At 45.7% G+C, this 47,512-nt stretch carries 44 protein-coding genes and 1 pseudogene; 36 read left to right on the plus strand and 9 right to left on the minus strand.

Translation table 11 applies throughout. The annotated features are described in order from the left end of the window. Positions 1-318 precede the first annotated feature (318 nt). The 8 genes from pdhA (at position 319) to HZB61_04715 (ending at position 8,838) form a co-directional block, all read left to right on the plus strand. On the plus strand, positions 319-1,380 hold the full coding sequence (pdhA, locus tag HZB61_04680; GenBank protein MBI5055893.1) for a pyruvate dehydrogenase (acetyl-transferring) E1 component subunit alpha: 1,062 nt from the start codon (positions 319-321) through the stop codon (positions 1,378-1,380). Between the two features lie 72 nt (positions 1,381-1,452). Beyond that, positions 1,453-2,415, plus strand: a complete 963-nt coding sequence (locus tag HZB61_04685; protein ID MBI5055894.1) for an alpha-ketoacid dehydrogenase subunit beta — start codon at positions 1,453-1,455, stop codon at positions 2,413-2,415. 50 nt (positions 2,416-2,465) lie between these two features. Further along, positions 2,466-3,632, plus strand: coding sequence for a 2-oxo acid dehydrogenase subunit E2 (locus tag HZB61_04690; protein ID MBI5055895.1), 1,167 nt, complete (start codon positions 2,466-2,468; stop codon positions 3,630-3,632). Further along, positions 3,625-4,962 (plus strand): CoA-binding protein, encoded by a 1,338-nt coding sequence (locus tag HZB61_04695; GenBank protein MBI5055896.1) that lies wholly within the window; start codon positions 3,625-3,627, stop codon positions 4,960-4,962. The genes HZB61_04690 and HZB61_04695 overlap by 8 nt, the downstream gene beginning before the upstream one ends. 7 nt (positions 4,963-4,969) lie before the next feature. Then, positions 4,970-5,653, plus strand: coding sequence for an acetate--CoA ligase family protein (locus HZB61_04700; protein MBI5055897.1), 684 nt, complete (start codon positions 4,970-4,972; stop codon positions 5,651-5,653). Between the two features lie 105 nt (positions 5,654-5,758). Then, complete coding sequence (locus HZB61_04705) at positions 5,759-6,670, plus strand: sugar kinase (GenBank protein ID MBI5055898.1); 912 nt, start codon at positions 5,759-5,761, stop codon at positions 6,668-6,670. Positions 6,671-6,736: 66 nt separating this feature from the next. Then, complete coding sequence (locus HZB61_04710) at positions 6,737-7,561, plus strand: HDOD domain-containing protein (GenBank protein ID MBI5055899.1); 825 nt, start codon at positions 6,737-6,739, stop codon at positions 7,559-7,561. A gap of 11 nt (positions 7,562-7,572) precedes the next feature. Continuing rightward, positions 7,573-8,838: a sensor domain-containing diguanylate cyclase gene (locus HZB61_04715; GenBank protein MBI5055900.1), complete on the plus strand. Its 1,266-nt coding sequence runs from the start codon at positions 7,573-7,575 to the stop codon at positions 8,836-8,838. A 9-nt stretch (positions 8,839-8,847) separates the two neighbouring features. Here HZB61_04715 and HZB61_04720 read toward each other — a convergent pair whose 3' ends face one another. Next, a complete protein-coding gene (locus HZB61_04720) occupies positions 8,848-9,447 on the minus strand; it encodes a dephospho-CoA kinase (GenBank protein MBI5055901.1) in 600 nt (199 codons plus the stop codon). A gap of 285 nt (positions 9,448-9,732) precedes the next feature. On the opposite strand from HZB61_04720, the gene HZB61_04725 reads away from it, so the two are divergent. The 19 genes from HZB61_04725 (at position 9,733) to thiE (ending at position 27,840) form a co-directional block, all read left to right on the plus strand. Then, entirely contained in the window at positions 9,733-11,544 is a 1,812-nt protein-coding gene (locus HZB61_04725; protein MBI5055902.1) for an APC family permease, read from the plus strand. A gap of 129 nt (positions 11,545-11,673) precedes the next feature. Next, on the plus strand, positions 11,674-12,123 hold the full coding sequence (gene rpiB / locus HZB61_04730; protein ID MBI5055903.1) for a ribose 5-phosphate isomerase B: 450 nt from the start codon (positions 11,674-11,676) through the stop codon (positions 12,121-12,123). Positions 12,124-12,125: 2 nt separating this feature from the next. Further along, positions 12,126-13,373, plus strand: a complete 1,248-nt coding sequence (locus HZB61_04735) for a serine hydroxymethyltransferase (GenBank protein MBI5055904.1) — start codon at positions 12,126-12,128, stop codon at positions 13,371-13,373. Between the two features lie 28 nt (positions 13,374-13,401). Further along, the gene (gene nrdR / locus HZB61_04740; GenBank protein ID MBI5055905.1) at positions 13,402-13,866 is read left to right on the plus strand and encodes a transcriptional repressor NrdR; all 465 of its coding nucleotides are present in this window, start codon (positions 13,402-13,404) and stop codon (positions 13,864-13,866) included. Positions 13,867-14,009: 143 nt separating this feature from the next. Next, a complete protein-coding gene (locus HZB61_04745; protein ID MBI5055906.1) occupies positions 14,010-16,454 on the plus strand; it encodes an ATP-dependent Clp protease ATP-binding subunit in 2,445 nt (814 codons plus the stop codon). 128 nt (positions 16,455-16,582) lie between these two features. Beyond that, a complete protein-coding gene (locus HZB61_04750) occupies positions 16,583-17,422 on the plus strand; it encodes a YicC family protein (GenBank protein ID MBI5055907.1) in 840 nt (279 codons plus the stop codon). Positions 17,423-17,538: 116 nt separating this feature from the next. Beyond that, positions 17,539-17,787, plus strand: coding sequence for a DUF370 domain-containing protein (locus HZB61_04755; GenBank protein MBI5055908.1), 249 nt, complete (start codon positions 17,539-17,541; stop codon positions 17,785-17,787). A 16-nt stretch (positions 17,788-17,803) separates the two neighbouring features. Beyond that, on the plus strand, positions 17,804-18,424 hold the full coding sequence (gmk, locus tag HZB61_04760; protein MBI5055909.1) for a guanylate kinase: 621 nt from the start codon (positions 17,804-17,806) through the stop codon (positions 18,422-18,424). Between the two features lie 11 nt (positions 18,425-18,435). Then, entirely contained in the window at positions 18,436-18,816 is a 381-nt protein-coding gene (gene rpoZ, locus HZB61_04765) for a DNA-directed RNA polymerase subunit omega (GenBank protein ID MBI5055910.1), read from the plus strand. A gap of 236 nt (positions 18,817-19,052) precedes the next feature. Then, entirely contained in the window at positions 19,053-20,240 is a 1,188-nt protein-coding gene (coaBC, locus tag HZB61_04770) for a bifunctional phosphopantothenoylcysteine decarboxylase/phosphopantothenate--cysteine ligase CoaBC (GenBank protein MBI5055911.1), read from the plus strand. Between the two features lie 195 nt (positions 20,241-20,435). Next, positions 20,436-22,310, plus strand: a complete 1,875-nt coding sequence (locus tag HZB61_04775; GenBank protein ID MBI5055912.1) for a pentapeptide repeat-containing protein — start codon at positions 20,436-20,438, stop codon at positions 22,308-22,310. A 166-nt stretch (positions 22,311-22,476) separates the two neighbouring features. Next, entirely contained in the window at positions 22,477-22,758 is a 282-nt protein-coding gene (locus tag HZB61_04780) for a hypothetical protein (protein MBI5055913.1), read from the plus strand. After that, complete coding sequence (locus HZB61_04785; protein MBI5055914.1) at positions 22,758-22,967, plus strand: DUF2283 domain-containing protein; 210 nt, start codon at positions 22,758-22,760, stop codon at positions 22,965-22,967. The genes HZB61_04780 and HZB61_04785 overlap by 1 nt, the downstream gene beginning before the upstream one ends. A gap of 145 nt (positions 22,968-23,112) precedes the next feature. Then, positions 23,113-23,559 carry a type II 3-dehydroquinate dehydratase gene (gene aroQ, locus HZB61_04790; protein MBI5055915.1) on the plus strand — a complete coding sequence of 149 codons (447 nt, stop codon included), beginning with the start codon at positions 23,113-23,115 and terminating at the stop codon, positions 23,557-23,559. Further along, a complete protein-coding gene (locus tag HZB61_04795; protein ID MBI5055916.1) occupies positions 23,537-24,598 on the plus strand; it encodes an aminopeptidase P family protein in 1,062 nt (353 codons plus the stop codon). Before aroQ ends, HZB61_04795 begins: the two co-directional genes overlap by 23 nt. Before the next feature lie 24 nt (positions 24,599-24,622). Further along, positions 24,623-25,183, plus strand: a complete 561-nt coding sequence (gene efp, locus HZB61_04800) for an elongation factor P (protein ID MBI5055917.1) — start codon at positions 24,623-24,625, stop codon at positions 25,181-25,183. 147 nt (positions 25,184-25,330) lie between these two features. Beyond that, positions 25,331-25,777 (plus strand): acetyl-CoA carboxylase biotin carboxyl carrier protein, encoded by a 447-nt coding sequence (accB, locus tag HZB61_04805; GenBank protein MBI5055918.1) that lies wholly within the window; start codon positions 25,331-25,333, stop codon positions 25,775-25,777. 2 nt (positions 25,778-25,779) lie between these two features. Then, positions 25,780-27,114, plus strand: a complete 1,335-nt coding sequence (gene accC / locus HZB61_04810; protein MBI5055919.1) for an acetyl-CoA carboxylase biotin carboxylase subunit — start codon at positions 25,780-25,782, stop codon at positions 27,112-27,114. A 90-nt stretch (positions 27,115-27,204) separates the two neighbouring features. Then, positions 27,205-27,840, plus strand: coding sequence for a thiamine phosphate synthase (gene thiE, locus HZB61_04815; protein MBI5055920.1), 636 nt, complete (start codon positions 27,205-27,207; stop codon positions 27,838-27,840). A gap of 23 nt (positions 27,841-27,863) precedes the next feature. On the opposite strand, the pseudogene HZB61_04820 reads toward thiE, so the two are convergent. After that, positions 27,864-27,956 (minus strand): annotated as a pseudogene (locus HZB61_04820) (DUF2281 domain-containing protein). A 262-nt stretch (positions 27,957-28,218) separates the two neighbouring features. Between HZB61_04820 and HZB61_04825 the strand changes: the two are divergent. The 3 genes from HZB61_04825 to HZB61_04835 all read left to right on the plus strand — a co-directional run bounded on the left by HZB61_04825 (position 28,219) and on the right by HZB61_04835 (position 31,003). After that, entirely contained in the window at positions 28,219-30,189 is a 1,971-nt protein-coding gene (locus tag HZB61_04825) for a DUF262 domain-containing protein (GenBank protein ID MBI5055921.1), read from the plus strand. A gap of 290 nt (positions 30,190-30,479) precedes the next feature. After that, the gene (locus HZB61_04830) at positions 30,480-30,710 is read left to right on the plus strand and encodes an addiction module protein (GenBank protein MBI5055922.1); all 231 of its coding nucleotides are present in this window, start codon (positions 30,480-30,482) and stop codon (positions 30,708-30,710) included. After that, positions 30,710-31,003, plus strand: coding sequence for a type II toxin-antitoxin system RelE/ParE family toxin (locus tag HZB61_04835; GenBank protein MBI5055923.1), 294 nt, complete (start codon positions 30,710-30,712; stop codon positions 31,001-31,003). Before HZB61_04830 ends, HZB61_04835 begins: the two co-directional genes overlap by 1 nt. Positions 31,004-31,318: 315 nt before the next feature. On the opposite strand, the gene HZB61_04840 is transcribed toward HZB61_04835, so the two are convergent. The 5 genes from HZB61_04840 to mtnP all read right to left on the minus strand — a co-directional run bounded on the left by HZB61_04840 (position 31,319) and on the right by mtnP (position 38,392). Beyond that, positions 31,319-32,491 (minus strand): type II secretion system F family protein, encoded by a 1,173-nt coding sequence (locus tag HZB61_04840; protein MBI5055924.1) that lies wholly within the window; start codon positions 32,489-32,491, stop codon positions 31,319-31,321. A gap of 98 nt (positions 32,492-32,589) precedes the next feature. Further along, entirely contained in the window at positions 32,590-34,110 is a 1,521-nt protein-coding gene (gspE, locus tag HZB61_04845) for a type II secretion system ATPase GspE (protein MBI5055925.1), read from the minus strand. Between the two features lie 74 nt (positions 34,111-34,184). Next, positions 34,185-36,605: an SPOR domain-containing protein gene (locus HZB61_04850; GenBank protein MBI5055926.1), complete on the minus strand. Its 2,421-nt coding sequence runs from the start codon at positions 36,603-36,605 to the stop codon at positions 34,185-34,187. A 44-nt stretch (positions 36,606-36,649) separates the two neighbouring features. Continuing rightward, positions 36,650-37,534: a PDZ domain-containing protein gene (locus tag HZB61_04855; protein MBI5055927.1), complete on the minus strand. Its 885-nt coding sequence runs from the start codon at positions 37,532-37,534 to the stop codon at positions 36,650-36,652. Between the two features lie 69 nt (positions 37,535-37,603). Beyond that, the gene (gene mtnP, locus HZB61_04860; protein ID MBI5055928.1) at positions 37,604-38,392 is read right to left on the minus strand and encodes an S-methyl-5'-thioadenosine phosphorylase; all 789 of its coding nucleotides are present in this window, start codon (positions 38,390-38,392) and stop codon (positions 37,604-37,606) included. Positions 38,393-38,476: 84 nt separating this feature from the next. Between mtnP and HZB61_04865 the strand changes: the two genes are divergently transcribed. Together HZB61_04865 and HZB61_04870 are read left to right on the plus strand one after the other, a co-directional pair. Then, positions 38,477-39,868 (plus strand): TldD/PmbA family protein, encoded by a 1,392-nt coding sequence (locus HZB61_04865; GenBank protein MBI5055929.1) that lies wholly within the window; start codon positions 38,477-38,479, stop codon positions 39,866-39,868. Between the two features lie 287 nt (positions 39,869-40,155). Continuing rightward, entirely contained in the window at positions 40,156-41,049 is an 894-nt protein-coding gene (locus HZB61_04870; protein MBI5055930.1) for a UDP-3-O-acyl-N-acetylglucosamine deacetylase, read from the plus strand. Positions 41,050-41,313: 264 nt separating this feature from the next. Here the strand turns inward: HZB61_04870 and HZB61_04875 are convergent, their stop codons facing one another. Continuing rightward, on the minus strand, positions 41,314-41,859 hold the full coding sequence (locus tag HZB61_04875) for a winged helix-turn-helix transcriptional regulator (GenBank protein ID MBI5055931.1): 546 nt from the start codon (positions 41,857-41,859) through the stop codon (positions 41,314-41,316). Between the two features lie 360 nt (positions 41,860-42,219). Between HZB61_04875 and HZB61_04880 the strand changes: the two genes are divergently transcribed. Further along, positions 42,220-42,873: a metal-dependent transcriptional regulator gene (locus tag HZB61_04880; GenBank protein MBI5055932.1), complete on the plus strand. Its 654-nt coding sequence runs from the start codon at positions 42,220-42,222 to the stop codon at positions 42,871-42,873. Between the two features lie 15 nt (positions 42,874-42,888). Here the strand turns inward: HZB61_04880 and HZB61_04885 are convergent, their stop codons facing one another. Continuing rightward, entirely contained in the window at positions 42,889-44,313 is a 1,425-nt protein-coding gene (locus tag HZB61_04885; protein ID MBI5055933.1) for a M48 family metalloprotease, read from the minus strand. A 259-nt stretch (positions 44,314-44,572) separates the two neighbouring features. On the opposite strand from HZB61_04885, the gene HZB61_04890 reads away from it, so the two are divergent. The 3 genes from HZB61_04890 to HZB61_04900 all read left to right on the plus strand — a co-directional run bounded on the left by HZB61_04890 (position 44,573) and on the right by HZB61_04900 (position 47,366). Further along, positions 44,573-45,709 carry a PAS domain S-box protein gene (locus HZB61_04890; GenBank protein ID MBI5055934.1) on the plus strand — a complete coding sequence of 379 codons (1,137 nt, stop codon included), beginning with the start codon at positions 44,573-44,575 and terminating at the stop codon, positions 45,707-45,709. A gap of 403 nt (positions 45,710-46,112) precedes the next feature. Further along, positions 46,113-47,048, plus strand: a complete 936-nt coding sequence (locus HZB61_04895) for a transposase (GenBank protein ID MBI5055935.1) — start codon at positions 46,113-46,115, stop codon at positions 47,046-47,048. Positions 47,049-47,090: 42 nt separating this feature from the next. Beyond that, positions 47,091-47,366: a transposase gene (locus HZB61_04900; GenBank protein MBI5055936.1), complete on the plus strand. Its 276-nt coding sequence runs from the start codon at positions 47,091-47,093 to the stop codon at positions 47,364-47,366. The last annotated feature ends 146 nt before the right edge of the window (positions 47,367-47,512 follow it).

The raw sequence follows: 47,512 nt of genomic DNA on the forward strand, positions 1-47,512 counted from the left end.
TACTTTATTACAGATTCTGTCAGTTACTCTTTTCGAAAAAATGCCTTTACAACAAATAGTTCAGTATTCCAATTATGGTTTCAATATAACCGAAAATCAAAACCAGTTGAATCTATTCGATTCTTAACCGGACAGTAGTGAAGTTAAATAAAGAATAACCACAGAGACACGGAGGCACTGAGATAAGAAAATAAGCACAAATCGCAATTTTCAATATTTGTAATTTGGAATTTTTTCTCTGTGTCTCAGTGTCTCCGTGGTTTTTCTTAACTAACGTGCGAATGAAAGATAATTTCTGAATAAGATTGGACAGACCTTATGCCGGAAAAGATAATAGAGTCATTTCAAATAAGACGCCTCGATATTCTTAATGAGAAAGGCGAGGCGAATGGACCGCTCATGCCTGCTTTATCTGACGACCTGATAAAGAAGATGTACGAGCTGTTCATACTTTTGAGGACCTTCGACCGTTATGCCCTGAACCTCCACGCTGAAGGCAGGATAGGGACGTACGCCTCTGTTTTGGGACAAGAGGCGTCGCAGGTCGGAAGCGCGCTGGCAATTGAAAAGTCAGACTGGATATTCCCGTCTTTCAGGGAATCCGGCGTTTACCTCTCGATGGGATATCCGCCGCGTATGCTTCTTCAATATTGGTCCGGGGATGAAAGAGGCTCAAGGGTCCCCGATGACTTAAACATCTTTCCCGTTTGTGTGCCCGTGGGAACTCAAATCCCTCATGCCGTAGGCGCTGCGGCTGCGGCGAAATACAAAGGAGACAAGATCGCGGTTGTCAGCTATTTCGGCGACGGCGGCACCTCAAAAGGTGATTTCCACGAAGGGCTGAACATGGCAGGCGTTATGAAATTGCCCGTAGTATTTATCTGCCAGAACAACCATTGGGCCATATCCGTTCCGCTGAAACAGCAGACCGCCTCAAAGACCATCGCGCAGAAGGCGTATGCTTACGGCTTTGACGGCATTCAGGTAGACGGCAACGATGTCTTTGCTGTTTACAAAGCGACGAAAGAGGCCGTTGATAAGGCGAGGCAGGGCGGAGGGCCGACATTCATCGAATGTGTCACGTACAGGATGTCGGACCATACCACGGCGGATGACGCCAAAAGGTACCGCTCGCAGGAAGAAGTTGATGCGTGGAAATCGAAAGACCCTCTCCTGCGACTGAAACTGTTCATGGAAAAGAAAGGCCTCTGGTCGGAACAGTACGGAAAAGAAATCGAAGAGAAGACAAAAGAGATCATAGAAAAAGAGGTCAGGGAAAAAGAATCAACAAAAGACCCGGACCCGAAAGATATGTTTACGTACACATATACGAATTTAACATTAAGACAGATGAAGCAGATGAAGGAAGTTGAATCGTAATGCGTAATGCGTAAAACGTAATGGGTGAAAGAACAACTCATAATTTTATATACAGATGAGGGATAAATAAAAATGCCGGTACTCAACATGGTCCAGGCGATAAACCTTGCTCTGAAAGAGGAGATGCAGAGGGATGACAGCGTCGTCATACTCGGCGAGGACGTGGGAAAGGACGGAGGGGTCTTTCGCGTTACAGAAGGATTGTATGACCGGTTCGGCGCGCAGAGGATCATTGACACTCCGCTTGCTGAATCCGGGATCGTCGGGGCGGCAATCGGCATGGCGGTTTACGGTTTAAAACCCGTTGCCGAGATACAGTTCATGGGCTTTATCTATCCCGCGCTGGACCAGATATTGTCGCACGCATCAAGGGTGCGCGCGCGGTCAAGGGGGAGATTTTCCTGCCCCCTTGTCATAAGGACGCCGTACGGCATCGGCATAAAGGCGCCTGAACATCATGAAGAAAGCACCGAGGCTTTATTCTGTCACACACCGGGAGTAAAGGTTGTCGTTCCATCAACGCCCTATAACGCAAAAGGGCTTCTCATGTCTTCGATCAGAGACCCCGACCCGGTTATATTCCTTGAAGCCGCGAGATTGTATCGCATGATAAAAGAAGAAGTGCCGGAGGGTGAGTATACAATTCCGCTTGGACAGGCAAGAATTGCGCGGGAAGGAAGCAGCGTAACTATAATCGCATGGGGCAGCATGCTTCACAGGACGCTACAGGCAGCGGAAGGTTATGACGCTGAGGTAATAGACATGATGACGCTCAGCCCCTTTGACGAGGAGACAATTTATAATTCCGTTAAAAAGACGGGGAGGGTGGTCATCGTTCACGAAGCGCCAAAGACCTGCGGGTTCGGCGCGGAGCTGTCGGCGTCAATAGCAGAGGATGCGATGCTCTATCTGAGGGCCCCGGTAATGAGGGTCACCGCCTATGATGTTGTGATGCCTACGGCAAAGCTTGAAGATTATTATACGCCGGATGTTTCGAGGATCAGGAAGGCTGTTGAGGAGATTTTAAAATATTGATTTAGCTTATAGCTGACAGCTATAAGCCATAAGCTAAAAGAGGAGTGGATATGCCGTTTGATTTTGTATTGCCGGATTTGGGAGAGGGAATTACGGAAGGCGAGATCCGCGAGTGGAAGATAAAGGAAGGCGACAGAGTGGAAGAGCATCAGGTGGTGCTTGAGATAGAAACGGACAAGGCGGTAGTTGAAGTCCCTTCTCCTAAGAAAGGTAGTGTTGTTAAGATCTACAGGAAGGAGGAAGGGGAGATCGTCAAGGTCGGAGAGGTCTTGATGACCATTGCTGAAGAAAGCGAGGCCTTTTCCGAAGCTCCGAGAAAATCCACGTCAGTTGTCGGGTCGCTTCCTGAGGCCGAGGAAAAAGAGATACTGGCAACTCCCGCGGTGCGGACACTGGCAAAGGAGCTTAATGTAAATCTGGAAGCTCTCAAAGGTTCCGGCCTTGGCGGGAGCATTACAAAAGACGATGTCATGAAGGTCACGGAGAAATCCGCCCCGGCAGAGGACCAGTACGGCCCGGTGCAGAGGCTTCCTTTTAAAGGCCTGCGCAGGACCATCGCAAAGAACCTCGCAACAGCGCAGCGCACAACCGTTTTTGTAACAGGTATGGAAGAAGCGGACATCACGGGTTTATGGGATATCAGGGAGAGGGAAAAGAAGGCGCTGAATGAAAAGGGTATTCATTTGACCTTCATGCCATTTTTCATAAAGGCTGTCCAGCACGCCCTCATGGAGCATCCGCTTTTGAATGCCTCAATTGATGAGGAGAGAAACGAGATAGTGGTGAAAAAATATTTCAACGCCGGCGTTGCAGTCGATACTCCTGACGGGCTTATGGTGCCGGTGATAAAAGAGGTGGATAAAAAGACGATCCTTGAGCTTGCGCGTGAGATACAGGAGCTGAGCGTGAAGGCGCGGGACAGAAAGATTAAATTAGATGAGATGAAGGGCAGCACCTTCAGCATAACAAACTACGGGCATTTCGGCGGGACCTTTGCCACGCCTGTAATAAATTATCCCGACGTAGCGATCCTCGGCACCGGCAGGATCTCCGAAAAGCCCTGGGTCTTTCACGGCGAGATTGCTATTCGGAAAATACTGCCCCTGTCGCTGACCTTCGATCACAGGGTGACTGACGGAGTAGACGCGTCAAGATTTTTAACAAAGGTGAAATCTTATCTCGAAGACCCGGACTTGCTGTTCATCGAGAGTGCTTAAATTGCTCGACTCACTTTTTAATCCCAAATCCATAGCGTTGATCGGAGCGGCCCATTCTGAAAAGAAGCTGGGCGGTATAGTTCTGAAGAACCTGCTCCAATACAAGGGGAAGGTCTATCCCGTCAATCCAAAATACTCCGAGCTGATGGGAGTGAAGGCTTACCCGTCTGTTGAAGAGATAGACAGCACGATCGATCTCGCTATTATAATGAGGCCCGCCTCCGAAGTCGTTGAGCTCCTGAAACAGCTCAGTGGCAGGACAAAGATAGTCATCGTGGTCACGTCGGGTTTTTCAGAGGTCGGCGCATCTCAACTTCAGAATGAAGTCAAAGAGGCGGGCAGGGAGGCAGGGGTCAGGATACTTGGCCCTAATTGCATGGGCCTTTACAACCCTTATGCCGGCATCGATACATTTTTCCTCCCGACAGACAGACTACTCAGGCCCGGAAAGGGCAACGTGGCCATGGTCTCACAAAGCGGCGCGGTGATAAGCTGCCTCATGAGCGCGATGAAGTCAGCGAACGTGGGCGTGTCAAAGGCGGTCACTTACGGCAACGCGGTGGACATAGACGAATCCGACCTGTTTGAATATCTTGCAAACGACGCGCAGACAGATGTTGTGATCTCATATATAGAGTCTGTAGGCGATGGAAGAAAGTTCATCGACAGGGCAAAGATGGTGTCGAAGCGAAAACCTCTCATCATACTCAAGGCCGGAAAAAGTCAGACTGGTCAGACCGCAGCCTTCTCGCACACGGGCAGGCTCGCAGGAAGGTATGAGGTCTTCCGCTCCATCCTGAAGCAGTTTGGCATCAGAGAGGCCGCGAATATGGATGACTTCATTGATTCGGCAAAGGCGGTCTCTTATCAAAGGCCATCAAGAGGCAGCCGCGTTTTGATCGTTACCAACGGCGGCGGCTCCGGCGTGTTGGCCACTGATGAGTGCATGAGGCAGGAGTTCGACGTTATGAAATTGCCGAAGCAAAAGGCAGCGGAATTGCGAGAGATGTTCCCTCCTTTTTACGGCATCAACAATCCTTTGGACCTTACCGGACAGGTGACGGATGAGGACTATTTAACCGTCCTGAATAAATTGAGGGATGATTATGACGGCTTTCTTATCATCGCATTGCCGAATGTCCTTGGAATAACAGAAAAGCTCGCGCCGCTGCTTGCGGAATTTAAAGACAGTTATAAAAAACCCGTAGTCGTGCACGTTGCCGAAAGCGGAATAACCGCAAAGCTCGTTGCGCTCATTGAGCAGACAAGAGTTCCTGTGTATCCTTCGCCTGAAAGAGCGGTAAGGGCCTTGAAGGCGTTGTTGGATTAGGTGATAAATGAAAGTTCAACATGACTTACTGAAAGCGCTGGCTGAAAAAAGGGAAGGCAACGGCGTGCTCCTTGAGCATGAGGTCAAGGGACTTTTGAGAGGACTCGGCATCGCTGTGCCGGAAGGAATATTTGTCAGCAAAGTGCAGGCAGACCGGCTTTCCAAACTCGTGAATATCCCGTACCCTCTTGTTGCCAAGGTCTCTTCCTCAACGATCATTTCAAAGAGTGAAGTCAAAGGGGTCCGGCTCGGGATAAAGAATGAAGACGAATTAAAGAAATCCGCAGCAGAACTTTTAGACTTAAATGGCGCTGAGGGTGTGCTCATAGAACAAATGCAGCCAAAGGGACTTGAGGTTATTACAGGCGGAATTATTGACGAACAGTTTGGCCCTGTTGTGATGTTCGGCCTTGGAGGCGTGTTCGTGGAATTATTCAAAGACGTTTCATTTGCGCTTGCGCCTCTTAAAAGGGAAGACGCCCTCTGGCTGATAAAACAGATCAAAGGGTACAGGCTTCTTGAAGGATATCGGGGGGAGCCCCCGGTAGACATTGACAGTCTCGTGAATATTCTTGTAACTGTTTCAGAGTTAATTTCTTCAGGCTTCGTCAAAGAGATAGACTTAAATCCCGTTGCGCTTTATCCCGGCGGGGCCGTGGTGTTAGATGCGAAGGTTTCCCTTGCTCCCTGAGGATTTGTTTTAGAATGTGAGAATTTGACATGGCCGGACTGTTTCATTTATGTTAGAACCCTTATTAGCCGATAAGAATCAGAATAATAACCTGGAGGTAATAATATGTCCTTACTTGTTGTAGGTTCTGTTGCTTTTGACTCAGTGAAAACACCTTTTGGAGAAGTGGACGAAGTGTTAGGCGGTTCCGGCACGTATTTCTCCACCGCCGCAAGTTATTTTACTAATGTCTCGCTTGTTGCAGTTGTCGGCACGGACTTCCCGGAGAAACACCTGATGTTTTTAAAGAGCCGCAAGATCGACATTGAGGGAATAGAGAGAATGGAAGGCAAGACTTTCAGGTGGAAGGGCGAATACGGGTATGAGTTGAATGAGGCGCGGACGCTTGATACGCAGTTGAATGTTTTCCAGTCATTTAAACCCAAGCTTCCTGAAAGTTATAAGGACAAAAAGGTTGTGTTTCTTGCGAACATCGATCCTGATCTGCAGAGAGATGTTTTGTCCCAGGTCAAAAAGCCCGCCCTTGTTGCCTGCGACACGATGAATTTCTGGATAGGTGGGAAGAGGGAATCGCTGATCAAGACACTCAGGATGGTTGACATACTTCTCATAAATGACGGCGAGGCGAGGGAGCTTTCAGGAGAGCCCAACCTCGTGAAAGCCGCGAAGGTGATCCTTTCTTACGGGCTAAAAACATTAATTATAAAACGCGGGGAATACGGCGCGCTTATGTTCAATAGCAATAAAATATTTGCGGCGCCCGCGTATCCTCTGGAATCTGTTTTCGATCCCACCGGCGCGGGAGACTGTTTCGCGGGCGGGTTCATGGGCTACCTTTCAAACACCATGAATTTTGATGAGACCAATATCAGAAAGGCGATAATCTTTGGGAGCGTTATGGCGTCATTCAACGTGGAGGCCTTCAGCCTTGAGAGGATAAAGAGCCTTGATTATTCGGAGATAGAGAACAGGTTTAAGGAATTTAAGGGACTGACCCATTTTGAAGATTTGACATAACAGGTAATTCTGAATATAATTCACCTTCCCGTTGAGACTTATCAGTAAAGCAGGGGGCATATAACTGTGAATGAATCATTAAGATTGCATGTACAAAAGATCACGAAACTTCCCACTATCCCTGTAATCGCGCAGGCGATACTGAAGATCGTCAGCAATGACCTTGCCTCCGCTGATGAGCTTGAAGAGATCATCAGGAAAGACCCGCCGATATCCGCAAAGGTCCTGAGCGTCGCCAACTCGGCGTTCTTCGGCACAGGCACGCCTACGACCGACATTAAAAATGCTGTTGTCAGGATAGGCTTCGATAATGTTAAAAATATCGCGCTTGGAATATCCCTGATGACAGTCCTTGATGACGGCAAGCGGAACGGGATATTCGACTACATGAGAATTTTTGAGCATTCCACGGTTGTGGGCGCGGCCGCAAAGGCATTGGCCAGGAAACTTGATTCAGATATTCCCGAGGACGTGTTTATCAACGGCATGCTGCATGACATAGGGTTTTTGATAATGAATAAATATTTCCCTGAAAGTTATGGCAGGGTGCTGGATATGTTCAAAGAGAAGAAGTCTTTGCTTGAGGCCGAGGAAGCCGTATTCGGTTTTACTCACGCGGACATGGGCACGTGGCTGGTCGACAAATGGAATCTGCCCGACATTATTTTAGATACCACGCAGTACCATCACGCGCCGTCAAAAGCAAAAAGGAATTTAAATCTCGCGGCGCTTGCCCATGTGGCGGATTTTATAGCTACCAGGAGTATTTTCAGCGCCACAAAGGAAGACCCGAATTATCCTTTCGACAAAGCTTCACTTGATATTCTCGGGATTTCAGAGAACGGCCTCAAGGACCTGGAAGCGGAGATCAAGAGTGAAATATTTATCTGAGGTACTACGCAATGGATAACCCGTCCTTTATAAAATTACTGGAAGACATAGTGAAGGGGTCGCGCATCCCGGATTCCTTTACCGGCCTTTCCGCTGAAGAGGAAATACTTGCAATAAGGATCCATGGAGAGCTTGAGAAGGCAAAGGCCTATAAAAATTACTCCGGGATATATCTTCAGGCGTTAAGCGGCACGGAAAAATTTTATGACATGTCCATAAGGGCGCTTTCAGCCCTGATCAAGGTCGGCAAGATCGAAGAGGAAGTAAAGGACGTTTATACGTTATGCAAAAAAACACTTGAGATATTCGCCCAGGAGCTTGAATTTGAAAACTGCTCGATCATGCTGAAAGACACCGACAACGAACACCTGATATTAATGGCGGGCAGGGGAAGGGGCGACAAGTATATCTCGAAGAACTGGAAAAAAGGCAGAAGGATAAAAATAGGCGAAGGTGTTGCCGGCAAGGTCGCGGAGACGGGAGAATATATTTTTATATCTGATGTTCAGAATGATCCCCGTTTCAAACAATTCAACATGAGCGTTGAGATAACATCTTTATTGTCCATACCCCTGAAGAGCGATGAAAAAATATTGGGCGTGATTAACTTCAGCCACCCGCTGCTGGAGGCCTTCGACGAAAACAAGATCAACCTTATGGTCATCCTTTCCAATTTCGTTTCTCAGATGATAATGCTTGCAATGCTTCATAACAAGATAGCCCACTGGAATGATGACCTGAGAAAACAGATAGAAGACAAAACATCCGAGCTGACGGAAAAGAACAGGAAGCTCGAAAAATTAGCGGTCCAGGACCCGCTTACCGGCCTGTACAACAGGCGGTTTTTCTTCACAAGGCTTGAAGAGGAATTCTCAAGGTCCGCGAGGTATAACGAACATTTTTCCCTGCTCCTGATAGACCTCGATAATCTGAAGCCTGTCAACGATACCTACGGGCATCTGGCCGGTGACAAGGTCATCAGATCGTTTGCAAAATCCTTAAAGGGCATAGGGAGAAAAGGCGACGTTATCGCGCGCATCGGCGGCGATGAATTCGGATACATCCTGCTTGAGACCGATCAAAAAGGCGCGCACGATTTTGCGGAGCGCATACATGAAAGTTTCGCCAAAGTAAATCACGGTCCTGTGAAACCGACACCCACCGTCAGCATCGGCATCGCCCACTCCATCACAAAAAAATTCAAAAAACATCAGGAAGTCTTTAAAGCCGCAGATGATGACCTGTACAAATCGAAGAAGAAAAAGAAGATAAAGTAATTTCAAGACCTATAGAGTAAGTTGCTCATAAATCCGCTCTACCTGTTTCTCCGCATCACACACGTTCCCGTTATTATTTACAAGGAAGTCCGCGAATTTTCTTTTTCTGCTGATTGCCATCTGGGCGCGGAGCCTTTTGAGCGCCTCGTCTTCTGAAAACCCTTTGCGGGTCAGCCTGCTTATGGCCAGATCTCTTCTGCAGTAAACGACAACGGTTTTATCAAAGTGTTTTTCATAGCCGGCCTCAAACAGGAGGGGGACTTCAAAGACGATTAACGCGGAAGGATTTTTCTTCGATATCTTTGACTCTGTCTCTTTCACGGTCTTCAGGACCTGCGGGTGAATTATTTTTTCTATTGCCTTCCGTTTCTCAGGGTCCGCAAAGATGATCTTTGCCACACGCTGCTTGTTCAATGAAATACCGGAAGACTTTTTTATCAGGACTTCTTCACCAAGGGCGCGGGCGATCTTTTTTATCGTCTCCTGTTTTTTCAGGATGTCATGGACGAATTTATCAATGTCGAAAGTGTATGCCCCATGTTTCTTGAACAACTGCAGTACAGTGCTCTTCCCCATTCCGAAATTTCCAGTGAGTCCAATGGTCGGCATATGTGGATTATAACAAAATACCGCTTCTCAATTCGCCGTATCTCACACCTCTTGACAAACAGTCTTAAGGGGAGTAATTTAAAGTCACATAGCAGCCGAAGTCCTCTCAAAGAGGGGACGCGGGGGACCCAATAAAATTGGGGCGTATTCCAGAAATGGATAGGGCACTTCCAGGCCCGAGCCCGTCAGCTAACCTCGCAGGCATTTGGAAGGGCATAGGTCTGAAATGAAAACCGCTGCCTGGCGGTTTTTTTATTTCCCTCCGCTTGCCCCGAAGGAGGAGAAATGTCTCTCAAAAACATTCTCATCGGACAGCCGATCGAGACCATCAGGGAAAAGCACGAGCGCCTGACAAAGACGACCGGGCTGGCGGTATTTTCATCAGACGCCATGTCGTCCGTGGCTTATGCGACAGAAGAAATACTCTTTGCCCTCGTACTTGCCGGGACCGCGATGCTTCATTATTCGATGCCTGTCGCAGTTGGAATCTCAGCGCTTATCGCAATAGTCGCCATGTCATATTTCCAAACGATCCATGCTTATCCAAACGGCGGCGGCGCGTATATAGTTGCCAAAGACAACCTCGGCACATATCCCGGTCTTGTCGCAGGCGCTTCTTTGCTTATCGATTATGTGCTGACCGTCACAGTCAGCGTTTCAGCGGGTATCGCGGCGATAACATCAGCCTTCCCGGCGCTCCAGAATCATAAAATCGCATTATGCATTTTTGCCATCGCCCTCGTAATGATCGGCAACCTGCGCGGGGTCAGGGAATCAGGAAAGATATTTTCCCTTCCTGCATATATTTTTATAGGTTCGCTGTTTATTCTGATAGGGATGGGCATGTCGAAGTATTTCGGTATGCCTCATCCGCCTGCGCCTGAATTCAGAGAAGCGTCTGCAAATATATTGCCGGTCTTTCTTATCCTGAGGGCGTTTGCTTCAGGCTGCGCTGCGCTTACCGGCATAGAGGCTGTGGCAAACGGCGTTCAGGCGTTTAAGCCGCCGGAGTCAAGGAATGCCGGTGTCACTCTTATCTGGATGGCCTTGATACTCGGCTCGCTTTTCATGGGAATAACTTTTCTTGCGGACCACTACGGAATAATGCCGAATGAGAACGAGACCGTGCTGTCACAGGTGGCGAGGGCGGTGTTCTCGAAGGGCATAATTTATTATGTAATACAGTTTTCAACGTCTTTAATACTTATCCTTGCAGCCAACACTTCATTCGCGGATTTCCCAAGGCTTTCATCCATCATGGCATCCGACCGTTACATGCCGAGACAGTTAAGCAGCAGGGGAGACAAGTTAGTCTTCTCAAACGGAATACTCATCCTCGGGTTCTTTTCTATCATTCTTATCGTGATCTTCAGAGGCGATACACACGCTCTTATACCGCTTTATGCCGTCGGGGTTTTTACGGCATTTACCCTTTCACAGGCCGGGATGGTCAGGCACTGGATCAAGTTCAAAGGTAAGGGATGGATTAAGAACGTCATAATAAATGGCCTGGGCACGTTTACAACTGCAGTCGTCCTTGTTATCATTGCTTCAACAAAATTCATGCATGGGGCATGGATCGTGATAATCGCGATACCCGGTCTCGTTTTTTTGACACATAAAATACATCAGCATTATATTTCCGTTGCCGAACAGCTTTCTCTTGAAGGCGTTGGCGCAGTAAAGGAATACACCCACCATTCGGTTGTGATCCCCGTGTCGGGAGTTCAGAAGGCAGTGCTGAATGCGATTAAATATGCCAAGGCGCTGTCAGATGATGTGGTCGCGGTTTATATTTGCCTTGATACCGCGGAGATGGAGAGAGTGCAGCTTAAATGGAAGATTTACGGCATGGGAGTCCCGCTTGTGGTCCTGCACTCACCATACCGTTCTGTGATTGAGCCTCTGATGGATTACATAGACGGGATTCGTGAACGATATAAAGACGGCATCATTACCGTCATACTGCCGGAGTTTGTGCCGCAGAAGTGGTGGCATCACCTCCTCCATAACCAGACAGCGCTTCTGCTGAAAGGCATTATTCTCTTTAAGAAAGGAGTGGTGTCTACGAGCGTGCCTCTACACCTGAAGGGGTGATTTTCAAAGGCAATCATATCCTTGACTTACCTCCATAAGGCTGATAATATAATCTACTTTTAGAATATATTTAGCAGCTAAATAGAATCGATAATTCTAATTAACAATTCAATCACTTCTGAGGTATAAATGAAAATAGCAATAGGTTGTGACCACGCAGGGGTAGCCATGAAAAATGAGATTACCCCGGTATTAAAAGAGCTTGGCATCGAATGGGAAGACTTCGGCACAAAGACCGAGGAGTCTGTTGATTATCCCGATTTCGGCGAGCGGGTTTCTGAAGCAGTGTCAAGCGGCAAAATGGAAAGAGGCATTCTTATTTGCGGCACAGGGATCGGGATGTCGATTGTCGCAAATAAGTTCCCCGGGGTCAGGGCCGCGTTGTGCAGTGAGGCGTTTTCCGCTACGATGAGCAGGCTGCATAATGACGCTAATATACTGGTGCTGCCCGGCAGGATTATAGACGGTCCAACCGCGTCTGAAATAGTTAAGGTATGGTTTACAACTCCTTTTGAAGGCGCGCGCCATCAAAGAAGGCTTGATAAAATAAAGGCGATTGAATCGAGGCTGTGCAAATGAGGATGACTGAATTGAAGAAGAGCGATCCTGAAATTTATAACGCTATCGTGGAAGAAATCAAACGCGAGAGGGAGAAGATAGTCCTTATCGCTTCGGAAAATTACGCGAGCAGGGCGGTGCTTGAGGCGCAGGGCTCCGTGTTTACCAATAAATATGCTGAGGGCTATCCGCACAGGCGCTATTACGGAGGCTGCGAATACGCAGACATAGTTGAATCCCTCGCCATCGAAAGGGCAAAAGAACTGTTCGGCGCAGAGCACGTCAACGTTCAGCTTCATTCCGGCACGCAGGCCAATATGGCTGTGTATTTCTCAGTTTTAAAACCGAAAGACAAAATACTCGGCTTGAGCCTCAGCCACGGCGGGCATCTGTCCCACGGCGCTCAGGTAAATTTCTCCGGGCTTATCTATAAAACATTTTCGTACGGCGTGGAAAAAGAAACCGGATTGATTGATTACGACAAGGTAAGAAAGCTGGCCAAGAAACATAAACCTAAAATGCTCCTTGCCGGCGCAAGCGCATACTCAAGGATAATTGATTTCAACACCTTGTCCGAAATAGCAAAAGAGGTTGACGCGTATTTTCTTGCCGACATAGCCCATATTGCCGGACTCGTTGCAACAGGCAATCACCCTTCACCTGTGCCCTATGCGGACTTTGTCACTACCACCACTCACAAGACGCTTAGAGGGCCGAGGGGCGGAATGATAATGTGCAAGGCGGAATATGCAAAGGCGATTGATAAGATGGTCTTCCCCGGATTACAGGGCGGCCCGCTTATGCACGTCATTGCGGCAAAGGCAGTTGCATTTAAAGAAGCGATGACCGACGAATTCAAGCGCTATCAACTTCAGATCATCAAGAATGCAAAAGAACTGGCTGAAGCACTTGTAAGCAGAGGATTCAAAATTATATCCGGCGGCACGGACACTCACTTGATGCTCATAGACCTCACTGGAAAAAACATCACCGGTAAAGATGCAGAGACCGCGCTGGATTCAGCGGGGATCACTGTAAATAAAAATTCGATACCTCATGACGCTATGCCTGCAACGATAACAAGCGGCATAAGGATCGGCACCCCGATTGTCACAAGCAGAAAGATGAAAGAGCCGGAGATGGTCGTTATTGCCGATCTTATTTCAAAGGTGCTGGAGGCCCCTCAGGACAGTACCGTTATCAGTCATACAAGGGACAAGGTCAAAGCATTGTGCAGGAAATTTCCCGTTTATGAGGATATGGAAGAATAATTTTCGGAACCCCTCAAAGGTTTAATAAATGAAGTGCCCCTTTTGCGGACATATAGAAGATAAGGTTATTGACTCAAGGCAGAGTAAAGACGGCGACAGCATAAGGCGCAGACGAGAATGCCTGAAATGCGAAGGGCGCTTTACAAGCTACGAAAAGATTGAGAACATCCTTCCCCATGTTATAAAAAAAGACAACAGGAGAGAGTTGTTTGACAGGCAAAAGATACTTCAGGGACTTGAAAGGGCCTGTGAAAAAAGGCCTGTCAGCGTGGAAGACCGCGAGACATTAGCGGCAAACATAGAGAAAAATCTCCTTGCATCTGGAGAAAAAGAGATACCGACCACTCTCATAGGAGAACAGATAATGAACGGTCTTAAAGAAATTGACGAAGTGGCATATGTCAGATTTGCCTCGGTGTACAGGCAGTTCAAGGACATAAAAGAATTTATGCAGGAAATTAAAGACATTGTCTATAACAGAAAAAAGATTTAAGAGCGTCCGCCTTTTTCAATAAATCTCCCCGGAAAATTTGTATTTAATATTTTGTCTGGTTTGTCCGAATACTATCATAAAGAAGCTTTCCGTTACCTTGACAATCACCAAGGGAAAAGCTATATTAATTTCAGGAGTCCAAAATGTTCGAAAAGTTTACAGAGAGAGGCAGAAAAGTAATAATCTACGCCCGCGAAGAAGCCGAAAAACGGCAAAATGACTACCTCGGAACAGAACACCTCCTCCTTGGTCTTCTTAGAGAAGAAGAAAGCCTTCCAATGGTCATCATCAAAAAGATGGGACTTTCCGCAGAAGAGTTGCGCATGGAAGTTGAAAGGAACCTGCCTACGGGTTCAAACATTCTTACCTTCGGCGACATTCCGTTTACTCCACGGGCCAAAAAGGTGCTTGAACTCGCAGTTGAAGAGGCCAGACTGCTGGGGCACAGCTATATCGGAAGCGAACACCTCCTTATAGGATTAATCAGGGAGGAGTCGGGCATTGCCGGTAAAATTCTCAGAAGTCTCGGCGCCAATCTCCTTGCGGTCAGACAACTTGCAATAAATCTTTCTACACGTAAAACGCAATCCTCCGCAAAGGACAGAAAAACACATACGCCTGCCCTGGATGAATTCGGAAGGGACATAACACAACTTGCAAAAGAAGGAAAGCTCGATCCCGTCATTGGCAGAGAGAATGAGATAGAAAGGGTATTGCAGATCTTAGGCAGAAGGGTGAAAAACAATCCGGTCATTATCGGGGAATCTGGCGTCGGCAAAACAGCTATTGTTGAGGGACTTGCGCAGAGGATCGTTGCGGAAGATATACCTGAAAATCTGATTGACAAGAGAATCGTCAGTCTGGATCTTGGCGCATTAATCGCCGGCACGAAATACAGAGGACAGTTTGAAGAAAGACTCAAACTTGTGATGAAAGAGATCTCACAGTGCGACAACGTAATACTTTTTATAGATGAACTCCATACCCTTATTGGCGCAGGCGCAGCTGAAGGCTCAGTTGATGCTTCAAATATGCTTAAGCCTGCTTTATCAAGAGGCGAAATTCAATGTATCGGCGCAACAACACCTGACGAATACAGAAAATATATTGAGAAAGACGGCGCCTTTGAAAGACGTTTCCAGCCGATATATCTGCAGCCCCCATCGATAGAAGAGAGCGTCAGCATACTCAACGGGCTGAAAAACAGATATGAACTGCATCACAAGGTAAAAATTGCGCCTGAGGCTGTCAAGGCATGCGTTAACCTTTCGGACAGATACATAGCGGAAAGGTTCCTCCCTGACAAGGCGATCGACGTAATGGATGAAACCGGGGCGAGGATAAAACTTAAACGTTTTACAATGCCTCCCGAACTCCGCGAACTTGAGAAAGAACTGAAGCGGCTTAATAAAGAAAAGAACCTTTATGTAAAGCTCCATGATTTTGAAAAAGGCGCCTCTGTAAAAAGCGAAGAGGACAGGATTAAAAAACTGTACGACAACCTCTATAAAAACTGGCGCGACAATCAGCAGAAAGATACTCCGACCCTTACTGAGGATGACATCTCATTTACCGTATCAAAGATTACGGGCATCCCTCTTGCCAAGCTTGAGGAAAAGGAATCAGAGAAGCTCCTTCGTATGGAAGATGATTTGCATAAGAGGATTGTTGCGCAGGATGAAGCAGTAAAGGCCATTGCAAAGGCGATCAGGAGGTCGCGCGCGGGATTGAAGGCGAGGAAGAGACCGATCGGTTCATTTTTCTTCCTCGGCCCGACAGGCGTTGGAAAGACAGAGCTTGCAAAAGCGTTGACGGAATTTCTTTTTAACGACGAGAACGCCCTTGTCAAAATAGACATGTCGGAATACATGGAGAGATTCAACGTATCACGGTTAACAGGAGCGCCTCCCGGATATGTCGGTTATGAAGAGGGCGGACAATTAACAGAAACCGTCCGCAGGAGACCGTATTCAGTCGTTCTTTTTGATGAAATAGAAAAGGCGCATCCCGATGTCTTTAACATTTTACTTCAAGTGCTTGATGAAGGCGTTCTTACCGATAACCTGGGCAGGAAGATTGATTTTAAAAACACTGTAATTATAATGACGTCCAACGTCGGCACCAAATTCATCCAGAACGCAACACCACTCGGTTTTCAGCAGACAACTTCCAAGAATATGTATAAGAAAATTAAGGACGCGGTACTCGATGAACTGAAAAACAGATTTAATCCTGAATTCCTGAACAGGATTGACGATATAGTCGTCTTCCATCCGCTTGAGAAGAAGAACCTGGAGAACATTATAAAATTGCTTATAACCGAGCTTAACAAGCAGCTTATAGACCAGGATATAGCAATTGAACTTAGCCCCGAAGTTTTAGACTGGTTGATTGATAAAAACTACCAGCCTTCTTACGGGGCGAGGCCGATGAGAAGGGCCATCCAGAGATATATAGAAGATCCTCTGTCCGAAGAAATCCTCAAGGGCAGATTCAAAGATGTAAAAAAGGTCAAGGTCGTTCTTGAGAACGATGCCGTCACGTTTGTTGAAAGCGACGTAGAGGCATTGGTTTCCTCTCATAATTAATCAGTCCGGTTAAATTCACCTTCTGTTCATCTTGTTTATTCCGTCCAGCTTGAGTATTATATACACTTACATTTTTATACTTTAATTTTTGAAACTAATAGTTATAAATCTCTATGCTACCGGAATCAATGACAGGTTATGGAAGAGGGGTCGTCGGAGCTATCAAAGCTGAGGCCCGTTCGTTCAATCACAAAAATCTTGATATCCAGATCAAGCTGCCATCGTTTTTTTATCAGTATGAAAATGATATGCGGAAGATGGTCAAGGAAATGTTTAACCGGGGGCATATTGAAATATACATTACAAAAACAGAAATTGATACGGTCCAGATAAAGATAAACAAGTCTCTTGCCAAAGGATATTACAACGCGCTTATGTCTTTAAAAGACGAGCTGTCAATAGCGGGAGACATAAATATTAATGTCCTTGCGTCATACAGGGACATCTTTTGCATGGAAGAGGAAGATGCCGGGACCAATGAGCTTAATGAAGCAGTGAAGCTCGCTTTAGAGGAGCTTAAAAAAATGCGTATTGAGGAAGGCAAAAACCTTCTTGAGGATGTTGCTGATAGGGCGCAGCTTTTAAAAAAATATACAAGTCAGATCGAAGACATTAGGAATAAAACTATAGCCGATACAAAGCAAAAACTGCATGACAGGCTGAAGGAATTCCTGGCAGACACGGCAATTGACGAGTCGCGGCTGGTGCAGGAAGCCGCTATACTTATTGAGAGGGCAGATATCACGGAAGAGATCGTAAGGATAAAGAGCCATCTGAGCCATATGGAAGATATGTTGAAGTCCGGCGGTGATACCGTGGGGAAGAAACTGGACTTCCTTGTCCAGGAATTGAGGAGAGAAGTCAATACAATAAGCTCAAAGACAAACGATGTTGAAGTTACGAATAATACTATTGAAATGAAGCACGAGATTGAAAAGATAAAGGAACAGATACAGAACTTGCAGTAGATTGTGAATCCTTAAACAGCGTAGAAGTGGTCATTCCCGCAGAAACAGGAATCCTTAATAAAAACCGACCCGGCTTCCTCATCAAGCGGAATGACAGATCAAAGGAGATAAGAGCAATGAAAAAAGGATTACCGCTTATAAGCATCGGCTTGGGCAATGTTGTATCGGCGTCACGGGTGATAGCAATTGTGGACCCGGCTTCTTCTCCGATGAAGAGGCTGCGTGAAGAGGCAAGCACAAGGGGAAAACTTGTCGATGCAACACAGGGAAGGAAGACACGGTCTATAATTGTTACCGACAGCGATCATGTGATCCTGTCAGCCCTTCAGGTAGAAACTATTACGCAGAGATTTACAGAAGAATAAAGTGGCAAGCGATAAAATGGCAGGCAGAAAGCAGAGGCAAGGGACTTTATTTGTCATATCAGCTCCTTCGGGCGCGGGTAAATCAACCCTCTGTCATCAATTGCTCCACAAGGTTCGCGGGCTTAAGCTCTCTGTCTCCTATACCACTCGCCCTCCGAGAAAGGGAGAGAGAAACGACGTGGATTACACATTTATCAGTCAGAAAAAATTCAAGAACATGATTAACAGCGGTGAGTTTGCCGAGTGGGCAATGGTTCATGGGAATCTTTACGGGACTTCATTGAAGAGGCTGAAAAAATTGACTAAAGAAGGCTATGATATAATACTTGATATAGACGTTCAGGGAGCAATGCAGATAAAAAAGAAGTATGACAATGCCGTGTACATTTTTATTTTCCCCCCTTCGATGCGGATATTGAAGCAGAGGCTCTTAAATCGCGGAACGGATTCTAAAGATATTATTGACAGGCGTCTTGAAAAGGCAAGGGCGGAGATCACGGGATATAAAAACTACGATTATGTTATTATTAACGACAAACTTGAGAAGGCTTATAAAGAGCTTGAGGGCATCATTGTATCAAACAGACTGAAAACTGAAAACATCAGTGATAAGTGGATAAAAAGTTTAATTAAATAGACGGAGGTAACATGGATATAATTTCACTGCCTGTGGAATATGACAAGAAAAAGATTGACGGTAACTACAGACTGGTAATCGCCGCTGTAAAAAGGGCCAAGGATTTATCACAGGGGGCCTTGCCGAAAAAAGCGTCAAAGGTAAAGAAGATAACAAGCCTGGCTTTGGAAGAGGTCACATCAGGCCTTGTAGACATAGTTATCGGTGAAGCCGCGATCAAGGCAAACGAAGAAAAAAAGAAGCTTGTTCATAAACGCATGATCGATGAGGCCCAGCAGAAAGAGACCATGCCCGAAGACTTGACGGAGCTTGAAAAAGACCTCAAGGTTTACTTGAGCGAAAAAGGCGAAACAGAACAGAAGAGAAGTATTGAGGACATCTTCGGAGAGTAGATCAGCCTTAAAGTGTTATTCAGATCGTAAGGGCGAGGCGTTGACTCGCCCTTATGTTTTTAAGAATACCACTGAGGCACTGAGACACAGAGAAAAATAGTAATAAAAACATAAAGATAATATTTTTGCATTTCTCCGTGTCTCTGCGTCTCCGTGGTTAGTTATATGTTTGAGACGAATGGAACCAAATTAAAGAAGCTTGAATGCTATGAAGGCGTTTTCAACGAGGCATTACAGTGTCTGATAAAAAAAACATCATCCTTTGTATTACCGGCAGCATAGCGGCTTACAAAGCTGTTGATATTGCCCGGCGGCTGATGGAAGAGGGCGCGGTAGTAAGAGTGGTGATGACCGCCTCCGCCTGCAAATTCATAACCCCGCTGACCTTTGAATCAATAACCGGCAAACCGGTCCTCATCGATTTGTTCAGCGACCCGTTCAGCCACATCAATCTTTCAATAGAGGCCCGGCTTCTCCTCATTGCCCCCGCAACCGCGAACACCATAAATAAACTCTCCTGCGGGATCGCGGACGACCTTCTCGGAAATTTATGGCTCACCTATGAAGGCCCGGTAATAATTGCCCCGGCGATGAATCACAGGATGTATTGTCATCCGTCAGTGCAGAGAAGTATCAGGGAACTTAAAAGATCAGGAGTAAATTTTGTCGGCCCTGTCTCCGGCAGCCTTGCCTGCGGTGAAGAAGGCGAGGGCAGGATGGTTGCTGTTTCAACAATAGTTGAGGCTGCCATAACGGCGTTGGCCCCAAAAGATCTAAGCAAACAAAACATCCTTGTTACCGCTGGGCCGACCATAGAACCAATAGACCCAGTGAGATATATCTCAAACCGTTCTTCGGGCAAAATGGGTTTCGCTATCGCAAAGGCTGCGGCAAGGCGCGGGGCAAAAGTAACATTGATAAGCGGGCCTTCATCGCAGATGCCGCCCGCAAACATTTCATTTGTGCCTGTTGAAAGTGCTTCGGAAATGGAGGCCGCTGTTTTGAAACATCTCCCGAAAGCAACATCGGTCATCATGGCTGCGGCAGTGGCGGATTTCGCCCCTTCAACGGTGAATAAATCAAAATTCAAAAAGACTGAAATCTCCGCTATAAATCTGAAAAAGACTCCCGACATTCTCAAAAAAGTGGGGGAGAAAAAAGGCAAACGAATCGTGATCGGGTTCGCTGCTGAGACCGGAAAGAACATCGAGAACGCAAAAAATAAATTAAAGAGCAAAAATCTCGATCTCATCGTGCTAAATGATATTTCACAAAAAGGCGCCGGCTTTGACGTTGATACAAACATCGTTACGATAATCGACAAAAAAGGTATTCTCACCGATTATCCACAGATGAAAAAGATCGAAGTCGCGAATATTGTCCTTGACAGAATGCTCGAAGTTAAGACTAATAACGAACCTTAACCTGCGCTTATATTTACCTCTCCACACATTTGTACTTCTGCTCTATTGGGCTTTTGCACTATGATGCTATTGAACTTTTTGCTTTCTCTTTTTTTCGCTTTGGGTATAATAAGGCGACCGTACCGCTCAACTTTGATTTTTTAGGTTGCTTCATTTAAAGTAGGCTTGAAAAAATAGTGACATCAAGGAGAGAGATTGCCCAATAAATGTTCATATGTTTTTGAAGACAATAACAAAGTAAAAAGTTATTGCGAGCATGAAGTATTTAATGACAGCAAGTATTGCGTATTCCATGATCAACACATTGACCAGAAAAGCGGAAGCTTCGATAGGGCCTTTGAAAAACTGATTAAACACTGTGAAAGAGAAAATGTTAGCCAGTTTGACTTTAAAGGTTTTAAATTTCCGAAATTTAACTTCCAGAAAAAGACATTTAGAAAAAATATTGATTTTAGAGCGGCGGAATTTCTTGGGGATCTGAACTTCGATCACACAAGATTTTTAGGAGAAGTCAATTTTCTCGGGGCAAAATTTCATGGAATATCTAAGTTCCAAGGATCGACTTTTCATGGTAAAGCCAGATTTATGGGCGTTACTTTTAACAAGAAAACTATTTTTGTTGGTGGTGAATTCAAAAAGGATGCTGTTTTTCACGGCTGTAAGTTTATGGAAAATGCTGCTTTTCAGGGTAGGCACTTTTCTTATGTCACTGTTTTTCAAATGAACACATTTTATAAAGATGCAGATTTTCAAAATTGTAATTTTCAAAAAGGTGTAGATTTCAGCAAGACTCTGTTTAGGCAACGTTCAAACTTTAGCAATGCGATATTCAACGATGAAATAAATTTATCAGGAACAAACTTAAAAAAACTAAAGGGATTAAAGGGGGATGGTGTTAATTTTGAGGGCGCAGTATTAGAATCAGCAGAATTCTGGGAATTGCCGAAAATAGAAGAGTGTTCATTTAAAAATGCTTTTCTTATTTCCTGTAATTTTTCACATAAGGAATTTGTTGACTGTGATTTTACAGGGGCGGTCTTTAAAGAAGTATTTACAAAAGGATGGATGCCGGATGAGAAAACAAGGAAAAATACTAAATATGTTTTCACTGATTATGAAATATTAGAAACCATAACCGCAGTCGGATACTATGAAAGAAAATATCAGGCTATATCTACAAGCCGTGTCCCGCTAAAAGGCGATTTCGGCGATGAGGAAAATGTAGACTTTACAATTTTCGAGTTTGCTAAAGAACCATACAAATGGGAATATATATTAGACCTTCCATATGAAATACAAACAGGAATAGTTAACTACATCAATTTCTTCCGGGATTATGTAAGGAGCACTAAAGGGATAGATGTCGATATAGCCACAAATCCTGTTGGTAAAAAAATAAAGCTGTCTTTTATTACTGATGAAAAAAATGGAGAAGAAGTTAAACACTCGTTGAGGCAATACATTCTGAACTTATTTAGACCGTTCAATCAACAATTGGAAATTGAATTTAATAATCCTACGGTAACGGACTACGACAAACAACTATTACTAATTAATTATCAGAATGAACTTCTTAATAACCAAACACGATTAATATTTGCATTGCAAGATTTGAAAGTCCGAGGGAAAACTGCAGAGAGCATTGAGAAGGTAATAACTCAAAATGATAGCAATGACAATAAATTACTACTACAGATGATGGATAAATTGGTAGATAAAGTTGGAGGGACGCCACCAATTACGATAGAAGCAAATGCAACCGCAACTAACACGGCTAATATTTCAGTGAATATTCAAAACAAGAATGAGATAAGGCATTCTCTTGCTGATCTTTACGATGAATTACGTAAGGTTTGTAATGAGAAAAGCAGTAAATTGGCTGATACGCTATGTTCGGAGATTGATACCGCCTTAAATGAAAAGGGTGAAGATGGCAGTATTCTGCAAAGAACGAAAAGCATTCTTTCTGGCGTTGCTCGCTTCGTAGGTAAAGCAGCTGACTACGGCATTAAAAATGTAGACAACATAAGTAAGATATGTGAACAACTTGGGAAATTGCTGCAAGGGTAGTCTATTGCTGGCAAGCGATTTATTCAACGCCGATGATCTGCCCAGGGTCCCGGATGTCTACCGTGAAGCGCCGAAGGCTGAAAGACAGTTGTTTTGATAAAGAAAGAGCAGTGTCTGAATGGAATGACTTTAAGAGACTGAGCTTGTGGAGGGGAAGGGGTAGAATGTGCAGATAAAATATTCAAGGCATATTGAAACAAGAATGGCATTGAGAAATATTGAATATGATCTTCCTAAAGTAATTTATGAAAGCGCGGAAGAAAGATTTTTGGATACTGAATCCGGGCATACGATAGCAATTAAAAAGGTGAAAATATATGGCAAAGAACGGGATGTAATGGTAGCATATAGGCATGAGGATGCAGAGGTTAAGCTTTTGACCATACATCCTCTGAAGGAAGGGCAAAAAGAAAACAGGATTCAATCAGGAAGATGGAGGAAAATATAATGGAAGATTTTAAGGTCTTTTATGATGAAGAAGAAGACATTCTCTATCTCGCAAAAGAGGGTGAAGAATCAGAGGTAGTTGAAATTTCACCGGGTGTAAATATGGAGCTTGACAGCAATGGCAACCTTATAGGGGTTGAACTGTTTAAGGCATCCCGCATGTTTAAGGACGTCATTAAATCTATGGAAAAGAAACTTCAGATTGCATAAGCTTCGCCGCCAAGAGAACAGGACATGAGAAAGATTAGATACAGCGATGTTGATGCGCTTAACACAAAATTTTGTGTCTCTATGGATTCCTGTTCTGGTATAATAATCACAATTTTATTGCTTCATTCTGGACAAGGGAGCGCATATGAAAATACTGATTATCCACGGGCCTAACCTTAATCTCCTCGGAAAGAGGGAAGCGGACATCTACGGAACGATGACGCTTGACGATATAAATAATTTACTCAACCTGCTTGCCAAAGATTTGAGTGTTGAGCTTGAGATCAAACAATCCAATCATGAAGGCGAGATAGTGGACATCATACAAAATTCAAAAGACTATTCTGCCCTTGTCATCAATCCCGCAGCCTACACCCATACGAGTGTCGCGATCAGGGACGCGATAGCCGCTGTTGAGATCCCAACTGTTGAAGTGCATCTGTCAAACATTCACAAGCGGGAAGAATTCAGGCACAATTCACTTATCGCTCCTGTGGCGTACGGGCAGATCTCAGGCTTCGGGTTTGACAGTTACCTGCTCGGTTTGAGGGCAGCGGTGTCAATTGCAAATGCGTGTAACGGCAATTCTTAGAAAGAAACTCCAGCAACAAAAAGTTGACGGAATCCTGATCACCGACCTTCTCAATGTCAGGTATCTCACGGGATTTACCGGCTCCTCGGGTTACGCGCTCGTCACCCGGAAGCAGGCTATTTTCGTGACAGACTTCCGTTATAAGGAACAGTCAAGGCAGGAAGTGAAGGGGTTCAGGACCAGGATAGAGCGCGGGGAGAGGGCAGGGGAGCTTAAAGAGATGGTTGAGTTATTGGGCGTTAAGAAGCTTGGATTTGAGGACCATCACGTTACCTTCGGATTTTACAAGAGACTGCTGCAGAAGAAATTAAGGCTCAAGCCGTTGACCGGTGCGGTTGAATCCCTCAGGATAATAAAATCTCCGGCTGAGCTTGATTGTATCAACAAGGCGATCAGGCGAGCGGAAAGGGCTTTCAGAAAACTTCAGCCTTTTATAAAGGCCGGGACAACCGAGCGAAAACTCGCGCTGAAACTTGAAGAACTTCTGAAAGAAGAAGGTTGCAAAACAATACCTTTCGGGGTTATAGTAGCATCTGGTTTTATGTCGGCGCTTCCTCATGCCAGGCCTACCAACAGGGTGATCAAAAAAGGCGATTTTATAGTCTTTGACTGGGGAGGCGAATATGACGGGTATTATTCCGACATGACAAGGACTGTTGCAGTAGGCGGAAAGGACATTGCAAAACAGAGGGAAATTTACTATATTGTCCTTGAAGCTCAGCGGAAGGCCATCGAAGCGGTCAGGGCCGGAATAAAGGCGACCGTAGTTGACGCCGCGGCGAGAAAGCATATCAAGCAGGAAGGTCACGGCGAGAATTTCGGCCACGGCACAGGCCACGGCGTAGGGCTTGCAGTCCATGAGAAACCTTACATCTCATGGCGCAGCAAGGACATGATTAATGAGGATATGGTTTTCACGATAGAGCCGGGCATATATCTGCCTGGTTTCGGCGGGGTCAGGATAGAGGACATGGTAGTTGTGAAAAAAGATCGCGCAGAGGTCCTGACTGGTCTGCCGAAGAATTTTAAAATTATATAAATTATTTTTTCAGGAGGCATTACTTTGATATCAACAAGCGAATTCAGAAAGGGCGCGAAGCTCAAATACAAGGACGCGCCGCATGAGATCATTGATTTCCAGCATCACAAAATGGGCCGGGGCGGGGCGATCATCAGGACCAAGCTCAAGAACCTGGTTACCGGCAGCATCTTTGAAGACACCTTTAAAGGCGGGGAAAAATTCGAGACCCCGGAACTTGAAGAGAAAGTAGCGCAGTATCTCTACAAGGAGGAAAACTTCTTCTTTTTCATGGACACTGTCAGCTACGAGCAATTCCCTTTGACAGCGGACCAGTTGGGGGATGCTATAAAGTATATAAAAGAGAACATGGAGGTCAAAATGCTTTTTTACAGCGGGGCGCCTCTCTCTGTGGAGATACCCATGTTTGTCGAGCTTGCAATTGTAAAGACCGAACCCGGTTTCAAAGGCGATACCGCAAGCGGCAGCAGCAAACCCGCGACGCTGGAGTCAGGCGTTACCGTAAAAGTGCCTTTTCACTTAAATGAGGGAGATGTAATCAAGGTAGATACAAGGACCGGAGAGTACATCGAGAGGGTAAGATAAGTGTTAGTTGTTTGTAAATTAGCGGTTCGTCATTCCCGTGAAAACGGGAATCCAGAAAATACAAAACTGGATTCCGGCTTAAAGACTGCCGGAATGACAGACAAACAGAGTTTATAAACATACACTAAATAGAATACGAGGAATGAAATGGAACTTGACGAGATAAAAGAGCTGATAGAACTTTTAAAGGACACCGATATCACAGAGCTTCAGATCGAGAGAGAAGGTTCAAAGCTCAAGATCAAGAGGGAAAAGTTTTTATCTTCTTTTGAAGCTGTTTCATCCTTCAGGCCGTCAGCAGCGCCTGCCGCGTCGGAAGCAAAGGCGGAAGCCGCCCCGGAAGAGAAAAAACTGTCGACAATTACATCCCCCATTGTCGGCGTATTCCACAGGTCTCCCGCCCCTGAAGCGCCGCCTTTTGTCGAGGTGGGCAGTACGGTCAAAAAAGGGCAGGTGCTCTGCATTGTCGAGGCAATGAAACTGATGAATGAAATAGAGAGCGATACAGACGGCGTGATCGCGAAAATCCTGATAGAAAACGGACAGCCGGTTGAATACGGCGAGCCGCTCTTCCTCATTGAGCCCGGGGCATGACATTGTTTAAAAAGATCCTCATTGCCAACAGGGGCGAGATAGCCCTCAGGGTCATCAGGGCCTGCCGCGAGCTCGACATCCCAACCGTTGCTGTTTATTCCGAGGCAGACAAAGATTCCCTTCATGTGAGATTAGCGGATGAGGCGATCTGCATTGGCCCTGCTTCATCATCGCAAAGTTATTTAAAGATCCCCGCAATCATCAGCGCCGCGGAGATAACCGATTCAGAGGCGATCCATCCTGGCTACGGCTTCCTTTCCGAGAACCCGCATTTCGTAGAGGCCTGCACTGCTTCACGAATTACCTTCATCGGCCCATCAGCGGAGAACATCCGCACAGGCGGCGACAAGTCACGCGCAAGACAATTGATGAAGAGAAAGGGCATACCGGTTGTGCCCGGAAGCGACGGCCCTGTAAGAGACGAAGATGAGGCGCTTAAGAACGCAAAAAAGATCGGCTTCCCTGTCATTCTCAAGGCGTCGGCAGGCGGAGGCGGGCGCGGGATGAGGATAGTGCAGGAGGAAAAAGACCTCTCCTCTCTTTACCACATGGCGCAGAAAGAGGCGTTCGCCGCGTTTGGGAACGGCGACATGTACATTGAAAAATACATCCCGGAGATGCGTCATATAGAGGTCCAGATCCTTGCCGATAACAAGGGGGGCATGGTCTATCTTGGAGAAAGAGACTGCTCTATCCAGAGGAGGCACCAGAAGCTTATCGAGGAGGCCCCCTATTTTTTAGCGACTGCGAAATTCAGAAAGAAGGTCGGCGAGGCCGCGATAAAGGCCGCAAGGGCGATGAGGTACAGGAACGCCGGGACCATTGAATTTATCCTCGACAAGGACGAACAGATATATTTCATGGAGGTGAACACGAGGATACAGGTAGAGCATCCCGTCACCGAAATGATAACCGGCATTGACATCATCAAAGAACAGATAAAGATAGCGGCAGGCGCGACACTGCCTTTTAAACAGAACGAGATAAAATTTTCAGGGCACAGCATGGAATGCAGGATAAACGCCGAGGACCCGGAAAAGTTTATTCCCTCGCCGGGAAAGATCACTTTGTTCATCCCGCCCGGAGGACAAGGGGTAAGGGTGGACACCGCCGCTTATTCAGGATGGGTTGTTCCCGCGCACTATGATTCACTCATCGCCAAGTTGATAGTTCACGGCAAAGACCGTGCGGAGGCGGTTGTAAAAATGAAAAGGGCATTAAAGGAATTCATAGTCGAGGGCATCAAGACAACGATCCCGTTTCATCTGAAGATTCTTGATAACCCCGACTTCATCAGCGGCAATTTCAATACCCATTTTCTTGAGAAGGTCGGTTAGCAGTTCAAAGATTGTCATGCTGAACTTGTTTCAGCATCTGTAAACCCAATGATAAGAGACCCTGAAACCAGTTCAGAGTGGCAGTGAAAATTGAAAAAGCTCTTCTCCAAAAATAACCCCCTCTATCTTATCACCGACAGAACGTTATCAGGACTCTCCCATACACAAATAGTCAGGCAGGCAATTGCCGCTGGCATCAGGACAATTCAACTGCGTGAGAAGCAGATGACGAAGAAAGAACTTTATCATGAGGCCCTTTCCCTGCGTGAGCTTACGAGAAAATATAAAGCTACATTCATCATTAACGATTACATTGACATCGCCCTCGCCGCAGATGCCGACGGCGTCCATCTCGGACAGGATGACATGCCTGTCGAAGAAGCCAGAAGAATAATGGGCAGGAAAAAGATCATCGGCGTCTCAACACACAGTTTGAAACAGGCGCTCAAGGCGCAGGAGGCAGGCGCGGATTACATCGGCTTCGGCCCTATGTTTCCTACCTCAACAAAAGACGCCGGTTCTTCCAAAGGGCTGAGGAAGCTGAGTGAAGTCAGAGAACATATCAATATCCCCATCGTCGCCATCGGCGGAATTAGTCCCAATAATGTTCCTTCCGTATTAGAAGCCGGAGCAGACGCTGTTGCTGTCATGTCGGCAATTTTAAAAGGGGATGTTAGGAAGAATACGGAGAAGTTTTTGTCTGCGATTAAAATAAGAAGGGCATAGCTTTATTCATTCCCGGATTATTTTTACAAGTTTTGCCATGCCTCATCCTCTTCTGGCATAAGCCAGTCTTTTTTGAGAGAGGATTCACTTGCAATTGCTGTATCAAGTTTTTCTTTTCTTATTGCCATAAGAAAATTATAACAGATATTAAATCATGTATATTTTCCTTGCTTTTCCAAATTGTGCTTTGTATTATTAAACACCAATCCAAAACATCAGGGAGATTCTTTATATTGTGCTCGCACATAAAGAATGCGTTGTAATAAAAGGCTGTTAGCAAATCAAAAAAATTCAGCAAATTAAAGATAAATATTTTTAAATATTGTGCTATACGAAAGAAATATCCATCTTTAATTTATAAAGTTTGGAGTAACGATTGTGCAGGCAAAAGAAACTAAACTACAAGACATCATTGAAGGGACAAAACAGTACGTTATTCCGCTTTTTCAGCGGACGTACAGTTGGACAAATAAAGAGTGGGAAATTTTATGGAAAGACCTTATTGAACTTTGTGAAGCTGATAACCCACGGACACATTTCATTGGCTCAATTGTAAATATGCCGACAGTTTCAGTCCCAGAGGGCGTTGCAAAGTTCTTATTAATTGACGGGCAACAACGGTTGACTACAATCTTTATACTACTGACTCTCTTGAGAAATAAAGCCAGAGAGAGCCAACGCCAAGAATTTGCTGAGGAGATCAATAATACTTTGCTTGTCAACCCATACAAAAAGGATAATGACTTTTTTAAGCTAATGCCTACGCAGGTAGACAGAGAAACATACAAGAACCTTATTAACGGAAAACCAAATGAAGCCGACAATCAACTTACAAGGGCGTATTCATTTTTTGACAAGAAACTCAAGCAGCTTCAACTTGAGCACGAGAAGCTAAAGAAAATAATCACGAGTTATTTTTCTGTTGTAAGCATTGTTCTTGATGCAGATGATAACCCATATTTGGTTTTTGAAAGCCTGAACGCAAAAGGAAGACCGCTGACACAGGCTGACCTAATACGAAACTACTTCTTTATGCGCATTCACGTAGATAAACAGGAAGCAGTTTACAATGACTATTGGCAGCCCATGCAGACTGGCCTCAATGATAATCTTACGGAGTACATCAGACACTTTTTAATGAGAGGTGGCAGCATCGTAAAGCAATCTGACGTTTATTATGCTCTCAAAGAAAATGTGTCAACGACTAATGCAATTGACTACCTAACGGAGTTGCAGCGATTTTCGGTTTATTACCAGCGTCTGATTTATCCAGAATTTGAACCCGAAGAAGACTTGCAAAAGTATTTCCGCAGATTCAACAGAATTGAAGTAACAACGGCGTATCCGTTTCTTCTGAATTTGTATGGAATCTATAGTGAGAACAACATCAGCAAGGGTGACTTCATTAATATTCTAAAGATACTGGAGAATTATCTCATTCGTAGGTTTGTCTGCAATATACCAACGAATCAACTCAATAAAATATTCCCGACAGTTTATCCTCAATTGCTTGCCAAGTATCCCGGCAACTTTGTTGAAGGTGTTAAAACAATCTTCCAGAGCAAGGGCTATCCAAAAGACAATGAATTTTCCTTACGGTTTAAAGAAACAAAGTTTTATGGCGCCGGTGATCGGCAAATAAAAACCAAACTAATTCTTGAAACCCTTGAAGAAAACTATGCCCATAAAGAAGCTGTGCCGTTTGACAACTTAACCATTGAGCATATAATGCCGCAAACTCTCTCTGAGTGGTGGCAGAATCACTTAGGCACAGAGTGGGAAGAAACACATGAGTTGTTTTTACATACGATTGGCAATTTAACTCTGACAGCCTACAATACCGAGCTATCAAACGACGATTTCGGAACCAAGAAACAGACATACAACGACAGCCATTTAGAACTTAACAAATATTTCACAAATTTACCCTCATGGACTCGGACAGAAATTGAGAGACGAGCAGAAGCATTATCAAAACAAGCCCTTGAAATATGGAGCTACTTCGGGCAGGAAGACTCTTCACAATCTGAATTACAGGAAGTTACTGGTACAACTCCAACAGGCCTAAGAATATTAGGACAGCAGTTTCGAGTCCAATCGTGGAGGGATGTTTTAGAGCAAACTCTAAACACTGTTGCTGACCTTGAACCAGAGAAGTTTGATGTGATCGCTCATAATTTCCCTCGCTACTTAGGCAAGGATAAGAATAAATTCAGGGCAATCCGACAGCTACAAAACGATTATTTTGTTGAAGTTAATTTATCAGCTCAAAGCATACAGAAATTTTGTTATCAGGCAATGGAAACAATAGAACTTACTTCTGAAGAATGGAATGTAACAATAACATAAAAAGTCAATCACTTATAATGCCTCCTGTTGTCAAGGGGGCAAGGAAAGCTTGAAGAGCAAAAGTGCGTAAGCGCATTAGTATAGAAAACAATTTATGCAATCCCCGACCTCTTAGCCGTCAGAGACTTTTATTTGTTATAATTCAGTTATCAATGAGAGAGGAGGAAATATGAATACATACAAATTTTCAGTGGTGATTGAAAAAGACAGTGATGGGTATTTTGTGCTTTGTTCTGAACTTACTATTGATATGCTAAACTATAAATTATCAAGATATAGAAGAGGATATTATGTCTAAGGTTGGAGAACAGATTCTTGCGGAAGCCTTGAAATTGCCACCGGTGGAGCGGGCAGAACTAATTGAAAATCTTTTTTTCAGCTTTGAGTTCCCTTCCCGAAAAATTATTGACGATTTGTGGGCACAGGAAGTCGAAAGCCGTATTGATGCATTCGAGCGTGGCGAGATAACGGCAATTCCAGCAGAAGAAGTATTCGAAAAAATAGAAAAACTTAAAGGATAATGAAAATCAGATTTTTTGCTCCCGCAGAAGCTGAATTTCTGGATGCCGTTTCATACTACAATACGCAGAGCGAGGGGCTTGGATATGAATTTGCTGCGGAAGTCAATAGAACGATTCAACGAATTATTCAGTATCCCGCAGCCTGGGCCAAACTTTCGGAACGTACCCGTCGTTGCAGAACAAATAAATTCCCATATGGTGTTATCTATCAGGTTAGAGATGAAACTTTATTCATTGTCGCAGTAATGCATTTGAGTCGAGAACCACAAACATGGAAATCACGCCTCCTATGATGAATATAAATATGTGGCTGGGATGAACAAATATGTTGATAAAAATCTGATAGAGAAAAAGCTCCGCAGGATTGAAGATTTCCTCAGAGAACTTGATACCGTACAAGTGGAAGAAGTTCAATAATCTAACAAATCTCCCCTGCCCCCTCTTTTTCAAAGAGGGGAAAAATTCATCCAACTCTTTTATACAATTCTCCGCTTTAATTTGTTACAATTTCTCCGCTATGTTTCTTCAGTAGATACAATCCAGATATCAATGAGAGAGAACAGGACATGAAACGGTTTATGCGGTGATGGAGGGACCTCTGGACAGTCCTACTTCATGACCTGGTTCAGTTCAAATATCGGCAGGAGGACTGCCACGACAATAAATCCGACCAGCAGCCCCATTGTCAGGATGAGGACCGGCTCTAATAATCCGATAGCGCCCCGGAGTTTTCTGTCAAATTCAGCTTCATAAGATTCCGCCGTCTTCATCAGGACCTCAGGCAGTCTGCCTGTCTGCTCTCCGGTGGAGATGATCTGCAAAATGGTCGGAGGAAATCCTTCAAGGCTGCTTGAGAGCTTGGCGCCCTGCGATATTACTTCCTGCGCGGACATGATTTTATTTTCCAGAACTACATTGCCTGTTGCCTTTGCGGTCAGCTTCATCGCGTTTAATATCGGCAGCCCGCCTGACAGGAGAAACCCCATTGTCATGGTGAAGCGAAGCATGTAAAGCCCCATGAGGATGCCTGTCGGTTCTTTAAGGAGCAGGCCGTCGATCAGCTCCTTTTTATTTTTCCTGACCCACCTGTATAACATCACGACTCCGGCTGCAAGCAGCAGGAGCAGCCACCAGAAATTTTTAAAGACAGAGCTTATCCAGATGAGCACGACAGTGATGAACGGCAGGGAGGCTGAGGTGTCCTCGAATATCTTTGTTATCTTCGGTATGACAAACGTGAAAAGGAAGATCAGGATCATTACGCTCACGCACGCCATAAAAATGGGATATATGAGGGCTGTCTGGACTTTGCTTTTTACATTGTTTTCGTTTTCGAGATAGTCGGCGAGCTTCATCAGGACCTCCGTCAACTTCCCGCTGCTTTCTCCAGCTGTGACCATGCCTGTATAAAAATCAGGAAAGATGTCGGGATGCGCCTGCATGGCCCGCGCGAGCGACGCTCCGCCCGACAGCCGGTCTTTTATGTCAATCAAAAGATTTTTCCAGGCGCCTTTTTGCTCTGACGCTAATGAGCCTATAGCATCTATAAGGGTCACGCCTGATGAAAGCAGGGTTGAAAGCCTTCTTGTGATGCTCGCGAGTACTGCGGGAGACAATCTTTTAAACAGAAGTTTTTGCCGGGAGACTGATTCGGAAATCTCTTTAGGGAAGATGCCTTTTGTTTTGATCTTTAATGCGGCGTCTTTTTGACCGTCGGCCTCGATAGCGCCGTCTATCACGGTCCCGTTGGCGTCGTATCCTCTGTATTTAAAAATTGGCATGATTTTAAAAATAGAAGTTAGGAAGTTGGGAAGATTTGAAGTTGAGAAAAGGCAAGAAATCTCATCCTCTTATCTTCTTAATCTCTCAACTTCATCCATTATGCTTCCGCATCCTTCTGCGTTACTCTCAGGACTTCCTCTACTGTTGTAACACCTTTTATGATCTTCTCGACTGCGTTTTTCTGTAAGGGTTTAAACCCGGACTTTACTGTTGCCGTTCTCCTGATCACCTGAGCGTCTTTTCTTTCCACGATCATTGTTCTTATATCAGGGGTGATCTCAAGCAGCTCGTAAATCCCGGCCCTGCCGATGTAACCTTTGCCGAGGCATTTATCACAGCCTTTGCCGCGATAAAGGACCTTAGGCGCAGGCTCGATCTCAAGATAACTTATTTCTTCCTTTGACGGTGCATAGGATTCTTTGCAGTGAGGGCAGATCACCCTCACCAGCCGCTGTGCCAGCACGCATACAAGCGACGATGCCACGAGGAACGGCTCTATCCCCATGTCGATGAGTCTCGTTAATGCGCTCGGCGCATCATTTGTATGCAGAGTGCTGAGAACGAGATGGCCCGTCAGCGAGGCGTGCACAGCGATCTCGGCGGTCTCAAGGTCCCTGATCTCACCAACCATCATGATGTCCGGGTCCTGCCTCAAAATAGACCGCAGTCCAGCGGCAAACGTCAATCCTATTTTTGGATTTACCTGCATCTGCCCGATGCCGCTTAACTGGTATTCAACCGGGTCTTCAACCGTGATGATGTTTCTCTCCTCGGTATTGAGCTTTAGAAGTGAGGCATAAAGCGTTGTGGTCTTGCCTGAGCCTGTGGGGCCGGTCACGAGGATTATTCCGTTCGGCCTGGACAAGGCCTCTTTGAATACACGTAATATCTCGTCCTCCAGTCCAAGCTTTTCAAGGCTCAATACGCCCGCGTGCCTGTCAAGCAATCTGAGAACGGCCCTTTCACCAAGAGCAGTCGGTATTATTGAAACCCTGATGTCGATATCTTTACCGCCTACAAGGAGCCTTATCCTTCCATCCTGCGGGAGCCTTTTCTCCGCGATGTCGAGTCCGGCGATTATCTTTATCCTTGATATGAGAGCGTCCTGGATTATTCTGGGGGGGCTCAGCACTTTGCGCAATATTCCATCCACCCTGAACCTGACATCGAGTCCCTTTTCATACGGCTCTACATGTATATCGCTTGCCTTTTCCTTGGCAGCCTCCATAAGCATGGCATTGAGCAATCGTATTATCGGGGCCTCTTCAGTTAGCTCAAGCAGGTCCTGCGGCGATTCAAACTCCGTGGCGACCATGGACAGGTCTTCGCCTTTGATATCTCCCATCACTTCATTTACCCTGCTGGTCTGGCTGTAGATGCGGTTAATGGCGTCGATAATTACCTTCTCGTCCGCCTGAACGGGATGGGGCTTCAGATTCAGGCCCCTTGCCATGTCCCTGAGCGCGAAGATTCCGCGGTTATCGGCAACAACGCCTAACAGCTCGCCGTCCTCTTTCCGCATAGGCAGGAACACATTTCCCTTTACAAATGAAAGGGGGAGGTCCTGTAAAAGTGAGAACTCCATTTCATCGTCTTTTATGCTGTCGATTGTTTCCATATTTAAAGAGTGACAGTGTCAGTGATTAGTGTCAGTTCACTATTGCTGACTCTGTTAGTGGCACTTACACTGTCTCATATTTTCTTTCTTACCAGCAGCGGTTTTACGTTCAACTTCTTTTTAATCTCTTTCGCAATGAGCAGGCCCTGTTCTTTACTCATGATGCCGGGGACCCTTACTTTGTTGAAATTATTTTCCTCAACGATGAATGCTTCCGGGTAATCGCCTTTTAATTTTTCAAGCACGCCCTGTGCATTTCTAATGTCTTTCCATGAGCCTATCTGGATAAAATATTTGCCTGACGGGGTTGTTTCCGGCGCGGGTTTCTCAGTATTTAAAGTTTTTTTTTCCGTTGGCGCGGGTGTATCAGCCGGGGGAACTGCGATTTCCGTGTTGTTTTCGGTTTGAGACTTGGCAGGCGGAACAGCAGCGTTATCGATAACAGGTTCAATAGTTTGTTCCGGAACAGTTTTTTGTTCCTGGTCTTGCGGGGCGGCTTTGCTCTCTTGAGGGACAGCGGGTTTCTCTTTCTGCATTGTGTCCGAGTCCAGCGGCGGGTTAGTTATCTTGATCCTGTAATTCGGTTCCGCGTAGAGGACTTCAGGCATGGAAGAAAATTCTTTTAAGGCGCCTTCCACTTCCTGCCCGGATTTCAACTGGATATGGTAGACATTTATATCTTTTAAATAAGCTATAACCGACGCCCTCTTTTGCGCAATGATCTCCAGCGCCCTTTCTTTTGAAACATCGTCTTTAAACCGTACCAACAGTTCACCTACATGATAAAATTTTTCCCTCTCCACAAATGTCTTATGCTTCTCATCCGTTATCTTTATCAGTTGGTCCGAGTCCTTGACAACATGCGGTGACAGGAATACCAGAAGGTTCGTCTTGTTTTTTGTCACACTTGTTGTCTTGAAAAGCCAGCCCAATACAGGTATGTCGCCAAGCAACGGCATCTTTGTTACGGACTCCTCTTCTTTTTCCTGCATCAGGCCGCTGATGACAACCGTGCGTCCGTCCCTGACAACAACGGAAGTCTTTGTTGAGCGCTTGGTGGTTGTGGGGCCCACTGTTGTCAGGACAGCTTCAGAGGTATCTTTGACCGCCGAGATCTCCTGCTTGATATCAAGCCTGACATAATCCCCCTCTGTTATCTGGGGAGTGATCTTGAGCATTATGCCGACGTCCTGTCTCTCTATGGAGTTTAAAACCGTATTGGTGGTAGTTACGTCGCGTTCCCTTTTTGAAATAAACGGCACGTTTTCTCCGACTAATATTTCCGCCTCTTCATTGTCGGATGTCAGTATCTGTGGAGTTGAGAGGACATTTACGGCGTCTTTGAATTCGTTCAGGTTGAAGAGGGCCGCGAAACCGGGGGCTGTAAGGGTTGTGGATGTAGCGGCCCCGCTTGAATCTATGGAAGAGATGGGGATGTCGATGAAGTTGCCCATTCCGCCGGCAGTAAATCCCGTTAAACCGTTAACGATCGAAACTAGGGAGCTTGAACTCAAATTCCCAAAGCCGCCGATAACGATCGGTTCACCGTTATGGCTTACCGTGGCCCTCCATTTTGATCCGAGCTCCTTTAGCTTGTCGATCGAGGCCTCAACAATCATGGCCTCAACGTACACCTGCTTTCTTCTCCTGTCGAGGGTCTTTATGACCTGCGCGATATTTTCATACTCGGAAGGGGGCGCGACAACGACAAGTGAGTTGGTCGATTTGTCGGGCGTTACGCTTAATGTCGGGACCGAATCAGGAGACTTCTGTTTGTCCCTCTGTGAAGCCTTGTAGGCTGTCTGGAGGTTTTTCAATATTCCTTCAAGCACCTTTGCAAGAGTCACCGCGTCCGCGTTTTCGAGAAAGTAGACACTCACCTTTGCGGTTTCTTCCTGGGCCGAGGGGAGGTCGATCAATTTCAGAATGGACATTACTTTTTCCATATTCAGGGCGGAATCCACAACAAGCAGGAAATTGCCCGGGCCGAAGGCGGAGATATGACCGTCTCTTGAAACCACCGGACGAAGGAACTGTATAGCGTCATCAGCCTTGATGTTCTGGGTCGGAATGAGTTTTGTGATGTACCCTTCATTAACGGGGATCTTTTCGTCCGTAGATAGCTGGCCTTCCTCCTTTGCCTGCGAAGCCAGGATGATCTTGTACGTCTTGGGGCCGGACGGGATTATGGTGTAGCCTTTCAGGCCCAATACGGAAGTAAAGAGCGAGAAGGATTCGTCAATGGAAAGCTTTGCCGGCGCTATGATGGTGATCTTTCCTTTGACCTTGTCGTCAAAGATGAAGTTGTTGCCTGTTATCTCGCTGATGAATTTTATTATCGTCGGTATGTCGACATCAATGAAATTGAAGGCGATGTTCTCATCTGACTTCCTGTTTTCGGAAAAGGAGAGTCCGGGTGTGAGCGAAAAGGTAAATACAAGCAGACAGATCAAACACAGGGTCCTGACAACTTTCATTTTACCGGTATCTTTCATTTTTCACTTTGAATTTTACAATTTATCTTAATGTTAATCAATAACTACCTTATGCGATAAGTCATCGACATGTTTTGATCGTTCCTGATTATGTCAAGATTAACGCTGTTCATCCCCTTCAATGCCGTCATTGCCTGCATCGCGACTTCGGCGTTTGAGATCTCAAGGCCGTTTATCCTTAACAATATGTCGCCGTTCCTTAACCCAAGACTTTGATAAATGCCCCCCGGCACTACCTCGCTTATTTTGAATCCCGACTGTTTACCGTCCTTGATATTTGGCAGCAGTCTCGCCTCGGTCAGTATCTTTTCGGGATTCTCAAGAGATTGCTGAACCCTCCGGCTGTCGAGGATGTATTCCTTCTCGCCGACCTTTTTGGCAAAGGATGGCCGCTGAGATTCAGTAGACTGCTCCGGAGCTGACGCTGAAGCCGACGGCAAATCCTGCAGCGGGATGGCGCTGATAACAGAGTTTTGTTCTATTTCAATGGACGACTTTTCTATTTTTATTAAGGTCCCGTAATTAAAGACCTCAGTGCCGTATCTGAAGACCTCCTGCTTGCCCGGAGATTGCACCTTGTCCTCAAAGATCGCGTAACTCAGATTTTTGGGGCCGACCACGGTCCCGACGAGGATGAGGTTTGACAAAGGACTGGGCTGGGCCGCATTCTCCTCGGAGACCTCAATTGGGCTGAGTGTCATGGGCGGGCCAAAAGGGTTTTTTTCAAGGATGGGCGAATAATACATGAGAGGTTTTTTGCTTGCTGCTTTTTGCACGGCCATTTTACTTTCGGAAGCCGCCGGGCGCGGTTGTTTCTTTGAAAGCGTGGTGCTGACGATACTGCGGACGAGCAGGAGGCTTGCAATTAGAATAAGCGCCCCGAGAAAATAGTTGAGCAGGTAAAGCTTCTTAAATGAAAATTCAAACATTTTTATTAGCTTAAACTTTTGCCGGTTCGCTGTCAATAATAACAGGTGTAGGCTTAATATAGTCGACTATTATATCGTCGCTTCTTTCAGCGCCTCTGCGCAGGGACACTTTCTCTGTTCGGGGACAAGCGTGAATGTTTCTTTAAGAAGAAGCTTGAGCTGTTCGGTCGTCGCCTTCATCGCGTTCATGACCTCGGAGACAGTGAGCTTTTGCCTGCTGATCCCTGCGGCGTAATTCGCTACAACAGAAATGCCGGAGTAGCATATCTCCAATTCCCTCGCAAGCGAAGCCTCAGGCATTCCGGTCATGCCGACTACATCTGCGCCGAGCAGGGAGAATGATTTTATTTCAGCGGCCGATTCAAGACGCGGCCCCTCTACTGCAACGTATGTTCCACCGCTCCTCACACGGACTTTGACGCGCTTCCCGGCTTTTAACAATGTCCGGCGGAGCTCCGGGCAGTAAGGCTCTGTGAAGTCGATGTGAACGACGCCTTCTTTGCCGTCATAAAATGTAGATCTTCTGTTCCTCGTCATGTCAATAACCTGATCAAGGACCACGATGTCTCCGGGTTTCAGTCCCTTTTTGATCCCGCCTACCGCGCTGATTGAAAGAATTCTCTCGACGCCGAGCTTTTTGAATCCGTAGATGTTCGCCCTGTAGTTGATCATGTGTGGAGGGATGTCGTGGTGTTTGCCGTGGCGCGGAAGGAATACGATTTCGGTATTTCCCATTTTGCCGATGAGATATTGCCCTGAAGGCTTGCCGAACGGGGTCGTGATATTTTTCCTGCCTTTTAAGACGAGACCTTTGATCTCATATAACCCGCTTCCGCCGATAACGCCGATTTTTGACATATCAACCTCCTATAATGTTTAATAAAACTGGACTGTTAATAATGTCAGATTAGTAAAAAGGATTCAAGACCCTTGTCAAAACTTATGATTAAGATCCCGGATGAGCTGTTGCTGAAGATTATCAGGAAGGCGCTGTCAAACGGCGGTGATTACGCGGACATATTTATCGAGCATGAAAGGCCGCTGTCGATACAGCTTGAAGACGACAAGATAGAGAAAGTTGTCTCAGGAATCGACTCAGGAGCCGGTGTCAGAGTTTTATACGGCGGCAAGTCTGCTTATGCTTACACTAATGATCTGTCCGAGGACTCATTGTTAAACATTGCCGGGGCTGTCAGCAGCGCGGTCAAGGAACGCGGTGAAAAGGACAGAGTTGTTGATCTGAGAAGGTCCAGGCCTTTGGTTGATTTCAGAATAAAATACAATCCCCGCGATGTTCAGATAGAGAAGAAGATATCGCTTGTGGAAAATGCAAACAGGACCGCAAAGGGCATCAGCCCGAAGATAAAGCAGGTATCCGTAATCTACAGGGACTCCATTCAAAATGTTTGCATTGCAACTTCAGACGGGACCATTGCGGAGGATGAGCGTATTTATACGCTTGCGCTTGTTCAGGTGATCGCTTCAGACGGTGACGTCTTGCAGACAGGTTATGAACCTGTGGGCGGGCTTACGGGTTTTGAACTGTTTGAAGAAAATCCATTCGACGAGATAGCAGTTAAGGCTGCTGAGAAGGCGGTAAAGATGTTGAGCGCAAGAAAGGCTAGCGGCGGGAGGATGCCCGTAGTAATCTCTGCAGAGGCAGGGGGCACTATGATACATGAGGCTGTTGGACATGGGTTGGAAGCAGATCTTGCGCAACAGGGGTTGTCTGTTTACACAAACAAGATCGGGCAGCAGATCGCATCGCCCTTGGTTACGATTGTTGACGATTCAACGCTGCCTAAAAAGAGAGGCTCATTCAGATTTGATGATGAAGGGACTGTTTCTCAGAGGACGGTCTTAGTAGAGAACGGGGTCCTCAAAAGTTATATGCATGACAGGTTGACGGCGATGAGGGAAGGCACAGGGTCGACAGGAAACGGAAGGCGGCAGTCTTATAAAGACAGGCCGATACCGAGGATGACCAATACATTTATTGAACGTGGGAATGGGTCCCCTGATGAAATAATAGGATCGGTCGATAAAGGTTTCTTCGTGAAAAAGATGGGGGGAGGGCAGGTCAATACGGTTACGGGGGAATTTGTTTTTGAGGTGTCCGAGGGATATCTGATTGAAAAGGGTCAAGTGGGAGAGCCTGTGCGCGGCGCTACACTCATTGGAAACGGCCCCGAAATTCTTAAATCAATAGATATGGTAGGGAATGATTTGGGTTTTGCAATAGGAACATGCGGTAAAGATGCCCAGGGTGTGCCGGTTTCTGACGCGATGCCGACCGTAAGGATACCGGAGATCGTGGTCGGAGGGGAAGCCTGATTTGTGCTAAATAAAGCCACAATAGTTGTATTTATGATACAGATAATAAGATAAGCCCCTTGTTTTTTAAAGATAATTTATTGGTATCTATTTTGCTTATTACTGATGAAAACTTTAGAAGAAAACCTTAAGAAAGGGCTGAAAGAATTTAAAAAGGGCTCTTACCTCTTGGTGTTCTAAAAAGTGTCTGGGTTGTACGATTGCTTCAATTAGCAGTTGGTTGAGAAAAACGAAAGGAAAGAAAAAACTAAGCTTTAGAAAATATGGGATTTTTCTTGGGATTTAAGATGAGACTTCAAAATACATTAAAGAATGAGATCATAATTACTGGAAACGGACTTCACACCGGCCACATTATAAATATGAGGCTCAGACCCGCGCCAAGGGATTCCGGCATAGTATTTATCAGGACCGACAAGAGGGACACCAGAATAAAAGCAAATGTAAGCTCTGTTGTTGATACAACTTTTGCCACAACCCTTGCTTCAGAAGGTGTCAGGGTCGGAACGGTTGAACATCTTTTAGCTGCTTTTGCAGGTCTTGATATAGATAATGTATATGTTGAGATTGATGGCCCCGAGGTGCCGATAATGGATGGAAGCGCCCTGCCGTTTGTTAATAAGATCATGGAGGCAGGAATTGCAAAACAGGCCAAGACGGTATCCTTTATAAGGATACGGGAACCTATTGTGGTCATGGAAGGCCCAAGCCAGATTGCAATTACACCCTGCGAAGGGATGAGGATAACGTATCGTCTTTTCTATACGCATCCTGCTTTTGGAGAGCAAAAGCTTGGCATTGATGTTACGACAAGAAAATTTATCAGCGAGATCGCGCCTGCGAGGACCTTCGGGTTTCTCAGAGATGTTGAAATGCTGAGAGCGAAAGGCCTTGCAAAGGGCGGTTCATTAGAGAACGCGATTGTACTCGGTGAAAAGGAAGTGTTGAACGGCAACAAGCTGAGGTTTAAGGATGAATTCGTGCGGCACAAGATTCTTGACGCTATTGGGGATATTTCCTTGATAGGTTTGCCGGTATACGGACATATCATTGCAAACAAATCAGGACATACCTTACATATAAAACTTCTCAAGAAAATTCTCTCAAGCAGAGATTCATGGGAGATCGCTTCCGAGCCGGTTATCGCGCCTTCAATGACCGGACTGGCCGCACAGGTTTAAGAAACCAACTGGTTTATTTTTACCCTTATCCCTCAAGCTGACTTAAATTCAAAGATTGATGCAAAAAAAAGAGCTGTCCCATCATTGCACGATGGGACAGCTTAATTTCCGTAATGCTGTCGAGATACTTATTTCTTTTTCTTTGCAGGTGCTTTCTTTGCTGTCTTCTTTGCAGTAGCTTTTTTCTTTGTTGCAGCGGCTTTCTTTGTGGCGGCCATTAATATTCACCCCCTTTCTTCTCTCCCGTTTATACGGGAGTAGATTTTACAACCTTCCTAAGAGCAAAATTTTTTTTGCGCTTAAAAGTTTCTTTACGGAACGTTCTCCGCTTTTCTTTAAGGTTTTATATTCAGCCTGACTCATTATTGTATAGCGAATTTCCCTGCCGAACCTTTTTTCAACGTCATCCAGTGTCTTGCCTATATTGTTTGAATCACAGACGACGAATAGATCCAGAGAGGGGAGATTCGGGTCATCAACATAGGGGCCGTGGATAAAAGCGGCTTTTGCATCCAGTGCCTTTAAAACGGACTTGAGGGCGCCGGGGACCCCCAGTGACTTTGCGATCAGACCTTTAAGCTCGGGGAACAGGGAAGAGTTCCTGTTGACTTTGAAATATTTGAGGTTGCCTTCCCTCTCGCTTGTAACGAGGTCCATCTGTTCGAGTTTGTCGAGTTCTCTTTTTATGCCGGATGCGTTTTTGTTTGTAAGTCTGGCGATCTCTCTGACGTAAAACTTTTCTTCAGGATTGTTGAATAACAGCGACATGATGTCTGCTCTTATTCCCGATGTGAAAAGTTTTTCTAACATATCTGCATATAATGTATAAAATTAAAATAAACTTGTCAAGAGAAAAATGCAAAAAAGAAACAAAGAGATACTTTTTGTATACAAGTCGATTGTTGCTTATAATGATATTATTGTTGACAATAAATGAACAATAAAGAAAACGAGCATTGACGGCAGGCTGACATGACGGAAAATATATCCGCGTTTTTTCAGGATAGGGAAAGCGATTATTTGTGTTCAGCGGCTGTGATATAATATCAGCGTGAATGAGGTGGTACGGGACAGCATCCCGGCTGCCGCATTGCAATAAACAAAAAATGAAGGAAGGCGAATGCTTTAAATGCGCGAGGCAGTTGAAGCGTTTGGGGGTGATGAACAGAAATGGACAATAATAAACTGAGGGACGAGATACTGGAGCTTCTCTGGGCGCTGCGGGAGAAGGGTTCAAAAAGTTTTACTGAAGTTGTCAGGGGCATTAATGACAGCGGGGCTTCCGATGCCTTGAGGAAAATGGAAAAGTCCGGTCTCGTGACGATTTCCGATGACGACGTCGAACTAACCGATAAAGGCGATGCCCGCGCGAGGGACCTGATACGGCGTCACCGCCTTGCCGAAAGGCTTTTTCATGACGTGCTTGAGGTCGGGATGGAGGAGAGCGAAGAGACCGCCTGCGAGATCGAGCATTTCCTGTCCCCTTCCGTCACTGACAGCGTTTGCGCATTCCTCGGACATCCGCCTACATGTCCTCACGGCAAACCCATACCTCGCGGCGAATGCTGTTCCAAATACAGGAATGAGGTGAAACCCCTTGTCATGCAATTAAAGGAGCTCGATGTCGGTTCAAAGGGAAGGATCATATTTATAGTGCCTTCCGAGAACTCGAGGCTCGAACGCCTTGCGTCGATGGGGATCGTGCCCGGCAGCATTATAAAGCTGAAGCAGAAGAGGCCGTCGTTCGTTCTGGAGATCGACGAGACCACGCTTGCGATAGACAGCGCGATTGCCGAAGAGATCTATATTAAAGAGCAGAGATAAAAAAGCGTCAGGGCTTTACTTGACGCCCGGCGCGAGTTCCGTAAGCCGCTGTTTAGCGAATTTTCCCAATTCGGTGTCGGGCGCAACCTGTAATTGATAATCGTATTCTCTGACAGCAGACCTGACATTGCTGGTTTTTTCATAGCTGATCCCAAGCAGGCCGTGGACCTCCGGATGCTTCGGGGCCGCCTCTGCGAAGTTTTGCAGATAAGGCGCGGCTTCCGCATATTTCTGTAACTTGAAATAACTCTTTCCCAGGCCGAAATGTGTCTGAGCGTGACCGGGGAACAGCGCGAGGCTCTTTTTAAATTCATCCACTGCCTTTCCGTGATTCCCCTGATAATAATTTACAAGTCCGAGCCCGTAGAAGGAGGGCTGGTGATTAGCGTCAATCGAGAGGGCCTTCCGGTATGATCTTTCGGCATCGGGATAATTTTTCTGCTGAAGTTTTATCAGGCCCATCAGATCGTAAAACGGGGCCTGTGAGGCGTCAAGGCCGATCGCCTTATTCAGCCTCTCTTCAGCCGCGCTGAAATTCTCTTTCTGATAAAGGTCCTCTGCCTCGTCATAAACAAAGTAGGTCTGGTTCACCTCTTTGATCTTTTTGACCGCCTCCTGGAAACGTCCCTGGTGTCTGCCGTCATCTCTGATAGTGTACGGCGGCAGTCCATTTATCATTGCCTGTATCTCGTTGATCCTTACCTCCGCCCTCGGATGCGTTGAGAGCATCTGCGTTATGAAGTTGTTCTCCTGGCGTGTCTTTCCCATCCTCTTTAAATAATCATCCACTGTCTTCTCAAGGACCTTGTGGGCGGATATTGCCTCACGGGGATCATAACCAAGTCCTGCCATGTACTTGACGCCGAGCCCGTCCGCCTGAATCTCCTGGTCCCTGTCATAGCTCAGGAACAAAAGGCTGGTCCCGACAGCGCCGGCCTTCATCAGTATGTCGCCTCCCTTTTTCTCCCCCAGCGCGGCCGCCCCGATGGTCAGGCCTAATTGCTGAAGGGTAAGCCGCGTCATTTTCTTAGCAGAGTGCCTTGCCATGACATGACCTATCTCGTGGCCGATTACAGCCGCAAACTCCGCCTCGTTTTCCATGTTGCTGAGCAGCCCCCTTGTGATGGCGACATTACCCGGAAGGGCAAAGGCATTTGGTATGGAGGTGTTCTGAATATGAAATGCAACCGGGAGCTGTGGCCTTTCAGAGTTTTGCCACAATTGTTTTACTATCGAATCGAGATAAGATTCAAGGGCGCTGTCGTGGTAGTATCCGCCGAATTCCCATTGCAGTGACGGCGAAGCTTCTTTCCCCATCGCAAGTTCCTGTTCTTCACTCACAAGCATTAATTCATACTGTCCCGTAACCGGATTAGAGGCGCATGAAATAAAAACAGGCAGAAGAAATAAAACAAGCAATTTTAGAAATGCCTTATTCATAATGTGTAATTTTATCTTATTGCCGTTAAAGCATCAACCGCTTTTTGTTGTCATTCCCGCAGTCCTTAAACGGGAATCCAGGAGCGGTTAAGTGTCAAGGAAAACCGGACTCCCGATAAAGACATCGGGAATGACATCCAAGGAGTTGGGCTCCTCTCAATGCCATCTGTGTATTAACTCTTTCAACAGCCTCCTGAAAACATTGAGGAAAATTCTGTGGTATGATTTAAGAAAATTGGAAGATTGGACCAGAGGAAACATGGTAGAAGAAAGACTGCGCCTGCTGGAATCCGCAGTTAAAAACGCAAATGACGCCATCATTATATTAGAGGCGGAACCCGGCGAGGACCGCGGCAGAAAGATACTGTTTGTAAACGAAGCCTTTACAAGGATGACCGGCTACACCTACGAGGAGGCCGCGGGCAGGACGCTCAGGATGCTGCGCGGCCCCAACACGAGCCTTAAAGAGGTAAACAAGATACGCGAGGCATTTGACGCTCGAAAGCCTGTCAGGGTGGAGCTTGTTAATTATCGCAAAGACGGATCAGAGGTATGGGTTGAGTGCAACATAGTCCCCTTTGCTGACGAGGGCGGCAAATTTCTGCATTGGGTGTCCGTCCAGAGGGACATCACCGAACGGAAACAGGCCGAAGAAGAGAGGGAACAACTGATATATAAAATTAATACCATCAACGCGGACCTTACAGAGCTGAATCAGCAATTAGAGACAATAGGCGCGGAAAGGACGATGAGCCTGATGGCGTTGACCGTAGCTGACAGGATAAGGAACCCCGCCTCGGTGATAGGCGCAAGGTGCAAAAGGATCCTTGCAAAAAAAGAAATATCGGAAGACCTGAAGGAAAATCTCCAGCCCGTCATCGGAGAGGCGGAAAAGCTGGAAGCCATAGTGAAAGAGTTCGAGGCCTTTCTGAAAAACAGGCAGTCGAAATTCACGCATGAGGACATCAATAAGATAGTTAAAAGCGTTGTCTCCATACTTGAGAAGGAGGCATTATATAAAAAGATAGAAATGGCCGTTAACCTTTCAAAGGAGCCGCTGAAGATCAATATTCAGAAAGCCCTGTTCAGCGTCGCGGTCTTCCATCTTATAAAGAACGCGGTTGAGGCGACATCCAAAGGAGGCAGGGTGACGGTGGAGACATCAAAAGACGATGACAGCGCGGTCATTATAGTCTCCGACACAGGGCATGGAATACCGCAAGCGGATATTGAAAACGTATTTAAGCCCTTTTTCAGCACGAAGGAACGGGGATTCGGCATGGGACTGCCGCTGGTCAAACAGATAGTATCGGAACACCTTGGGAACCTAATACTGGAAAGCAAAGAGGGCCAGGGCTCGACCTTTAAAATGTTGTTCCCTTTGAGATGGAAGTAAAAGAAAGAGTGTCAGCCCTTCTTTCTGGTGATTGAATCACTCTGCAAAAAAAGCCCTCATTTTTTTATAGCCTTTACTTTTTATACTAAGGTAAGCTTAAATCACGCTCTAATTGATTTTCAGATACTTCGCACAGTGGGGGGGGGTAACACCTGTTCAAGAGCGGGCTTTTTAGCAAAACCAAATTAATCAATAACTTTTCAATAAATATATTTTAATATTGTGCTATGCAGAAGGAGACATATAAAATATGTCTAATATCGTTATGTCTCATCGCTTCGAGAGTGATGGAGTGATAAATGATATAGCTTAGTTATGGCGGTGCATTTAATGCAGAAATGGTGGAAATGGTGGGGTCAGACTTGTCTATTGACATTTGAAGTGTGCCCTGCTAAAGTGACGCATGGCAAGGAAGCCGAGGATAGAGTTTGAAGGAGCGTTTTACCACGTAATAATCCGAGGAAACCAGAGGCAGAAGATATTCAGGGACGAAAAAGATTACAGGAAATATCTTGAGATACTTTCCGGCTACAAGAAACAGTATCACTATCGTCTTTTTGCATACGTATTGATGAATAACCATGTGCATTTGCTGTTGGAGACAAAGGATATCCCGCTTTCAAAAATACAGCAGGGGATTAATCAGCGATACACAATGTATTTCAACCGGAAATATAAAACAGTGGGGCATCTCTTCCAGGGGAGGTACAAAGCAATTCTTTGCGATAAGGATAGATATTTACTTTCATTGACAAAGTACATACATTACAATCCGGTGCGGGCGAAGATGACGAAATTGCCTGAAGATTATAAGTGGAGCAGTCACCGGAATTATTCTGGAAGAATTAAGGATGACCTGATTGAAGTCGATCAGGTTCTACGCATGTTTTCGGAAGACAAGACACAGGCGAGGCGTCTCTATCGGGAGTTCATGGGTGAAGGCATAAATATCAAAAAAGAAGATGTCTACAGGACCGTGGACCAAAGGATACTTGGGGATGAAAGTTTTGTAGAAAAAATATCAGATAAAACGGAAGAAAGAATTAAAGAAAAGAGAAAGAAACATGAACACACTTTAGAAGGAATAACAAAAGCGGTAGAGACGGTCCTGGGGATAACAATCAAACAGATGAGGGAAAAAGGCAAAGACCGGGAAATATCTCTTGGAAGAAAGCTGATGAGTCTCGCAGCAAATGAGTATGGCTACAAGGGCAGAGATGTGTCGAGATATCTCAGGAAAGACCCATCGATTATAACGAGATATTTAAAGGAGAGAAACAATCTGAAAAAGGCAGCGGAAACGGTGTTTAAGGTGTTATGCAATAACAAATGTCAATAGGCAAGTCTGACCCCAGCGTGCCTGACCCCAGCGTGCCCCAGCGTGAATGAGAAGAAATTAAACACCGAAGAAGGCAGAAAGATATATGGCAAGAGGAAGATACTTGCAGAACCTGTATTCGGGCAAATCAAGGTTGTAGGCGGCTTGACTCAATTTCTTCTGAGGGGATTGGAGAAGGTCAGAACAGAATGGAAGATGAGTGCGGTTGCTCATAATTTATTGAAAATAACCAGGAGAATCATGGAAGGGAAAGTAAGAGACTGTCTCACTAACTGTGTAAGTTCAATTTTCACTGTATCCTATCCTCAAACAATATAGCGATCTGAGAATAGACTTGAGACCATCCTCTGAGAGGCATGGTCCATTTTTTATCGAGTTCCAGTGCTGCCATATATAGAGACTTCAAGATAGCGTCATCAGTTGGGAATAGCCTTCTGGCACCAGTAGCCTTTCTGAATTTACTA

This window comes from Nitrospirota bacterium (assembly GCA_016214845.1).
Lineage (GTDB): Bacteria > Nitrospirota > Thermodesulfovibrionia > UBA6902 > UBA6902 > SURF-23.

What these genes read in the sequence shown, in the direction of transcription:
- pdhA (MBI5055893.1), top strand. Translation starts at nt 319, where the DNA reads ATGCCGGAAAAGATAATAGAGTCATTTCAAATAAGACGCCTCGATATT.
- HZB61_04685 (MBI5055894.1), top strand. Translation starts at nt 1,453, where the DNA reads ATGCCGGTACTCAACATGGTCCAGGCGATAAACCTTGCTCTGAAAGAG.
- HZB61_04690 (MBI5055895.1), top strand. Translation starts at nt 2,466, where the DNA reads ATGCCGTTTGATTTTGTATTGCCGGATTTGGGAGAGGGAATTACGGAA.
- HZB61_04700 (MBI5055897.1), top strand. Translation starts at nt 4,970, where the DNA reads ATGAAAGTTCAACATGACTTACTGAAAGCGCTGGCTGAAAAAAGGGAA.
- HZB61_04705 (MBI5055898.1), top strand. Translation starts at nt 5,759, where the DNA reads ATGTCCTTACTTGTTGTAGGTTCTGTTGCTTTTGACTCAGTGAAAACA.
- HZB61_04715 (MBI5055900.1), top strand. Translation starts at nt 7,573, where the DNA reads ATGGATAACCCGTCCTTTATAAAATTACTGGAAGACATAGTGAAGGGG.
- HZB61_04720 (MBI5055901.1), bottom strand. Translation starts at nt 9,447, where the DNA reads ATGCCGACCATTGGACTCACTGGAAATTTCGGAATGGGGAAGAGCACT.
- HZB61_04725 (MBI5055902.1), top strand. Translation starts at nt 9,733, where the DNA reads ATGTCTCTCAAAAACATTCTCATCGGACAGCCGATCGAGACCATCAGG.
- rpiB (MBI5055903.1), top strand. Translation starts at nt 11,674, where the DNA reads ATGAAAATAGCAATAGGTTGTGACCACGCAGGGGTAGCCATGAAAAAT.
- HZB61_04735 (MBI5055904.1), top strand. Translation starts at nt 12,126, where the DNA reads ATGACTGAATTGAAGAAGAGCGATCCTGAAATTTATAACGCTATCGTG.
- nrdR (MBI5055905.1), top strand. Translation starts at nt 13,402, where the DNA reads ATGAAGTGCCCCTTTTGCGGACATATAGAAGATAAGGTTATTGACTCA.
- HZB61_04745 (MBI5055906.1), top strand. Translation starts at nt 14,010, where the DNA reads ATGTTCGAAAAGTTTACAGAGAGAGGCAGAAAAGTAATAATCTACGCC.
- HZB61_04750 (MBI5055907.1), top strand. Translation starts at nt 16,583, where the DNA reads ATGACAGGTTATGGAAGAGGGGTCGTCGGAGCTATCAAAGCTGAGGCC.
- HZB61_04755 (MBI5055908.1), top strand. Translation starts at nt 17,539, where the DNA reads ATGAAAAAAGGATTACCGCTTATAAGCATCGGCTTGGGCAATGTTGTA.
- gmk (MBI5055909.1), top strand. Translation starts at nt 17,804, where the DNA reads ATGGCAGGCAGAAAGCAGAGGCAAGGGACTTTATTTGTCATATCAGCT.
- rpoZ (MBI5055910.1), top strand. Translation starts at nt 18,436, where the DNA reads ATGGATATAATTTCACTGCCTGTGGAATATGACAAGAAAAAGATTGAC.
- HZB61_04785 (MBI5055914.1), top strand. Translation starts at nt 22,758, where the DNA reads ATGGAAGATTTTAAGGTCTTTTATGATGAAGAAGAAGACATTCTCTAT.
- aroQ (MBI5055915.1), top strand. Translation starts at nt 23,113, where the DNA reads ATGAAAATACTGATTATCCACGGGCCTAACCTTAATCTCCTCGGAAAG.
- HZB61_04795 (MBI5055916.1), top strand. Translation starts at nt 23,537, where the DNA reads ATGCGTGTAACGGCAATTCTTAGAAAGAAACTCCAGCAACAAAAAGTT.
- accB (MBI5055918.1), top strand. Translation starts at nt 25,331, where the DNA reads ATGGAACTTGACGAGATAAAAGAGCTGATAGAACTTTTAAAGGACACC.
- HZB61_04830 (MBI5055922.1), top strand. Translation starts at nt 30,480, where the DNA reads ATGTCTAAGGTTGGAGAACAGATTCTTGCGGAAGCCTTGAAATTGCCA.
- HZB61_04835 (MBI5055923.1), top strand. Translation starts at nt 30,710, where the DNA reads ATGAAAATCAGATTTTTTGCTCCCGCAGAAGCTGAATTTCTGGATGCC.
- HZB61_04840 (MBI5055924.1), bottom strand. Translation starts at nt 32,491, where the DNA reads ATGCCAATTTTTAAATACAGAGGATACGACGCCAACGGGACCGTGATA.
- gspE (MBI5055925.1), bottom strand. Translation starts at nt 34,110, where the DNA reads ATGGAAACAATCGACAGCATAAAAGACGATGAAATGGAGTTCTCACTT.
- HZB61_04850 (MBI5055926.1), bottom strand. Translation starts at nt 36,605, where the DNA reads ATGAAAGATACCGGTAAAATGAAAGTTGTCAGGACCCTGTGTTTGATC.
- HZB61_04855 (MBI5055927.1), bottom strand. Translation starts at nt 37,534, where the DNA reads ATGTTTGAATTTTCATTTAAGAAGCTTTACCTGCTCAACTATTTTCTC.
- mtnP (MBI5055928.1), bottom strand. Translation starts at nt 38,392, where the DNA reads ATGTCAAAAATCGGCGTTATCGGCGGAAGCGGGTTATATGAGATCAAA.
- HZB61_04865 (MBI5055929.1), top strand. Translation starts at nt 38,477, where the DNA reads ATGATTAAGATCCCGGATGAGCTGTTGCTGAAGATTATCAGGAAGGCG.
- HZB61_04870 (MBI5055930.1), top strand. Translation starts at nt 40,156, where the DNA reads ATGAGACTTCAAAATACATTAAAGAATGAGATCATAATTACTGGAAAC.
- HZB61_04875 (MBI5055931.1), bottom strand. Translation starts at nt 41,859, where the DNA reads ATGTTAGAAAAACTTTTCACATCGGGAATAAGAGCAGACATCATGTCG.
- HZB61_04880 (MBI5055932.1), top strand. Translation starts at nt 42,220, where the DNA reads ATGGACAATAATAAACTGAGGGACGAGATACTGGAGCTTCTCTGGGCG.
- HZB61_04885 (MBI5055933.1), bottom strand. Translation starts at nt 44,313, where the DNA reads ATGAATAAGGCATTTCTAAAATTGCTTGTTTTATTTCTTCTGCCTGTT.
- HZB61_04890 (MBI5055934.1), top strand. Translation starts at nt 44,573, where the DNA reads ATGGTAGAAGAAAGACTGCGCCTGCTGGAATCCGCAGTTAAAAACGCA.
- HZB61_04895 (MBI5055935.1), top strand. Translation starts at nt 46,113, where the DNA reads ATGGCAAGGAAGCCGAGGATAGAGTTTGAAGGAGCGTTTTACCACGTA.